This is a genomic window from Clostridium puniceum, from assembly GCF_002006345.1.
GTDB lineage: Bacteria > Bacillota > Clostridia > Clostridiales > Clostridiaceae > Clostridium > Clostridium puniceum.
On record NZ_LZZM01000212.1, the window covers coordinates 57,672 to 115,342 of the forward strand.

58 protein-coding genes and 4 pseudogenes (1 of these 62 only partly in view) are annotated in these 57,671 nt (G+C 30.9%); 15 read left to right on the forward strand and 47 right to left on the reverse strand.

Annotated features, from left to right (window positions below; translation table 11 throughout):
• The 3 genes from CLPUN_RS21860 to ribD all read right to left on the reverse strand — a co-directional run.
• Positions 1-1,039 carry the 5' portion of a bifunctional 3,4-dihydroxy-2-butanone-4-phosphate synthase/GTP cyclohydrolase II gene (locus CLPUN_RS21860; RefSeq protein WP_077849342.1) on the reverse strand. Its footprint begins 155 nt before the window's first position, so the window shows 1,039 of its 1,194 coding nt (coding positions 1-1,039); it begins with the start codon at positions 1,037-1,039; its stop codon lies off the left edge, out of view.
• A 207-nt stretch (positions 1,040-1,246) separates the two neighbouring features.
• Positions 1,247-1,900 (reverse strand): riboflavin synthase, encoded by a 654-nt coding sequence (locus CLPUN_RS21865; RefSeq protein ID WP_077849343.1) that lies wholly within the window; start codon positions 1,898-1,900, stop codon positions 1,247-1,249.
• A gap of 13 nt (positions 1,901-1,913) precedes the next feature.
• Positions 1,914-3,002, reverse strand: coding sequence for a bifunctional diaminohydroxyphosphoribosylaminopyrimidine deaminase/5-amino-6-(5-phosphoribosylamino)uracil reductase RibD (ribD, locus tag CLPUN_RS21870; RefSeq protein ID WP_077849344.1), 1,089 nt, complete (start codon positions 3,000-3,002; stop codon positions 1,914-1,916).
• Between the two features lie 317 nt (positions 3,003-3,319).
• Between ribD and CLPUN_RS21875 the strand changes: the two genes are divergently transcribed.
• Complete coding sequence (locus CLPUN_RS21875; RefSeq protein WP_077849345.1) at positions 3,320-4,324, forward strand: helix-turn-helix domain-containing protein; 1,005 nt, start codon at positions 3,320-3,322, stop codon at positions 4,322-4,324.
• A gap of 140 nt (positions 4,325-4,464) precedes the next feature.
• Here the strand turns inward: CLPUN_RS21875 and CLPUN_RS29280 are convergent.
• The 6 genes and pseudogenes from CLPUN_RS29280 to CLPUN_RS21900 all read right to left on the reverse strand — a co-directional run.
• Positions 4,465-4,599 (reverse strand): annotated as a pseudogene (locus CLPUN_RS29280) (VTT domain-containing protein); the annotation flags it as partial.
• An 18-nt stretch (positions 4,600-4,617) separates the two neighbouring features.
• Positions 4,618-4,962 carry an SNARE-associated domain-containing protein gene (locus CLPUN_RS28935; RefSeq protein ID WP_242954226.1) on the reverse strand — a complete coding sequence of 115 codons (345 nt, stop codon included), beginning with the start codon at positions 4,960-4,962 and terminating at the stop codon, positions 4,618-4,620.
• Between the two features lie 14 nt (positions 4,963-4,976).
• On the reverse strand, positions 4,977-6,413 hold the full coding sequence (locus CLPUN_RS21885; RefSeq protein ID WP_077849346.1) for a bifunctional lysylphosphatidylglycerol flippase/synthetase MprF: 1,437 nt from the start codon (positions 6,411-6,413) through the stop codon (positions 4,977-4,979).
• Between the two features lie 528 nt (positions 6,414-6,941).
• Positions 6,942-7,139, reverse strand: a pseudogene (locus CLPUN_RS29745) (SAM-dependent methyltransferase); the annotation flags it as partial.
• A gap of 220 nt (positions 7,140-7,359) precedes the next feature.
• A complete protein-coding gene (locus tag CLPUN_RS21895; protein WP_077849347.1) occupies positions 7,360-8,115 on the reverse strand; it encodes an EFR1 family ferrodoxin in 756 nt (251 codons plus the stop codon).
• A gap of 66 nt (positions 8,116-8,181) precedes the next feature.
• Positions 8,182-8,556 carry an ArsR/SmtB family transcription factor gene (locus tag CLPUN_RS21900; protein WP_077849348.1) on the reverse strand — a complete coding sequence of 125 codons (375 nt, stop codon included), beginning with the start codon at positions 8,554-8,556 and terminating at the stop codon, positions 8,182-8,184.
• A 421-nt stretch (positions 8,557-8,977) separates the two neighbouring features.
• On the opposite strand from CLPUN_RS21900, the gene CLPUN_RS21905 reads away from it, so the two are divergent.
• Positions 8,978-9,598, forward strand: a complete 621-nt coding sequence (locus CLPUN_RS21905) for a GNAT family N-acetyltransferase (RefSeq protein ID WP_077849349.1) — start codon at positions 8,978-8,980, stop codon at positions 9,596-9,598.
• 284 nt (positions 9,599-9,882) lie between these two features.
• Here the strand turns inward: CLPUN_RS21905 and CLPUN_RS21910 are convergent, their stop codons facing one another.
• From CLPUN_RS21910 to CLPUN_RS21925, 4 genes are all read right to left on the reverse strand, one after another.
• On the reverse strand, positions 9,883-10,497 hold the full coding sequence (locus CLPUN_RS21910) for a sugar O-acetyltransferase (RefSeq protein ID WP_077849350.1): 615 nt from the start codon (positions 10,495-10,497) through the stop codon (positions 9,883-9,885).
• A gap of 103 nt (positions 10,498-10,600) precedes the next feature.
• Positions 10,601-11,842 (reverse strand): MFS transporter, encoded by a 1,242-nt coding sequence (locus tag CLPUN_RS21915; RefSeq protein WP_077849351.1) that lies wholly within the window; start codon positions 11,840-11,842, stop codon positions 10,601-10,603.
• A gap of 119 nt (positions 11,843-11,961) precedes the next feature.
• A complete protein-coding gene (locus CLPUN_RS21920; protein WP_077849352.1) occupies positions 11,962-12,852 on the reverse strand; it encodes a PHP domain-containing protein in 891 nt (296 codons plus the stop codon).
• A gap of 20 nt (positions 12,853-12,872) precedes the next feature.
• Entirely contained in the window at positions 12,873-13,658 is a 786-nt protein-coding gene (locus CLPUN_RS21925; protein WP_077849353.1) for a histidinol-phosphatase HisJ family protein, read from the reverse strand.
• 190 nt (positions 13,659-13,848) lie between these two features.
• On the opposite strand from CLPUN_RS21925, the gene CLPUN_RS21930 reads away from it, so the two are divergent.
• Complete coding sequence (locus CLPUN_RS21930; RefSeq protein WP_077849354.1) at positions 13,849-14,745, forward strand: AraC family transcriptional regulator; 897 nt, start codon at positions 13,849-13,851, stop codon at positions 14,743-14,745.
• A gap of 614 nt (positions 14,746-15,359) precedes the next feature.
• On the opposite strand, the gene CLPUN_RS21935 is transcribed toward CLPUN_RS21930, so the two are convergent.
• The 11 genes from CLPUN_RS21935 to CLPUN_RS21985 all read right to left on the reverse strand — a co-directional run bounded on the left by CLPUN_RS21935 (position 15,360) and on the right by CLPUN_RS21985 (position 28,296).
• Positions 15,360-15,875 (reverse strand): methyl-accepting chemotaxis protein, encoded by a 516-nt coding sequence (locus tag CLPUN_RS21935; protein WP_077849355.1) that lies wholly within the window; start codon positions 15,873-15,875, stop codon positions 15,360-15,362.
• Between the two features lie 521 nt (positions 15,876-16,396).
• Positions 16,397-17,902, reverse strand: a complete 1,506-nt coding sequence (locus CLPUN_RS21940) for a glycoside hydrolase family 1 protein (RefSeq protein ID WP_077849356.1) — start codon at positions 17,900-17,902, stop codon at positions 16,397-16,399.
• A 28-nt stretch (positions 17,903-17,930) separates the two neighbouring features.
• Positions 17,931-19,214 carry a PTS sugar transporter subunit IIC gene (locus CLPUN_RS21945; protein WP_077849357.1) on the reverse strand — a complete coding sequence of 428 codons (1,284 nt, stop codon included), beginning with the start codon at positions 19,212-19,214 and terminating at the stop codon, positions 17,931-17,933.
• A 4-nt stretch (positions 19,215-19,218) separates the two neighbouring features.
• On the reverse strand, positions 19,219-19,524 hold the full coding sequence (locus CLPUN_RS21950; RefSeq protein WP_077849358.1) for a PTS sugar transporter subunit IIB: 306 nt from the start codon (positions 19,522-19,524) through the stop codon (positions 19,219-19,221).
• A gap of 4 nt (positions 19,525-19,528) precedes the next feature.
• Entirely contained in the window at positions 19,529-19,855 is a 327-nt protein-coding gene (locus CLPUN_RS21955) for a PTS sugar transporter subunit IIA (protein ID WP_077849359.1), read from the reverse strand.
• Positions 19,856-20,241: 386 nt separating this feature from the next.
• Positions 20,242-20,568, reverse strand: a complete 327-nt coding sequence (locus CLPUN_RS21960; protein ID WP_077849360.1) for a PTS sugar transporter subunit IIB — start codon at positions 20,566-20,568, stop codon at positions 20,242-20,244.
• 9 nt (positions 20,569-20,577) lie between these two features.
• A complete protein-coding gene (locus CLPUN_RS21965) occupies positions 20,578-22,497 on the reverse strand; it encodes a BglG family transcription antiterminator (RefSeq protein ID WP_158078821.1) in 1,920 nt (639 codons plus the stop codon).
• A gap of 472 nt (positions 22,498-22,969) precedes the next feature.
• Positions 22,970-24,400 carry a 6-phospho-beta-glucosidase gene (locus CLPUN_RS21970; protein WP_077849362.1) on the reverse strand — a complete coding sequence of 477 codons (1,431 nt, stop codon included), beginning with the start codon at positions 24,398-24,400 and terminating at the stop codon, positions 22,970-22,972.
• Positions 24,401-24,486: 86 nt separating this feature from the next.
• The gene (locus tag CLPUN_RS21975; RefSeq protein WP_077849363.1) at positions 24,487-25,398 is read right to left on the reverse strand and encodes an EamA family transporter; all 912 of its coding nucleotides are present in this window, start codon (positions 25,396-25,398) and stop codon (positions 24,487-24,489) included.
• A 245-nt stretch (positions 25,399-25,643) separates the two neighbouring features.
• Positions 25,644-26,633 carry a lipocalin family protein gene (locus tag CLPUN_RS21980; RefSeq protein ID WP_077849364.1) on the reverse strand — a complete coding sequence of 330 codons (990 nt, stop codon included), beginning with the start codon at positions 26,631-26,633 and terminating at the stop codon, positions 25,644-25,646.
• Positions 26,634-26,787: 154 nt separating this feature from the next.
• Complete coding sequence (locus CLPUN_RS21985; RefSeq protein ID WP_077849365.1) at positions 26,788-28,296, reverse strand: FAD-dependent oxidoreductase; 1,509 nt, start codon at positions 28,294-28,296, stop codon at positions 26,788-26,790.
• Positions 28,297-28,473: 177 nt separating this feature from the next.
• Here CLPUN_RS21985 and CLPUN_RS21990 point away from each other — a divergent pair, with 177 nt between their 5' ends.
• The 3 genes from CLPUN_RS21990 to CLPUN_RS22000 all read left to right on the forward strand — a co-directional run bounded on the left by CLPUN_RS21990 (position 28,474) and on the right by CLPUN_RS22000 (position 30,045).
• The gene (locus tag CLPUN_RS21990; protein ID WP_077849366.1) at positions 28,474-28,911 is read left to right on the forward strand and encodes a MarR family winged helix-turn-helix transcriptional regulator; all 438 of its coding nucleotides are present in this window, start codon (positions 28,474-28,476) and stop codon (positions 28,909-28,911) included.
• Positions 28,912-29,522: 611 nt separating this feature from the next.
• A complete protein-coding gene (locus CLPUN_RS21995; protein ID WP_077849367.1) occupies positions 29,523-29,843 on the forward strand; it encodes a winged helix-turn-helix transcriptional regulator in 321 nt (106 codons plus the stop codon).
• Positions 29,797-30,045: a hypothetical protein gene (locus tag CLPUN_RS22000; RefSeq protein WP_143329103.1), complete on the forward strand. Its 249-nt coding sequence runs from the start codon at positions 29,797-29,799 to the stop codon at positions 30,043-30,045. The genes CLPUN_RS21995 and CLPUN_RS22000 overlap by 47 nt, the downstream gene beginning before the upstream one ends.
• A 143-nt stretch (positions 30,046-30,188) precedes the next feature.
• Here CLPUN_RS22000 and CLPUN_RS22005 read toward each other — a convergent pair whose 3' ends face one another.
• The 4 genes from CLPUN_RS22005 to CLPUN_RS22015 form a co-directional block, all read right to left on the reverse strand.
• Positions 30,189-32,054, reverse strand: coding sequence for a sensor histidine kinase (locus tag CLPUN_RS22005; protein WP_077849369.1), 1,866 nt, complete (start codon positions 32,052-32,054; stop codon positions 30,189-30,191).
• 96 nt (positions 32,055-32,150) lie between these two features.
• A complete protein-coding gene (locus CLPUN_RS22010; protein ID WP_077849370.1) occupies positions 32,151-32,291 on the reverse strand; it encodes a cyclic lactone autoinducer peptide in 141 nt (46 codons plus the stop codon).
• A 26-nt stretch (positions 32,292-32,317) separates the two neighbouring features.
• A complete protein-coding gene (locus CLPUN_RS27815) occupies positions 32,318-32,467 on the reverse strand; it encodes a hypothetical protein (RefSeq protein WP_158078822.1) in 150 nt (49 codons plus the stop codon).
• Entirely contained in the window at positions 32,454-32,918 is a 465-nt protein-coding gene (locus tag CLPUN_RS22015) for a hypothetical protein (RefSeq protein WP_077849371.1), read from the reverse strand. Before CLPUN_RS22015 ends, CLPUN_RS27815 begins: the two co-directional genes overlap by 14 nt.
• Before the next feature lie 1,085 nt (positions 32,919-34,003).
• Here CLPUN_RS22015 and CLPUN_RS22020 point away from each other — a divergent pair.
• The 5 genes from CLPUN_RS22020 (at position 34,004) to CLPUN_RS22040 (ending at position 39,208) form a co-directional block, all read left to right on the forward strand.
• Positions 34,004-34,198 (forward strand): helix-turn-helix domain-containing protein, encoded by a 195-nt coding sequence (locus CLPUN_RS22020; protein WP_077849372.1) that lies wholly within the window; start codon positions 34,004-34,006, stop codon positions 34,196-34,198.
• Positions 34,195-34,881: a response regulator transcription factor gene (locus CLPUN_RS22025; RefSeq protein WP_077849373.1), complete on the forward strand. Its 687-nt coding sequence runs from the start codon at positions 34,195-34,197 to the stop codon at positions 34,879-34,881. Before CLPUN_RS22020 ends, CLPUN_RS22025 begins: the two co-directional genes overlap by 4 nt.
• On the forward strand, positions 34,868-35,857 hold the full coding sequence (locus tag CLPUN_RS22030; RefSeq protein ID WP_077849374.1) for a sensor histidine kinase: 990 nt from the start codon (positions 34,868-34,870) through the stop codon (positions 35,855-35,857). The genes CLPUN_RS22025 and CLPUN_RS22030 overlap by 14 nt, the downstream gene beginning before the upstream one ends.
• 82 nt (positions 35,858-35,939) lie before the next feature.
• On the forward strand, positions 35,940-36,623 hold the full coding sequence (locus CLPUN_RS22035) for an ABC transporter ATP-binding protein (protein WP_077849375.1): 684 nt from the start codon (positions 35,940-35,942) through the stop codon (positions 36,621-36,623).
• Complete coding sequence (locus CLPUN_RS22040; RefSeq protein WP_077849376.1) at positions 36,620-39,208, forward strand: ABC transporter permease; 2,589 nt, start codon at positions 36,620-36,622, stop codon at positions 39,206-39,208. The genes CLPUN_RS22035 and CLPUN_RS22040 overlap by 4 nt, the downstream gene beginning before the upstream one ends.
• Before the next feature lie 806 nt (positions 39,209-40,014).
• Here the strand turns inward: CLPUN_RS22040 and CLPUN_RS22045 are convergent.
• The 5 genes from CLPUN_RS22045 to CLPUN_RS22065 all read right to left on the reverse strand — a co-directional run bounded on the left by CLPUN_RS22045 (position 40,015) and on the right by CLPUN_RS22065 (position 43,373).
• Positions 40,015-40,998 (reverse strand): patatin-like phospholipase family protein, encoded by a 984-nt coding sequence (locus tag CLPUN_RS22045; RefSeq protein ID WP_077849377.1) that lies wholly within the window; start codon positions 40,996-40,998, stop codon positions 40,015-40,017.
• Between the two features lie 133 nt (positions 40,999-41,131).
• Complete coding sequence (locus CLPUN_RS22050) at positions 41,132-41,371, reverse strand: transposase zinc-binding domain-containing protein (protein WP_077849378.1); 240 nt, start codon at positions 41,369-41,371, stop codon at positions 41,132-41,134.
• A gap of 250 nt (positions 41,372-41,621) precedes the next feature.
• Positions 41,622-41,978, reverse strand: coding sequence for a hypothetical protein (locus CLPUN_RS22055; protein ID WP_077849379.1), 357 nt, complete (start codon positions 41,976-41,978; stop codon positions 41,622-41,624).
• A 201-nt stretch (positions 41,979-42,179) separates the two neighbouring features.
• A complete protein-coding gene (locus CLPUN_RS22060; RefSeq protein ID WP_077849380.1) occupies positions 42,180-42,476 on the reverse strand; it encodes a transposase in 297 nt (98 codons plus the stop codon).
• A gap of 6 nt (positions 42,477-42,482) precedes the next feature.
• Positions 42,483-43,373, reverse strand: coding sequence for a LysR family transcriptional regulator (locus CLPUN_RS22065; RefSeq protein ID WP_077849381.1), 891 nt, complete (start codon positions 43,371-43,373; stop codon positions 42,483-42,485).
• Positions 43,374-43,523: 150 nt separating this feature from the next.
• On the opposite strand from CLPUN_RS22065, the gene CLPUN_RS22070 reads away from it, so the two are divergent.
• The 3 genes from CLPUN_RS22070 to proB all read left to right on the forward strand — a co-directional run bounded on the left by CLPUN_RS22070 (position 43,524) and on the right by proB (position 46,462).
• Positions 43,524-44,402: a DMT family transporter gene (locus tag CLPUN_RS22070; RefSeq protein WP_077849382.1), complete on the forward strand. Its 879-nt coding sequence runs from the start codon at positions 43,524-43,526 to the stop codon at positions 44,400-44,402.
• A gap of 230 nt (positions 44,403-44,632) precedes the next feature.
• Positions 44,633-45,619 carry an ornithine cyclodeaminase family protein gene (locus tag CLPUN_RS22075; RefSeq protein ID WP_077849383.1) on the forward strand — a complete coding sequence of 329 codons (987 nt, stop codon included), beginning with the start codon at positions 44,633-44,635 and terminating at the stop codon, positions 45,617-45,619.
• A gap of 36 nt (positions 45,620-45,655) precedes the next feature.
• Positions 45,656-46,462: a glutamate 5-kinase gene (gene proB, locus CLPUN_RS22080; RefSeq protein ID WP_077849384.1), complete on the forward strand. Its 807-nt coding sequence runs from the start codon at positions 45,656-45,658 to the stop codon at positions 46,460-46,462.
• Between the two features lie 308 nt (positions 46,463-46,770).
• On the opposite strand, the gene CLPUN_RS22085 is transcribed toward proB, so the two are convergent.
• From CLPUN_RS22085 to CLPUN_RS22100, 7 genes and pseudogenes are all read right to left on the reverse strand, one after another.
• Positions 46,771-47,148 carry a MerR family transcriptional regulator gene (locus CLPUN_RS22085; RefSeq protein WP_077849385.1) on the reverse strand — a complete coding sequence of 126 codons (378 nt, stop codon included), beginning with the start codon at positions 47,146-47,148 and terminating at the stop codon, positions 46,771-46,773.
• A gap of 105 nt (positions 47,149-47,253) precedes the next feature.
• Positions 47,254-47,628 (reverse strand): DUF6262 family protein, encoded by a 375-nt coding sequence (locus tag CLPUN_RS22090; RefSeq protein ID WP_077849386.1) that lies wholly within the window; start codon positions 47,626-47,628, stop codon positions 47,254-47,256.
• 1 nt (position 47,629) lies between these two features.
• Positions 47,630-47,989 (reverse strand): hypothetical protein, encoded by a 360-nt coding sequence (locus CLPUN_RS29455; RefSeq protein ID WP_341426359.1) that lies wholly within the window; start codon positions 47,987-47,989, stop codon positions 47,630-47,632.
• Positions 47,979-48,428 (reverse strand): tyrosine-type recombinase/integrase, encoded by a 450-nt coding sequence (locus CLPUN_RS29460; RefSeq protein ID WP_341426362.1) that lies wholly within the window; start codon positions 48,426-48,428, stop codon positions 47,979-47,981. Before CLPUN_RS29460 ends, CLPUN_RS29455 begins: the two co-directional genes overlap by 11 nt.
• A 101-nt stretch (positions 48,429-48,529) precedes the next feature.
• The gene (locus tag CLPUN_RS29465; protein ID WP_341426364.1) at positions 48,530-49,105 is read right to left on the reverse strand and encodes a hypothetical protein; all 576 of its coding nucleotides are present in this window, start codon (positions 49,103-49,105) and stop codon (positions 48,530-48,532) included.
• 63 nt (positions 49,106-49,168) lie between these two features.
• Positions 49,169-49,435 carry a hypothetical protein gene (locus tag CLPUN_RS29470; protein ID WP_341426366.1) on the reverse strand — a complete coding sequence of 89 codons (267 nt, stop codon included), beginning with the start codon at positions 49,433-49,435 and terminating at the stop codon, positions 49,169-49,171.
• Between the two features lies 1 nt (position 49,436).
• Positions 49,437-50,569: pseudogene (locus tag CLPUN_RS22100) on the reverse strand (tyrosine-type recombinase/integrase).
• Positions 50,570-50,975: 406 nt separating this feature from the next.
• Between CLPUN_RS22100 and CLPUN_RS22105 the strand changes: the two are divergent.
• Positions 50,976-51,824, forward strand: coding sequence for an SDR family oxidoreductase (locus CLPUN_RS22105; protein WP_077849387.1), 849 nt, complete (start codon positions 50,976-50,978; stop codon positions 51,822-51,824).
• Between the two features lie 440 nt (positions 51,825-52,264).
• Here CLPUN_RS22105 and CLPUN_RS29475 read toward each other — a convergent pair.
• From CLPUN_RS29475 to CLPUN_RS22140, 7 genes and pseudogenes are all read right to left on the reverse strand, one after another.
• Positions 52,265-52,426 (reverse strand): annotated as a pseudogene (locus CLPUN_RS29475) (peptide deformylase); the annotation flags it as partial.
• Between the two features lie 23 nt (positions 52,427-52,449).
• Positions 52,450-52,635, reverse strand: a complete 186-nt coding sequence (locus CLPUN_RS22115; protein ID WP_077849388.1) for a hypothetical protein — start codon at positions 52,633-52,635, stop codon at positions 52,450-52,452.
• A 2-nt stretch (positions 52,636-52,637) separates the two neighbouring features.
• Positions 52,638-53,528, reverse strand: a complete 891-nt coding sequence (locus CLPUN_RS22120; RefSeq protein WP_158078823.1) for a DMT family transporter — start codon at positions 53,526-53,528, stop codon at positions 52,638-52,640.
• A 250-nt stretch (positions 53,529-53,778) separates the two neighbouring features.
• Positions 53,779-55,218, reverse strand: coding sequence for a glycoside hydrolase family 1 protein (locus CLPUN_RS22125; RefSeq protein ID WP_077849390.1), 1,440 nt, complete (start codon positions 55,216-55,218; stop codon positions 53,779-53,781).
• Positions 55,219-55,600: 382 nt separating this feature from the next.
• On the reverse strand, positions 55,601-55,936 hold the full coding sequence (locus tag CLPUN_RS22130) for a PTS lactose/cellobiose transporter subunit IIA (RefSeq protein WP_077849391.1): 336 nt from the start codon (positions 55,934-55,936) through the stop codon (positions 55,601-55,603).
• Positions 55,937-55,969: 33 nt separating this feature from the next.
• Positions 55,970-57,205, reverse strand: coding sequence for a PTS sugar transporter subunit IIC (locus CLPUN_RS22135; RefSeq protein WP_077849392.1), 1,236 nt, complete (start codon positions 57,203-57,205; stop codon positions 55,970-55,972).
• A gap of 24 nt (positions 57,206-57,229) precedes the next feature.
• On the reverse strand, positions 57,230-57,541 hold the full coding sequence (locus CLPUN_RS22140) for a PTS sugar transporter subunit IIB (protein WP_077849393.1): 312 nt from the start codon (positions 57,539-57,541) through the stop codon (positions 57,230-57,232).
• Positions 57,542-57,671 lie beyond the last annotated feature (130 nt).

Below are 57,671 nucleotides of genomic sequence, written 5' to 3' on the forward strand. Positions count from 1 at the left end.
TAACATTACTTATACCTAAAATCTTCAGCATATCTGCACTTATTTTATAATCTCTCATATCTTCTTTAAAACCTAAAGCTAAATTAGCATCTACTGTATCTAAGCCTGTATCTTGCAATTCATACGCCTTTAGTTTATTTAAAAGACCTATTCCTCTTCCTTCCTGCCTCATGTATAGGAGTATTCCTCTTTCTTCCTTTGCTATCATCTCCATCGCTGCTTCATATTGCTCACCACAATCACATTTCGTAGAGCCTAAAGCATCTCCAGTTAAGCATTCAGAATGAATTCTAACAAGCATTGGCTCACTACTTGTAATATCGCCTTTAATTAAAGCCAGATGGCATTTTGATGAATTTTTTTCGTTAAATCCCAATGCTTTAAAATCTCCATATTTAGTTGGAAGTTTAGTTTCTACTTCTCTAGTTATACTTAAATGCTCTTGTTGTCTATATTCAATCAAATCTTCTATTGTTAAAATTTTCAAATCATGTTCTTTGGCAAACTTAAATAAGTCATCTCGTCTAGCCATAGTTCCATCATCATTTGTTATTTCACATATAACTGCTGCACCTTTAAAACCTGCAAGTTTTGCTAAATCTATTGATGCTTCTGTATGCCCTTTTCTTTCAAGAACACCACCATTCTTAGCTATTAATGGGAATACATGCCCTGGTCTTCTAAATTCATCTTTTTCTGTAGCAGTTAGAAGTTTATTTATCGTATAAGCTCTTTCAAAAGCTGATATTCCTGTTGTCGTGTCTTTGTGATCTATACTAACCGTAAATGCTGTCTCATGATTATCTGTATTTTCTTCAACCATTGGATTTAAGCCTAATTTAATTGCAATTTCTTCTTCTACTGGCGCACAAAGTAAACCTCTTGCATACTTAATCATAAAATTAATATTTTCTCCAGTTGCTACTTCTGCTGGAATCACTATATCTCCTTCATTTTCCCTTCCTTCATCATCAACAACTATCACCATTTTTCCTGCCTTAATGTCTTTTAATCCTTCTTCTATACTATTAAACTTCATATTTATATCTCCTGACTTCATTTATATTTATATAATTTTTAGTAAAAGTTAAAGCTTTTTATTATGTAATTAAATTTTCAATAATTAAAAATACTAAATTAATCAAAACTTAAAAATAGCTCTTTTAAGAATTATAAAAATGTATTTTTATAAAATCTCCGCCTTTTCATCCTCAACTGTTAACTTTAATTATTAACTGTTAACTGATTAAAAGCCGCTATTTTTTAGAAAATCCATACCAATATCATGTTTTTTAACTTCTTCATCTTCATTTTTTCCACTAAATAATTTTTCAATATATTTTCCTACTAAATCACATTCTAAATTTACTACTGAATTAATTTTTTTATATGGCAGAATAGTATTATCCAAAGTATGTGGTATAACTGAAACCTTAAACACTTCTTCATCAACATAAGCAACAGTTAAGCTCATACCATCTATTCCTATGGAGCCTTTATATATAATGTATCTTAAAACTTCTCTAGGAGCAGAAATAGTAAACCAGGTTCCATCCATTTCTTGTTTTATTGAAATTATTCTACCAATACCATCTATATGTCCACTCACAATATGTCCACCAAGTCTATCACTCAACCTTAAAGCTCTTTCAAGATTTAGTTTATCTCCAACCTTAAGACTTCCTAAATTACTTTTAGCTAAAGTTTCTCCCATTACTTCTGCCTTAAAAGAATTATAAGTTTTTTCCTTAACGGTTAAACAAACTCCATTGGTAGCTATACTGTCACCTATTTTAGTTTCCTCTAAAACATTTCTGCATTTAATCTCCATTACTCCAAAACCATTACCTAAATTAATTTGTTGTAGTATTCCAACCTCTTCAATTATCCCAGTAAACATCCTTTCCTCCTTATTATTTTTTTCTTATATATCCCTCTATGACTAAATCTCTTCCAGTTTTTCTATATCTCATATCAGTCAATTGAACTGCTTCCTCTAATTGCGAAAATCCTTGGCCTGCTATACTACTTGTACTCTTTTCTCCTCCTAATATTTTAGGAGCAATATAAACTATGACTTTATCAACAATGTCTTCTTCCAAAGCTGAAAAATTTAGTGTTCCTCCACCTTCAATGAGTATTGAATCTATACCTTCTTGTCCAAGTTTTTTAACAACTTCTTTTAAATCCACTTTCTTATTCTTACTTGGAACTTCTATAATTTTAATGCCTAAATCGCTTAAAATTTGCTTTTTATTTTCATCCGCACTGAATGTAGTTGCTACAATAGTATTTTTATCTTGGTTTTTAATTACCTTTGAACTTAACGGAATTCTAAGCTTAGTATCTACAATAATCCTAATTAAACTTTTTTCATTATTAATTCTACAGGTAAGCTCTGGATCATCAGCAATAACTGTATTTACTCCTACCATAATTGAATGTAGTCTGTTCCTTAAATTCTGCGAATCTTCTCTCGATTCTTTAGAAGTAATCCATTTAGAGTCCCCACTATAAGTTGCTATTTTCCCATCTAGTGACATTCCACTTTTTAAAATCACAAAAGGTATTTTTGATGTAATATATTTTATAAAAATCTCATTCAATTTTTTACAGTCCTCTTCCTTGACTCCAACTATAACCTCAATTCCATGTTGCTTTAATCTTTCTACACTCTTTCCTTCAACTAGTTCATTTGGATCTAGCATTCCTATTACAACCTTTTTGAATTTATTTTGTATTAACAAATCTACGCACGGTGGTGTTTTTCCGTAATGTGCACAAGGCTCCAATGTAATGTAAATTGTACTTCCTTCTACATCTTTTGTTGCGTTTTTCACAGCATTTCTTTCTGCATGTGCTCCTCCATAACACTCATGATATCCTTCTCCAATTATTTCATTATTCTTAACTATAACGGCACCAACTAATGGATTTGGATTTACTCTTCCTATTCCTCTTTTAGCTAATTCTAACGCTCTCTCCATATACTTTTCTTCCAAGAATTATCACCTCCTATTTAAAATATATGAAATAAAATAATAAGCATTTTTGTTTTTTATATAGTTTAAATTGCAAAAATATTCCTAGATAGTTATTTAAATACAGGTCTCTTGTATGTTATCGAAAATAATTCTCATTGTCAATCAGATAAAAAAAGGTTATATTTATATAGTAGATGTTTTCTATTCCTATATATTCAAATATTATCTAAATTTAGTTACAACTGTTATAACGATATTTAGGAACAATAAAAAGATATATCAGGACTTTAATTTTATCTATAATTAAAATATAGCTACGTATTGGAGGGATTAATTTGTTTAATAATATAGAATCTGATTATGTTCATGAAAAAGGATATGGTTTCATAATTGATAAAATTTATTTTTATAAAGAGAAGAAAAATAAAGGTGAATTTTTTTATCCTTTATCTAAATATGGACAAGGTTTTATTTATCAAATCAATCCTTGCCATGGTTTATTTATATCTGTTGGCGACTGGCTTCCTTATATATCTATGGAATACCATTATCAATTTAATTCAATGTTTATGGAAATATATTTAATTGAATCAGGCAATATTGTTTTAATTCAAAATGGAAAAAAATCATATCATGTTTCTAAAGGAATAAATTTATATTTAAATAAAACTAAAAAAGGACGCATTTATTATAAAGAAAATACTCCTATAAAATATGTAGGTATTCTTATTTCTGAAGATTTTATAAAACATAGTATTGAAAAAAGATTTTCTAAAGAAGATTTTGACTTTGAACAAATTTACAAATGGAAGCCATTAAATTATGATACTCCAGAAATAAACTTATTATTTTTGCAGATAAAGAAAAAACTCTTAACATATGAAAACTCTCGTTTATTTTATGAAAGTAAAGTTGGAGAACTTCTCTCGATTATAATGATTAATTTTAATAATGAAAAAAAGTGCTTAAGAAATAAATCTACTTCAATTTCTTCAAATGATTTAAAATGCCTACAATTAGTTAAATCTGAAATTGATAATAATATTAGCAATCCACCAGATATTTTTCACTTATGCAAAATAGCAGCAATGGGTAAAACAAAACTTAGGGAATCATTTAAAAATGTATATAATATGCCCATTGGTGAATATATTCGTATTAGCAAAATGAAATATGCATTGATACTTATTGATAATAATTCCCTTACAATTGAGGATATTGCACACAATTTAGGATATTTAAGTACAAGTAAATTCTCTATAACATTTAAAAAAATATACGGTGATACTCCAATTGCATACCGCAAAAATATTCTCATGCAACAAAAAATCTCCAAATAAAATTTGGAGATTTTTTGTTTTCTATTTTTTAATAAAGTAGAAATTATACCAGGAGATATTGAAATGATTATAATAAATAAAATCACAAGTTCAAAGTTGTTTGAGACAATAGGCATGTTTCCAAAAAAATAACCGCCCATGATAAATAAGGCTACCCAAGGTATACCTCCGATCATATTATATAAAATAAAACTAGTAAATTTGACATTTGCTACCCCTGCAATAAATGGAATAAAAGTTCTTACTAGAGGTATGAATTTAGCAATAATTATCGTTTTTCCACCATGGGCATCCTAAAAATTTTGTGCTCTTTCTATATGCTTTTTATTAAAAATTATAGAATTATTACTTTTGAAAATTTTTATTCCAAATCTTTTTCCTATGTAATAATTTACCGATTCTCCTATAACATTTGAAATCATCAATAATAATGTTATTTTCCAAATATTCAAAGCTCCCATTGCTGCTAAAGTTCCAGTAACGAATAATAAAGATTCTTCTGGAAGAAAAGGTGCCATAAATAGTCCAGTTTCACAAAATACTATTGCAAATAAAAATAAGTAAGTATAGTTATCGTAATTTTTTACGAATTCAAGGAGAAAAGTATCAAGTGAAAGACTTAAAGTATGCAGAAACATTATCAAAAACTCCTTTATATTTTAATCAATTCTAATAATCTATCTAATAAAAGTCTTCTTATTCCTTCTGGATGTTTAGCCTTTACCATAGCATATCCTATAGATAGGATAGAAGCTTCAGCTGAAAATGCTATAAATCTTGATTCCCATGCTGAAGGATTATATTTCTTTTTATAATCATATAGAGCTTTAAATCCATAAAAAGAATTCATATGTTTATATATAAACTTAAAAAATCTATGTATAATTATACTTTGTATGTTATTACAGCTTTGAATATCTGCAAGAGGTGCTAAACCTAGACTAACTTCTTTAACCTTATCTTCTTTTAAGATTTTACATATATCCACAGTTAATTTTTCCATAATTCCAAGAGGTGCCTCTTTACTCCTTCTTGTTATATCAATAAAATATCCTTCTTGGGATTTGTACGGGAAACATACTATAAAACCTAATACAATTCCCTCTGAATCACTTGCTATAAAATATCTTCTGTCAAAGGGTTTGTCCAGTGATATAGTTCCTAGCATAAATGAAAGTTCACCACTTTTTTTCATTTTCAACCATTCATTAGATACATTAATTATTTGATTTTCAATTATGTCGTTTCGATTTATAAGTGGCTTATATTCAGTTACTTTAATCCCCATTTTCTCCATCTTATTGTTTGCCCATCTTATTTTTGAAGTTTTAGAGCCACTTATAGTATAAATATCTAAATTAATAATAGCTTCTTTACCATATTCTTGCACAACGAAACCATGTTGTTCTAAAAACTTTCTATATTCATTAGAAACTTGACAAAAACAAATTGATAGTGAATTATCAAAGCAAAATTTTTTAAATTCTAATAAAATAGTATTTTTGCTACTATTACTACATATAGGTTCTCCAGCCACAATTGCAATATTATTAATTATAGTATAACCAATAACACCTTCACAGGTCTTTGAAAAAAAATATTGCTTATCATCTTCTAAAATTATTGCAGATGCAGGGTTTATTGCATATTTTCTTAATAAGCCTTGAACCTTTTGTTTATCTTCAAATGAATATACTTGTTTAAAAGTATGTGGTTCTAATACTGATCTTATTATTAGTAGTAATAAACATAAATTTATACATACATTTATATCATTAAAGCTATTTTTAAGTATTATCTTCCATATGATATCACTGGAAAACAAAATGCACGCTAAAATAATTCCTCTTTTTAATTTTATTGGATTTGATTTGCCTTGGAACCATTTATTTTGAATTATTAATGATAATAAGATGTAACCTAATAAAACTAAATTAAATCTAAAATATGTAGCTTCAAAAAAATTGGCCATGACAAATAAAGATATTATAACCACATTAATAATTAAAGCAGCTCTCAACCTTTGCAATAGTCCTTTTATAATAAATGCGAAGCAAATCACTAATAAAAAGCAATTTATTAGGCTCAAATTTCGCCTCCCTATTTATAAAATTAATATTCGTAAAAAGTCTTTTAACACATTCATTTCATCCGTTTTTATGAAAAGCTAATATAGATATTGGAAATGTCAATTTTGAATAAAGCTACCTACCTAAAACACGATGAATTAAAGAATTTTCAAGAAGTATACTTTTATCCATTTTTATGGATAATGGGCAATTCAATATGTATTGTTCTTATATTTCCATGACCTTCAGCCCAAACCTGTCCCTGATGAAGTTCTACTACTTTTTTTGAAATAGCTAAGCTAAGTTCTGACTCTTCAAAATCCCTTGATTTTGAAATATTAATTCTGTGAAATTTTATTGACCTGTTCAGAAATATACTTAATATACCTTCTCTTTTTGCTTACAAACAAGAAAAAAGTAATTATAAAAATAACCATAGGAGCTATAAATATTATTAAAAAAACTGCATAAAAGAAAAATGCACTTATTTTTACTTCCTTATCTATGGAATACATTTCAAAACTACTTATCCTTTGAATAAAATCACACAATTTAAACAAAGAATATTGAAAAGTTATAAATTCTCCTTTACCTTTTAGTATCTCTTTTGTTATTGATAATATCCTTTTACTCATAGCATCAGTTAAACTTGCAAATGGGAGCCATGAAACAATATAGTCCACTTTATCAATATTATATTTATTTAAATATTCTTTTAAGTTCTCTGCGGAGTCATTTATAAGTATAAATCAATGTATTGCATGTGCAATACATTAAAAATAAGCTACATTTTGGATATTTCCTCCAAATGCAGCTCATTTTTAATATATGTCGTTTGTAGTTTTTGTTTTCTTCACTTGAACACTTGTTAAAATTCCTGTATTAATCTCACCAAATGCTGGTGTTGATGTCACTATTGATAGTTACTAAAACTCCTACAACTGGAATTAAAATTTAATATTTAGGCTAACAACTATATCCAGTATTATAATACCTTGGTTTTCCCTTTGACTTATTTTTGTATTCAATAGCTTTCTTAGGGCAACCACAAATGCATGCCATACAATGTGTACAGTTCCTTTCCCATTTAGGTTTGCTATTTTCCATTTTTATATTGTTCATAGGACATAACGTTACACATTTCTTACAATTAATACACTCATCTGTAGCATAAAATCCTTTAGCACTAACATAAGTCATATAAAATAAAGGATTCACAAATCTACTCATAACTTTTCCTAAAGTAGTTATTTCTTCTTCCTCCAAAGATTGATGTTTTTTAATTTTCTCTCCAATAGAAATAATTTTAGGAAGAGCTTTTTCTATAATAGAAGATGCTTGTGCCTCATCAGGTACTCCTGACATAATTACATAATTTGATGGCATAATAACTGTTGAACATCCCATAAAAACAAACTTTTTCATATCACATACCTTTTTTGCATAATGTACTGCATTATGAATTTCTGAACCACAAGTTAAAATAAAATATGCTTGTGTGCTTCCTATAAATTCTGAATTTTTAATAAAATCCTCAACAACTTTAGGCATACGCCAAGCATACGTTGGCACTATAAATACAAAAGGTTCCTTAGAATCAAAAGAAGCCCTATTTCCTTTCTTCATTAATTCATTTATTGAAACAACCTCATCACTGGTTACTTTTTTAATAACCTGAGCTGTATAACGACTATTGCCTGTACCACTAAAATATAGAATCATAAAAAAACCTCCACTTTATTACTCTTCATATAAATTATTTTTCAACTATTTTATATTAAAAGCATATTACAATTCTGTTTTATTATAAATTTCCTTCTCCTCTTCGGACATTGTATTTATGATTTCATTAATATAGTGAACAAGGTTTGAAATTTTACTCCACTGACTTTCACTGGCATTCATAAAGTAATAATTCCTTGTTCCTTCACGTCTCATATTAATAATATTTGCTTCCTTTAATATCCTCAAATGATGGGATACTGCTGCCCTTGAAAGATGTGTCTTTTTAGTTATTTCACCAACACGAATTCCAGTATAGTCACTCTCAAGCAAAGCAATAATTATCTGTTGTCTCGTTTCATCACCTATTGCAATGAATGCTTTCTGACATTCCTTAAACTCTTTTGATAACATATCCATATATTCCTTACATTCTTTCATAAGATGCTGCTCCTTCTCAACTTCATTTGGTTTAAATATCTAAACCATTATATCATGTTTACTAAAAAGATTTTCAATGGTAAAGAAAATCGAGACCGTTTATAAAAACCAAATATGTACATTCATTCTAAAATTGAGCTTTTAATTAATTTTAACAATATTTACCTGTTTCCTCTCACATAAGGCATCTACAGATATTTTAATATGTAGATTATCTATATAAATTAAAATTATTGTTTCTTGATAACACTATATCAATAGTATATATTATACATATACTATCACAAAGATATTAGCAGAAGTGCCGATTATATTTATATACGTAAAATATTTAAAGTTGAAGATGTGAATATATTAATGAAAATAATATGTTAATAAAAAAACTATCTACGAAGTGAAATTTCCAAGGAGGTGTTATGATATGAAAGGTGAACAAATTTATTTAAAAGGATTGTACAGAGTTCAAAAAAAAGATCTTGAAAAATGCGCAGATGTTGCTACAGCCGCACTACTAAATGATCCTTCAAGTAAATATCTACTTAAACATAATTTAACTTACCAAAAGTTATATAAATATTTTTTGACAATATATAGAGCTATGTATAAGCATTCTTACATTTTTGCTCCAAGTGAGTCTATTGAAGGTGTTCTTGCTTTAACATCACCTCAAAATATGTCACCTTCTTCTGTTGATTATATCAGTGCCGGAATTCTAAAACTACAATTTACAATTGATATTGGAATATTGTTCAGATCGATTAAATACAAATCTAACTGTGAGAGAATCCAACAAATGATATCTACTAACAATGCATGGTATGTTTTTCAGTTTGCAATTACTCCCAAAAAACAAGGTTTAGGCTTAGGTTCAAAACTAATGAAACCATTTCTAAATTATCTTGATAAGAATCAATTACCTTGTTATCTTGAAACACATAAAGAAAAAAATGTTGACCTTTATACACATTATGGTTTTTCTTTAAAAAGTGTTGATACTTTACCAGATAAAAAGAATAAGCAATATTCTATGATTCGCATTTAATTTACTCTATTATAATTCTAAGGATTTTTTCTTAAAAATCCTTGTCGTTACTGAGGTTAATGATATACCTTAATAAAAAGGACATAACTTAATAAAATTCTTTGTCAAAGACAATTAAAAAAAGGCTATACTGACTTAAGAAGATGATTTCTTCACAATACAGAAATCATCTTCTATGTGCCAAGCACTATTTTTTATGTTGTCCTTTATCTCTATTATGTTTCCATCGAGATCAAAACACAACTCTTGTAATAACCATCGAGATTAATGAGATGTAGATGTATCTAATCATTGTAATCATCAACATCAAATTCTTGATTTTTATAATAATATTTACGATCTTCTTCTGTAATCTCACGAATAACCTTGCATGGATTTCCTACCGCTATAACATTATCTGGAATATCTTTTGTTACAACACTTCCAGAACCAATTACAACATTATTCCCTATTTTAACACCTGGATTTATTACAACACTTCCTCCTACCCATACATTATCTCCGATTATTACTTCAATTCCATACTCATAACCTGAATTTCTTGACTCGGGGTGAATTGGATGCCCTGCCGTATAAATTGATACATTAGGTGCAAACAAAACATTATCACCAATTTTTACCTTTCCAATATCTAATATTATACAATTATAATTAACAAAAAAGTTATTTCCAACTTCAATGTTTTTACCATAATCACAGTGAAACGGCTGCTCTATAAAAATATTATCACCAGTTTTCCCTAAGATGTCTTTAATTAATTCATCCATCTTATTTACTTTATCTGGACGAAGTAAATTATACTCATATATTTTCAACTTATTTTCGATTCTTTCTTCACTAAGCCCATCTAACCAAGCTTTATACGGTAATCCTGCTAGCATTCTTTCTTTTTGATTCATTTATTTCCTCTCCTTTTCTTCATCTTTTCTTTATCTTTATTTCTATTATTATTTTTTAATCACCTCATAATTACCTATATATTGACTTACTATTTCTTTAGTATTACTTCCCTTGAGGTTCTTTATATTTGAAAATAGTAATCAAGATTAGAGCAAAACTATAAATTACTGTAAATGCCAATGAAAATGCGATTCCATTTCTCATAGTTACTGAATATATCATACCTGCAATAACCCCTGCAATGCCTTGCACAAAACTAATAAATGATATTCCCTCTGCAATCAGCTTATCATCTAAATATCTCTGCGCAAATGCAAATGGAATAACTTGATGTATCCCCACTCCAATACCAATAATTGCTGTAGCTAGTATAATTATAAAATAACTTGATATAAATAAGGTTGCTACATAAATAAAAGTTCCTATCAAAATAATTCCTGACATTAAAAGAAAAATAGTCTTTGTACAGCCTTTCTTAGATATATATATGCCTGCAACACTTGATAAAGTCATTACGAAAATATTGCAAGGAGCAAGCACAATTGCACTAATAGTGGTATTTGCACCTAATACTGTCTGTGCATAAAGTGGTATATAATTACCACTACACGAAATGCATGTAGCTATAAAAGTAATTAAAATAATTGTTAAATATCCCTTTTGTTTTAGTAATTTTACAATCAGTAATTCTTTTATATTATTTCTATTTTCATGTAAATTTTGTCCTTTAGGCTCTCCCTTTATACTGCTTACACGGATTTTCTTTTTGGTCTTACTTCTCGGCATAAAACAGCCTACGAGCAGCATTCCAATTATAAATAAAGGAAGCAGTATGGCAAGGGATATTCTCCAGTTCCATCTTTCTGTAAATATTCCACAAAGTACTGGTCCCAAAATAAGTGTAAAAGAATAAACGGTCTGCATAATACCAATTCTAACCGGATACTCTTCTTCTGATACCAGGTCATTTACCATAGTAAATACATTTGCAAAAAATAATCCCCAAAAGAAACCTGATGCGCCTCTAGCAAGCAGAAATATAGTTCCACTAGATGCTCCTGCACTAATTGCAATACTTAAAGCAAAAGCACCCACACTCCATATATATAACTGTTTACGACCAAAATACTCTCCAACTCTACCAGAAATAAGTAACGAAATACTTCTTGCTAATGGTTCTATTACAAACATGGTATTGAACAAATCTAATCTACCATATTCACGAAAGGCTGTAGCTGCATAAATTCCTGTGCTACCAGCAAGGTAAGATACGCATATATTTATTATGATGAGCCCAATAAACACTATATTAGCTCTATTTAGGTTTATTACTTTTATTTTCATATCTCTTTTCCACCTTTTGTATTAAACTAACTTTACATTCATGTTTATTTATCGAGATACAGTAATTAACTAATTGGACCTAATATTTTTCAATATTTCACCTCACCAATCTTTTAAAACTAATATAAATTTAGAAACTCTTTTAATTCTAATATAATAATCTCTTCATTATTGTCACAATCTATTCCACCGATGGATATACTAGGTTTAGTTTTTCCGTGAAAATCACTTCCGCATGTTAAAAGCAATTTATGTTTTAAGGCAAATTCCTTATAAAATGCCACTTGTTCTTTACTATGGTAACTGCTATAAACTTCTATGCCCTTAATGCCACAAGAGATGATATCTTTTAATAAGTTAATATTTTCTTTAACATTGTTTCCAGGATGGGCTAAAATAGGTACTCCTCCACTTTCTTCAATAATTTTAATTGCTTCTTGCAAACTTATAAACTTTACTTCCGCATAAGCAGGTTTGCCTTGAGCACAATAATCCCAATAAAAATTAACATATGGATTATCACTTCTGGAACCATTTTCATAATATGGCATAAGTAATGGATTTTTATGATTTTTATCAAATTCCATTGCAGCTTCAGCAATCATTTCACCATTAACTACCCCATTCCTAGATAATGAATCAATTACTTCATCAGAAAAATCTATACCTAAGTCACGAATTAATTTCATACGTTTTTTTGAAGCAACTTGTTCCTGCTGAATAATACTTTCTTCAATTTCATTAAATATTTGTTTATTATAATCTATACCATATCCCAAAACATGTAAATTAACTTTATCAGTAGTACAATCCAGTTCTATTGCTGGAATAATTTCAATGTCCTTACCAGTACAATACTCTTTTGCTTCTTTTATCCCCTTTACACAATTATGGTCTGCAATAGAAAAATACTTTATATCTTTTTCTAAACATAAGTCAGCTAAGTTTTTAGGCTCAAATTCCCCATCATCACTACAAATAGAATGCATATGTAAATCAATATAGCTCATTTTAAATTTCTCCTTTTAATCTAAATTGGATTTGCTATTGGTTTCATCTTGTCAAATGTGTATACTGCTTGAAATCCCAGCTCTTTTAAAGCCTTCTGAACTTCATCAATTTTATATCCCAAATGTCCCTCTTCATGTGAATCAGAACCAATTGTAATAATTTCACCGCCCAGACTTCTATATAATTTTAAAATATCAAGAGATGGTGTTAAATCATTAATGCCATAGCGAAAACATGATGTGTTAACTTCTATTCCTTTACCATCATGTATAACATTTTTTAAGATATCTTGAATCAGTGGTTTTACTTTTTCAAAAGGATATTCTCCATGTTTATCATAACGCTTAATCATATCTAAATGGCCTAATACACTGTAGTCATGATACATCTTTATCACCTGAAGAATCTCTTCATAATATTTTTCTTGATATTCTTTCTGTGTCTTTCCTTTCTGAAAATCCTGAGTCCAAAATTCTTTATTATCCACCTGATGACAGGATAAAATTACAAAATCAAAGGGATATTCCTCAAAGTCTTGTTGAAAGCTTTTCACAGTCCCTGTCTGCATACCAAACTCTATTCCAAACCCTAATCTAATCTTATCCTGATAGACTTCCTTACATCTAAGAAATTCTTTTCTGTATTCTTTCAGATTGCAATTTAAATCAGTTTTTACACCATAATCAATATGCTCAGTAAAACATAATTCATTAAGACCTATTTGAATCGCTTTTTTAATGCATTCCTCCATTAAATGCTCAGAGTCATCGCTGAAATCTGTATGTACATGATAATCTGCTAACATAAAAAAACTCCTTTCATTACTTTATTCTCTATAGTAATATCTTTCCCAATCAGAGTCATTTCTAAATTGCTTTCTTGTAACATATATATTATAATAATATTCCATAATATCTGATAATAATATAAAAATAAGCTATATTTTTATAACAATCGTATATTAATTGAAAATTATGATATGAGGAGGGTAAATTATGGTGGAAATAAAACTATTAAGTGATAAATCAGAAGTTGTATCTTATAATTTCTTAGATTTTTCTATTTGCGCAAAACAAGCTTCCCTTTCAGACTATCCAGCTATGGCTGCTGTTAACCATTGGCACAGCGACTGGGAATTTATTATAATCTTAAGTGGTAAAATGTCATATTCCGTAAACCGAAAAAGCTATGAATTACAAGAAGGTCAGGGGATTTTTATAAATTCAGAGCAGATGCATTATGGATACTCTGCTGATGGTTCTGATTGCAGCTTTATTTGTATTATGCTGCCCCCAAACCTTATATCTAGTATCACAAGAATCAAAGAAACTTATGTATTACCAATATGTTCAGATGCATCTCATCCCTTTTTTATATTGCATACAGAAATTCCTTGTCAAGGAAACCTAATTGAAATTTTGAAAAACCTCTATAAACTATGTAATGAAGAAAAAGCTGGCTTTGAATTGCATGTAATGAGTCTTTTTCATTCCTTGTGTTACAGTCTCTATCATAATATGAAAGATAATATTTCTACTCAGGAAACAACTGATGATAAAAAATTAGAGGCGATGCACAATATGATAGGATATATACAGCAAAATTATCAGAAAAAAATCACTTTAAATGAGATTGCTGCCTCGGGGAATGTATGCCGTAGTAACTGCTGCGATATTTTTCAGCTTATTTTGAATAAAACTCCTGTCTCTTATTTAACAGAATATCGATTAGAAAAAAGTATTGACTTGCTAAATATTCCCTCACTTTCGGTTACTGAAATAGCACTCCAATGCGGATTTACAGGTTCCAGTTATTTTACAGAAATCTTCCATAAAAAGCTAGGCTGCACACCTTCTCAATACAGAAAAAGTAAAGTATACAAAGTAAAATAGCCTAAAGTATTTACACTCTAGGCTTATTTGAAACATTTATTGATGAATTTCATCTTTTAAAATTTTTAAATGCTCTTTTGTCTCCATAATTTTTCTTCAAGGTTAATTATAACCACAAATTAGGAATTCTTGCTTATTAAACTACCTCCGTTTATAAGAGTCACCTCCCCTTGAAGACTAATATCACTTCAAATAAGTTTCACTCCATTTTTCAAGCTTCATAATTTAGTAGAAGCTGCACTTCTTTACTAGCCAATATTTAATTTCCTTGCTTTATGTTCCATATGTACTCTAGTCCCTCCTTCATATCTTACCGTTAAGAGCAACGTCTTTACGTTGAGTTGTCTTCCTATCAATTCAGCGGACTAGGGCTTCTTTTTGCCATTGATTCAGAAAGCATGCTGAGGGAACAAAAAAAGAAGATTCAAATTTATAAATCCTCTTTTTCAACCAGTAACAAATTAATTTTTATACATCCTAGCAATTTTTTTCATATTTCCGGAATAGCATTAAGTAATAATTATTATAAAACATCTCTTAATACCTTTGCAAATTGTGTAGAACAAGAAAATCCCCTTATTCTGACAACGTATAATAATTTTATGTATCTTTATCTAATTATATTTAGAAGCTGATTTATTTAAAATTTCTGTAGAAGAAACTAATTCATTTATTATAGAAGATATTTCTTCTGCTATATCTTCTTGTTGCTCACTTATATTAGCAGTTTTATCGATCTCTTTTGAGATTTCGAATATCTTAGCTTTAATATTTTCCAGTACCAACTCAATATTCTTTGCACTACTGCCAGTATTCTCAGCCATCTTACGCATCTCACTTGAAACTACTGAAAATCCTCGGCCTGCTTCACCTGCTTTAGAAGACTCAATAGCTGCATTAAATGATAATATTTTTGTAGTTTTTGAAATTCCTTGTATAAACTCAATTATATTTTTAGTTTCACTTATACTTGTTTCAATTTCTTTTGATAAATTTCTTAAAATTGACTGATGATTTGCTAGCTTCCCTGCCAAGGTCGAAAGCTTTTCAACTGAATTAAATGCTTGATCTGTAGATATACCAATTAAGTTAGTAGCATTTAATAATTCTTCTCTGTTTTCAATATTCATTGCTAAACTGAATCCACCTATTACATTTCCATCTGAATCCTTAATTGGTACTGCACGAACTTTTAACGGAAATCCATAAACACTTTCCGGAATTGTACTCTCAACAATTTCTTCTTTCTGAATAGCAATGAAAGCACATATTCAATTTCATCATAATAATATTAAAAATTTCTCTTTGTGAAATTGATTCCCACCAGCAAACTTTATAAGTTTTAAACCTTCTTACTGAACACAAACGACTATAAAAAATCTTTTAAATTATCAATTTTTCATTATTATAATAGATAAACTCTAACATTATTAATCATCTCTTTATTACACTTTTGTTTTTTGATTGAAGTATAATTAGATGATTGAAGTATGTTAGAGTTTATTTATAATTCTAAATAAGTTTTATTGCATGTTGTTAAAGCTATATTTACATCGATTTAAGTATTGTTTATGCCATACATATCTCTAACTTATTTAAAATAATTTTATAATATACTAGAAAAACTTTCAAATTTCAAAAATAAATAATTTTAATCTAACTCTTCACCATTTGTCTTAATAACATTTTTATACCAATAAAATGATTTCTTCTTAGATCGTTTAAGTGTTCCATTGCCTTTATCATCCATATCTACATATACTAATCCATAACGCTTTTTCATTTCACCTGTACCTGCCGAAACAAGATCAATGCATCCCCATGGTGTATATCCTAATAAATCCACATGATCAATTTCAACAGCTTTTTTCATTTCTTCGATATGTCTTTTTAAATAATCAATACGATCATCATCGTTAATTGAACCATCTTCTTCAACATCATCAATATTTCCCATTCCATTTTCAACAATGAATAGAGGTTTTTGATAACGATCATATAATTCATTTAAGACAAATCTTAATCCTTCTGGATCAATTGGCCATCCCCAAGGTGTTTTTTCTAAATATGGATTAGGAGCTCCTTGTTGCCCCCCAGTAGTTGTTGTATTTGGTGAATTTCTATCAAACACTGTTGTTCGATAATAAGAGAAGGCTAAGAAATCAGTTGGATGCTCTTTTAAAATCTCTTCATCTCCTGGCTCCATCTTTAATTGAAAATCATATTCATTAAAAATAGTTTGAGCGTAATTAGGATAAGCACCTCTGCATACAACGTCTGAAAACATAAGAGCACGACGTCTAAAATCATAAGCACCAAATACATCTTTCGGATGGCAAGTCGCAGGATAGATACCTGATAGTGCCAACATACATCCTAACTTAAAGTTAGGATTAATTTCACGCGCCATTTTATTTGCATAAGCAGAGGCAACTAATAAATGATGAATTGCTTGAATTTTACCACCTGCGTCTTTAAAAGACGTTTCCCCTTGATTAGAGTGATTTCCTTCAAGTCTATTATTTGATGCTAAGCCCAAAGTCCAATAACCACCTAATACATTAATTTCATTAACAGTAACCCAATATTTAACTTTGTCCCTCCACCTCTTAAATAAAACTTCTGCATATCTAAGGTAGAAATCGATAAGCTTTCTACTCTCCCAGCCGTTGTACTTATTTGCAAGGTTTAATGGCATATCAAAATGTAAGATTGTTACCAGCGGTTCAATTCCATACTTTAGTAATTCATCAATAACATTGTCATAAAACTTTAACCCTTCTTCATTTGGAGTTTCATCATCTCCATTAGGAAATATACGTGTCCAAGATAAAGAAAATCTATATACCTTAAATCCCATTTCAGCCATTAAAGCAATATCTTCTTTATAATGATGATAAAAATCAGTTGCTTTGTGGCTTGGATAATAATAATCTTCCTTAAGAACTCCATGAGCACCTATTGGAATACATTCTCCACAGCGAATACTACCTTGTTTTCCATCATCAAATTCATAAAATATTCTTCTAGGTGACTCTTGATTACCATCTGTAATTATATCAGAAACAGCAAGCCCACGTCCTCCTTCTTTAAAACCACCTTCAAATTGGTTTGCAGCCGTAGCTCCTCCCCATAAAAATCCTTCTGGAAATCCCATTTATACTCTCCTTTCTCATTAACATAAATTATTCAGTTTCTTTTCTTCTATTTGACATCAACACAAAAGGGGTCCAAATCACGATAGCTACAGCTAAAATAATAATTTGCACAATTATACCTTTCCAGCCATATGATAACATTGCATTAATAAAGATAGGTAAACCAAATGGCGCATCAACAGTATTACATGTTAAAAATCCTAATTTAATTGCACTTAAAGCAATACCAGCTGCAATACCAGAGTTAATAATAAACGGAATTGCAAATACAGGATTTAAAACAAGTGGCAATCCAAATACAATTGGTTCTCCAATTCCACATATTCCAGGTAATAATGCCATTTTAGCAATCATTCTATGATCTTCTCTCTTCGAGAATTTTAAAATTGATAGAATTAATGCTAAACTAATTCCTGCTCCACCGCAAACAACAAAAATTGTCCAAAATCCTCTCGTAATAGGCATTGAAGGAATTCCTCCAGCATTTAATGCTGAAATATTTGCAGCAATGGCTGAAGCAGATAATGGACTACGAATTGGCTCAATAATTAATCCACCATGAATCCCTAAGAACCAGAACAACTGACTAAGAATAGCCATAAATATAACTCCTAATGAACTTTGGAAAACAACTTCTAAAGGAGCTTGTGCAACAGAATAAATCCATTCATTTAAATAATAACCTGTTCCTAATTTGAATAAGTTACCTAATATTGCAGATAAGACAAGAATAATGAAAATCGGGATTAATGTATTAAATGATATAGCAATCCCTTTCGGTACTGAAGATGGCATCTTAATTTTTATTTTTTCAATTTTTAATAATTTATTAAATAATTGAGTAATAACAACGGCGATAAACATTCCAACAAATAATCCCTGAGCACCTAATGAAGAAGTTCCGAGACCAGCCCCAATTCCTTTTAATTCTTCTATCTTGACAGTTATCGTTGATGGAACAACCGTTAAATAAGCACATAAACTTAATACACCAGTTGTAAATTGCGGCATTTCATTAACTTTTGCTAAATGCATTGCAATTAGGAATACAATAGGAATTGTCATACATGAAACAGTAGCAAAACTTAACACATCAAATGCTGGTTTTAAATTTGCTAACCATGGAATCCATTGTGCAAGCCCAGTTTTTGGGTTTGCAACTAATGAATTCAATAGTGTTCCAAAAGATCCTACAATAATAAATGGGACAAAATCTGTAAATGCATTTTTTATGCTTCCTAAATATTTATTTTCATCTATTTTTTCAGCAAGCAATAATAAGCCATCTTCAATTTTCGAAAAGTTTTTCATAAATTTATCCCTCCTGATATAATTTTTCAGCCTGACATAACACTGCTGCACCATCACATTTTCCATATGAAGGTGCATCTATAACATCTACTTTTGCTTTATCTCCCACTAGTTTAGTAACCCTTCTTAATATGTGACGAACCTGTGGCCCTAAAAGTAACACATCAAAGTTCCCTAACTCATCAGCTATTTCTCCTTCTTCTACTGCCCAAATCTTATATTCCTTACCTTGTTGTGCTGCTGCCTCTTGCATTTTACTTACCACTAAACTAGTAGACATTCCTGCATTACATGCTAACATAATTTTCATATTACTAACCTCTTTCCTTTAATTCTTTTAACATTTTATAAATATTAGTAAATTCTTTAGCTTGTTCAAGCATAATCATTGCTGTGGTTAAATGGTCTTGGGCATGAATAAGAATAACATTAATATCCTGTTTTTCTCCTCTTGCTTCACCTTGAATCATTTCAGTTTGCGACTTATGAGCAGCTTTCAAATCCTCTGCTGCTTCTGTAATTAAAGATTCTGCTTCTTGAAAATTAAATTCTCTTGCACTTTCGATTGCCATTAAAGATTTTGATTTTGAGTTTCCTGCATTTAAAATCAGTTCAAATGAGCTTTCATATTTGTTTTTCATGTGTATTCTCCTTTATTTTTTTTATCTAGTGCACTTGATACTTTATATTTAGAATATAAACCTTTTCAAAGCATTTCTCCACCAGTTTTATTTCCACTTTAATTATGGAAAAATTATAATTATAATGGCCTGCTCTGGCTACTGCTTATATTTATAAACTATAAAAGAACATATACTCTAATAAGGCATAATATATATATTGTTATAGTCAACAAAGTACGGAAAAAATTACTCTATTAAAGGTCAGCTCAATTTAATGCTAATAAGGTTATTACAGATAAAAAAGAAGAAAGTGTATTAATTACACTCTCTTAAAATATGAATCTAATTTCTATTATCTATTTTTTAATCCAAAATTCATAATATAAAGCTTTTTTATTATAGTTCTACTTAATTGTCTTCTGAGTTATATGGTTCTCAAACAATTCTTCTGCATATTTTAAAACAGCCGTCGCATCTAATTGACCATAATCTTTTACTCTAATAACACCTATTGGTATTCGTCCTTTTGCCATTTTTTCAACTCTCTTTAATATATGACGAACTTGCGGCGCTAATAAAATAACATCAACTCCATCAATTTCATCTTTTAAAATCCCTTGATCAACAGTTTTAATATTATAATCTTTCCCTTGTCTTTCACATTCTTGTATAATGCCTTCTACAAGTATACTTGTAGACATACCTGCGCAGCAACTTAATAGTATATTCATAAAAACCTCCTATATAGTTCTCTCTATCTCTTTTATTATAGAACAAAATATATTGTAATCCTTATTTTGTATTAAATCTTTAATATATTTTTTATTTGTGAATAATTTGCTTGTTACCTTATAAATATATTGTAAATCACGATCTTCTTTATTTGTTATTGACATAAGGTAAATCAATTGAACTTTCTTTTTATTCCAAACTATTGGCTTATTCAATATCACTAAAGAAATAAAGGTATTTTCAGTAAGAACTTTATACGGATGCGGTAAAGCTACCATATTGCCAAATTCCGTTGGCGAAAGTTTTTCCCTTTTCATAATTGCTTCATAAAAGTCATCTGGTATTCCAGTCTTTACTTGTTTAATTTGTTTTACCATATATTTAATAACTTCTTCTTTACTACTAAAGTCAACATTAGTAGTATATAGCTTTGGATCAAAAAAATCTAATAAAGATTTATTACTATTCTTTTTGAAAAATTCTCTAATAGTCTCTAATTCCAAATCCTCTAAAAAATATGTAGTTTCAAGAATAGGTACAGGGATTGTAAAATTAATAGGAACTGTTGTAATTACATAATCAATATTTTTAAAGTTTATATTTTTTAAATTTAAAATATCAGTCGTTATCACTTTATTTAAATACTTATCAAATTCCTCTTGAAACTTGTAACACAACAATTTCGCTGTTCCTCTTCCAGATCCACAAACAATTACAATATTCTTCTTATTTACTATTTTCTTTTTTCTTTCCAATGCAAGATTAAAATGTAAAGCAAAATAACCAATTTCACTATCAGAAACTGATTTTCCATATGTTTTTTCTAAAATATTGCATGCGCTAACTGCTATGTTATAGGCTAATGTAGCTCTTGTCTTTATCTCTTTAATAATAGGGTTATGAAGAATCAGGCTATATTCCATCCTAACTTGAAATGGAATAAGATGCAACGCTAATACCATTCTCAATTCTAAATCATCAAAGAAATTAATCTTATAGGTTTCTTTTACTTCTTTTAACATATTTAGAACTATATTATTTATTTCTTCACTTATTACTCTATTCTGAGTCGATTTACCTTCATATATTGTCTCTTTAGCAGCTAAATGAATTGCTATATAATAAACTTCATCATTTGGAACAGAGATATTAAAACTATTCTCTAGTTTTTGTAATATACCTTTTGCTAAATTAAGTTCTTTTTCTTTTACTAATTCTTTAATTTGATAGTCTATCGGCACATAATTATTACCCTGTACTCTTCTTAATGCAGTATAAATATGAATAATCAGGTTCTGAAATGCTGTATCTGATATTGAGTAACTTTCATTTTCAAACGAATACGTTAATATATTTGCAATTAATTTAAGCCATTCAATACGTTGGCTTTTTTCTAGGTCTGATTGTAAAACTCCTGTATTATCCATAGCATAATTAGCCAAGCATAACCTTAAATCAAATTCACTACCTTCAACTTTTATACCATGATTTGGTTTAGTATTTAGCTTCAAATTATATTCTCGTAACTGTTCTCTAACTTGTTTTAAGTCTAATGAAAGACTTGTTTTACTCACGTACAACAAATTACACAGATCTTCAATTTTTATGTAAGAATACGATTGCAATAAATATTCCATAAGAAATTTTACTCTTTCCTCGGAAGTTTTAGGTATTTTATGAGAGGTTATATCATTTATTTGAGATAAATAATCTTGATAAGCTTCTCTATTTTCTACTATTAAAATATTCCCACATTTCGGTTTCCTTACAATCTTTGCACCATGCATCTTCAATACTTGGTTAAGTTCCTTTAATTCATTTCGCACAGTTCTTCCACTTACATCCAATTTTAACGCAATATCTTCAGAAGAAATGTATTCATTTTCTGATAAAAAGTTCAAGTAATTTCTTTCACGATTATCCTTCACTTTATCACTCTCCATACATTAATTATAAAACGATAAAATTAAAATTCCATTCAGATAATTTCCATATTAATTATGGAAAATTCATATTAATCATTATGGCGTGTCTTAAAACAATATTACCCTATAATATTTGCACAAAATAAAAATATTATGTATCTATTATAATTAAATCTAATTTTATATTAAAATCAAAACACTATAATTATATTATATACTATTTATTAATAATCAAAGAATTTTAAGCCTTCAAAGATGCTATAAATCACAATAAAATTCAAATCTAGGAACTCTAGAAAGATCAAATGAATAATATAATACTATATAACAATAAAAAATACGACCACCTGCAAACAGCTATTTAAGCTATATACAAACAATCGTAGGTTTCATTGGCGGAGGCGAAACACGACCTTTAAACTCCACCAATTTTTCTATCTTACTTTAGCTGAATTTGCTCATTCCACCACACAATTTATATAATTCTGCCATTGCTAGAAATAACATTTTTATACCAATAAAAACTTTTCTTCTTACTTCGTTTTAAAGTACCGTTTCCTTTATTATCTTTATCAACATAGATAAATCCATATCGTTTTTTCATCTCTCCAGTACCATTACTAACTAAATCAATACATCCCCATGTAGTATATCCTATTAGTTCAATACCATCAACATTCACTGCATCTCTCATAGCCTTAATATGTTCTCTTAAATAATCAATTCGATAATCATCTTCTACATATCCATTAGAATCTGGAGTATCAGCAGCGCCTAACCCATTTTCAACAATAAACAATGGCTTCTGATAACGGTCATATAATAAATTCATTGTAATTCTAAGCCCAAGTGGATCTATTTGCCATCCCCATTCACTTGCTTTTAAGTATGGATTCTTTAGTGTAGCAAATACGTTTCCTTCTGTTTGCTCTGACTCAATAGGATTTGCACTAGTTAAGCGAGAAGAATAATAACTAAAGGAAATAAAATCAACAGTATTTTCTTTTAATAACAATTCGTCTTCATCTTCCATTTCTATAGTAATATTCTTTCTCTCTAGCATCTTCTTTGCATAACTTGGATATTCTCCACGAGACTGTACATCTATGAATAAATAGTCTTCTCTATCCTTTTCAATTGATTTCCATACGTCTTCTGGCGCGCATGTATTGGCATAAGTAGTACCCGCTGCTAGCATGCACCCTATCTTAAACTCTGGATTTATTTCATGTGCTAATTTAGTTGCTTTTGCACTTGCAATTAATTGATGATGTGCTGCTTGATACTTAATAGCTTCTTCATTTTCATCTTCTTCAAAAACCAAACCAGCTCCTATGAATGGCAAATGTAACAACATATTAATTTCATTAAATGTAAGCCAATACTTTACTTTATTTTTGTATCTATTAAAAATTACTTCACATAATCTTTCATAGTAATCTACCATTTTACGGCTTCTCCAAGAGCCAATTGTCTCCACCAAATGCATTGGTACATCAAAATGAGTTATAGTTACTAATGGTTGAATACCATATTTAAGACATTCATCAAATACATTATCATAAAATTTTAAACCTTCTTCATTTGGAACTACATCATCACCATTAGGAAATATACGTGCCCATGAAAGAGATAGACGGAATGCTTTAAATCCCATTTCTGCAAATAGTGCTATATCTTCCTTATAATTATAATAAAAACCAACTGCTTCATGACTTGGATAAAAATATTCATCATCACATTTCATCATTTTCATTTTTCCATTCATCACCTGAAAACGATCTTTACCTGCTGGAATTACATCAACAGTAGATAACCCTTTATTTCCTTCTAAATATCCTCCCTCACATTGGTTAGCAGCAGTAGCTCCTCCCCATAAAAATCCTTTTGGAAAACTGTTTGCCATACTTCTCCTCCTATTGTTTCTTTAATCTTAATACATTATTAATTACATTACTTAATATTCTCTGTGGCTCTAAATGAACTAAAATTTTAGCTACAACTCTCTTCTATGCCATTAGATAATTCCCTATCATTTTTTTCACTTCTTATATTACAACCTATAATTGCCACCAATATAAGTATTACCCCTATCCATTGCATCCAATTCACATGCTCTGATAAAACTAATGAGGACAAAGTCACAGCCACTGGAAGCTCAGAAGCAGATAGTATTGTTCCAAGTCCTGGTCCAACATGGGGCATTCCAATTGAGAATAAAAGTGGCGGAAGGACAACTCCAAATACCCCAAGTATCAATCCATATTGAGTTAATCCTTTTAGTACAGAAAAGTCGAATAAAAATTTTGGTGGAAACAATAAAAATACGACTATTAAAGCACCTGTGGAAAGAAGTGCACTTTTTAATACTGGTGGTGTATCCTTCTCAACTGAACTGCTAAGAAAAATAAACACTGTATAAGTGAATGAAGCAAGCAATCCCCAAATTGCTCCCTGCCATGAAAAAATCCCTCCTTTCTGTGAAATAACATTTGCCGCCAAAACAGAACCAATCAGTACAATACCTATGGACATAAGTTTTTGTTTCCTAGGTTTTTTCTTATTAAATATCCAATCAAATATTGCACCAATCCAGACAAATTGAAATAGAAAAATTATTGCTAATGAAGCATTAAGTGTTTTTAATGATTCATAATAAAACAAACCTGTTAACCCAAATGGAATCCCAGATAAAACAAGCTTTAAAGTTTGTTTCAATGATAATTTTTTCTTTTTTGTAAATAGAGCAACACACCATATAAGTACTGTCCCAAAAAAATATTGTCCTCCTGTTACCTCTATTGATGAAAAACCTGCTGAATAAGCAAGCTTTACAAATGTTGATAATATTCCATAACAACATCCTCCTAAAAAAACAATTAATGCATAATGCCATTTTTTCAAAATTATTCCCCTTTCTTTAAAACGCAAAAAAGCCACACAATTATCACATTAATAATTGTGTGGCGAAAATAGAATCTCTCTAGAAAAATCCACATCCTAAAATGGTTTTATTATTTAATTTTTTATTAAAGTATAAAACCATTAATGCAAATTGTCAAGCAGAACATTTTAAATAAACTTCAAACAAACACTTTTATTTTTAATCTAATCATGCAAATAGTTAAATGTACCATATTATATAAAATTTATTTCCATGATCCAACTAATTCTACGTAACAATATCCAGTTGTTTCTTTACCTTTATAAGTACCTTTTACTGTACTAGCCCCTTCATATTTATTAAAAATTTCAAGTTCAGCTATGAGTTCCTGTTCTCTTGGAACAGGAGTAACTTCAAGACAAGCATCTAAAGATGGTATTTTTACTATCCAATGGGTAGGATATCTTTGTCCAGATTTTGTACTTAACCAATAATTAGATTCACCAACTGATAGTGGTTCAACTGAAACTACACTTTGAGACCCATCTGGATGAAGAATTGTAGCCCAAGCGTTTTCATTTCCATTTGAATGATCAACAGTATCCCAAAGACTTATCTTATCTCCATTATCAAGATTAATATCCATCCAACTCCAGTGACCAGCAAGATTAATTGTCTGTTTTTGCCACTGACGATCAAACCAAGAAGTTCCATTTATTTCATATGTTTTATCTTCTATTGTTATGGTTCCTATAGTATCTAATGTAGGAAGGGAATATTGATAAATATTCATATCAAACATAGGAAAATATCCCGTGCCGCCATTATACAACGGATATCCAACAGGGCTAAGCATTACATCTACTTTTCCATTAGGCATCGTAGCTTGTATATGCATTCGATCTAAACTACCTGACATTGATGCATTTAGTGCTTTCATATTGAATTCTTTATCTGAAATTTCAATGTCAGACAAAGGAAATAATTTATATTCTCCAGAATACCATCCTGTAGTTTCATTAGTAATTGAAAGCATAGAATTAAAAATGGGCTGCTGATCTTTCATATCTAATATCATGAGATGAACTAAAAAATTTAACTTATGCTCTTCTGCTTCAAAATGCCCTATTACAAACCATGAATTATTATTAAAATCTTTTTTCCAATAAAGGTCTTCTACCGGTTTTACAAAAGGCACTATACCTTTCCCGTTTTCCCCCAAATTTTCAAGTAAAGTTTTTTGATTTTTTTTCATATTTTATTATCCTTTCACTTATATAATTTGAGTATATTTCTCAAAATGTGTTTACACCACTTAAATTATACAACCTTGCTCTATTTAACTATTTTAAATAAGGTTACATTATTGCATGTATATTCTACATAATCAAAAATATAATTTTAAAATTTTATTTTAAATTTCCTAACAATTTACCTAAATGGCGTCCAAATGTCATGGATCTTCCTGCTGCAACACCTACAACAAGTTCTGGATATGAATTAGCAAAAAATCCGCCACTGTCATTTCCAATTGCAAAAAGTCCTTCTATTGGCTTCATCTCCTTATTTAATACCTGCATATCTGTATTTATTCTAAGACCATCCATTGTACAAAGTAAAAGTCCTCCTACTGTTATTCCCAAAAATGGTGGTTTAATAATAGGCCTCATACGTGAAGACTGTTTTCCAAAATCATCATCATTTCCTTTCTCACACATTTGGTTATAGCGTTCTATAGTTGATTTTAAGCTATCTTCTGTAATCATAAGTTTTTGTGCAAGCTCTTCAACAGTATCTGCCTGCTGCATATACCCTTCCTTTAATAAGTCAGCATGTAATTTTTCCATAAACTTCATAGGCATATTGTGTGGATATTTTTGTGGATCTACAATTACTCTTGAACATCCTATTGTATGAAATGCTAATACATCTTCTTTCCAATTTGAATCAAAAATAGAACACCATACTCTGTCTGGCTGCATACTTGCTGCATGTATTCCAAAGTCATATGGAATAGACTCATTACTGTACCTTTCACCAAATTTATTCACCTTAAGGAATGGCTGACTTCCAAGCCAGAACATCTTTCCATCATAAGGTTCTCCTGAAGCTCCTCCTGGTCTTACTGCTGCACGGTCAAAAATCATAGCTGTTGATATGATGTCTTTAACTCCGCCAACCTTAAGTCCAACTCTAAGTCCATCTCCCGTAATTGCTGGTGCCGTATTAATAGATGCTATATTTGATAAAGCAACTGGATTTAATTCCTTCATCATTTCTAAATTATTTGAATATCCGCCAGTAGCAAGAACTACACCTTTTGATGCATTAATTCTTACATATTCGCCATCTTTGTTTTTTGCAATTATTCCGGCTATTCTGCCTTCTTCATTAATAATATCAATCATAGGAGTTTTAAGCATTATCTTGACACCAGCACACTCCATCTTGTTTAATAATATTTTCAATGTTTTTATATTGTTTTCTGGATTAGCATTGAAAAATGAATGACAAGTCGTCCATTCTTTCATATACTCATCTTCATTTATATCTGTTTCAAGATATACTCCCATTCCATTAGACGTCATTATATTGCATAACCAGTCCATCATTTCTCCGCTTTCATCTGCCCAAAGATTTATTAATCTCTGATCTACTCTATATGATGCATGACGGCATAAATAATTTACGATTTCATTTCTATCAATTTCTACTCCATGTTTCTTCTGAATCCTTGAATTAACTGCTCCAATAAATTCACGTGGAGGATAACAGGAATTATTTTTTTCAACTAAAATAACCTTGCATCCATTTTCAGCTGCTGTAAGTGCAGCCACAATTCCTGACGTTCCTCCGCCACATACTACAACCTCTGTGTTAATCACTTCTGTAATTTCTATATTTCCATACTTATTCATATAACTCCACCTCACTCTAAATACTCTTGTTACTGAATTTAACTTGATTTAATAAAGATATCTTTTAAAATATTAAATTATACTTTATAATTTAATTAGTAAATAATTATTTACTAATTAAATAGTAAATAATTATTTACTATTTGTCAATAAAAAATAAATTATGAGGTGAAATAAATGAAAGAAACAGATATATCTAAAACAACAAGCGAGCTTTTTAAGCTTTTATTGCAGTTTCAGAAAAAATTATTGAAACCTTCTGAAACAATTATTAGGGCTGAAATAAGTCCCACTCACTTCTATGCACTTTCTATTCTAAGATACAATCCAATGACAGCAAGTGCACTTACAAAAGAAATTGATATTTCAAAGCAACAGCTTACACCTATACTGGATAGACTTGAAAAACATGGTTTTATTACAAAAAAAAGTAGTTTATTAGACAAAAGATCTATGATAATAAAACTGACTGATGATGGAATTGATTTTTTAGATAAGCAGAATGAATATATTAACACACTTTTAAAAGATCGAATTTCAGTGCTTGATGATGATAATATTGCTTATTTGGCAGTAACATTTGAAAAATTAAACTCTATTCTAAGCAAAATTTAATTTTCACTTTAAACTTATTTTATAAAAGTATATTGAAATTTTACAGCAATCTGCAAAAAAAATGTTTATCAATTAAATTCAACTTTTTCAATATAGGAAAATAATTTTAAGGTATTCTGTAAATTGCAATTCTGATTATAAAATATTTTATTACTTATGATACGGTATTTTACATCATAAAAATACCATATCATAAGTAAAATCAAGCACCAAGACCATTATTCTCATTTATTTTATGGTACGATTCACCGTATCAGCAGCAAGTAATAGCCCTTTTGGTCATATATAATGCTTTACCCTTCCTATAATACATCTATTAAGAGATGAAACTACTCTTGCTACTCTATAGGCAAATTAATACTTGGTGGTTTTATTATAATTCTTATAAGTGCTTTTAAAAAATCAGTTTGGGTTAAATTTTTAACTTTATTTATAAAATAACAAAATATAAATTTTCATTAAAAATTTCCTCTAATCTATAGCAATTAAATTTGTATTGCTTTGCTTATTCTTTAATTTTATAATAATTTCTATAGTATCTAATGTAAAGTAATCACTAAAAAGTGCTATAGTATCCAATAAGAAACCATTAAGAAAGGAAGTATGTTTAGCTGGCTAAGGAATTACCTGCTTGTCCTGTAGAAATGACTTTGCAGCTTATAGGCAATAGGTGGAAGGTATTAATAATGAGGGATTTACTTGAAGGGACAAAGCGTTTTGGTGAATTAAAGAAATCCGTTGGATCAATAACCCAAAAAGTCCTTACTCAAAACTTGAGAGAAATGGAAGCGTCAGGATTACTAATTCGTAAAGTATATGCAGAAGTTCCTCCAAGAGTTGACTATACACTAACTGAACTTGGATACAGTTTAAAGCCTATACTTGATGCTATGGTTGAATGGGGAACTTCTTATAAAAATAATATTCCATAAATTTAATACTTTATCTCAAGATTCACTTGATAAGCAGTTCTTAAAAAATTCTTCAAATGCTACACTTGCAGTAAGAACATATGCTCCCAATACTGGTGGTTTCAAAGCACCAATAACTATAATAGCAACAGCTCTGACAGCACACGCTTTTATGAAACATTTCTGTATGCTTTCGCCAGAAGTAAATACTTATTTTTCTTAATATTTATACATTGAATTTTTTCTTCTTGACAGGCTCTATTATGTTCATACCTATACTATTAGGCTAATCACATTCAATTCAAAAACTTTGTTACTTGCTCCATATTAATAATGTTGTATTGTTGAAAATTTATTATATATTATTTAATTGGTTATTGAATAAATATCTGAAAATTCTATCTCAATTTTCTCCACATTACTTTTAAATAAAAGCTTATCTTTAAAATCTTCTGTTTTAACTAATTCTACTGGTAATTCTATTGTAAATTCGCTTCCGTGTGACTCAACACTTGTTACACTTATTTTTCCACCATGCATTTCAACAAATGATTTCACTAAATATAGACCAATTCCAGTTCCTTCACATTTTCTAGAAAGACTATTATTTGCTTGCCCAAAACGTTCAAATATAACATTAAGCTTATCTCTAGGAATACCCTCTCCCTCATCTTTTACTCTAATAATAACACTTGTTTTTTTATCTTCAAAATTCACATATATGTGCCCTTTAGGGTAACTATATTTGAGAGCATTTGATATTAAATTTAACATTATACGTTCGGTCATATCATAATCAAATGCCATAATTTTTTCTTCGACGTCTGTATCAAATATAAGGCTTATGTTTTTGCTTTTTATATATAAAGCTACAGATTGAGTAATCTCTTCAATGACACTTACAATGTTACCATTTCTTTTATTTAACTTAATCAAACCAAAATCATAATCTAGCTTTGTTATATCTAAAAAATTATTTATTATTCTAATCATTCTTAAACAATTTTGTTTTATTGTTTTCAAGTATGATTCACATTTATCTATATTCTCGAATTGATAGTTACTAAAATAAATATTAATTGTTTGGATAGCTGAATAAATTACATTAACTGGAGTTTTGAGTTCATGAGACATGTTTATAAAAAAATTCATTACAAGATTATTAAATTCTCTTGATTCATTAAGTGATTTTAATTGTTTTTCCATATCTTCTTGTAAAGATTTGACCATCTTTTCAGAAGTTATATCACGCAAAAATGTCATTATTGAAGGCTGTCCTTTATAAGTAAAAAAAGATGATGTATTAACCACAGGAACAAATTCACCATTACATTTTAATATATTTTCTTCTTCTATAATCTTTGATAGCCTATTATAAGCAATATATGAGTATTTCTTTTGAAGTCTCAACTCTGGATCTGCTACGTAATGATTGTAAAGATTTTTTCCATTTAAATTTCTCGAATTCTCATATCCTAATAATTTAGCTGCACTTTCATTGGCATATATAATAATTCCATTTCTATGTACAATAATTGCGTTTAATGAATTTTCAAATAACATGTCATAACAAATTTTATTATTTAATAATAAAGCTTCCATTTCTTTTGTTTGCTCATCCTTTTCCTCTAATTCACTACTTAGCATATTAAGAGTATCATCTTTCGTTTTATTATTTTTTAATTCCATATCAACATAATATCCAAGTATCAATGCAACAAAAATAAATATACCTACCAATATTAAATCCTTTTGAAAATATACATTAATTCCATCTTCTATTGGCGCATATAGTAAATCAACCCCAAGTATAGATAATGATGAAACAAACGAAGTAATCATTCCATAGTAAGAACCATATTGCATAGCTGATACTACTATTAATAAAAGAAATAGATACTTATATTCTCCTTCATACTTTGTAAATAAATACATTGGTAAAGAAATTATGGCCATAAAAAAAATATTTTCTAAAAGCCATGAAATTCTGAATTTATTTAGTGATTGATATATATTATAACTACTTATTTTACAACTTAGTATTATTATACCAATTATAGTCAAAAGAATAGCTGATGAATAAAATGTAAATTCTCCATTATTTTTTATATTTAAATCAATCCAATATTTAGGTAAGTTAATATATACTATAATACTAATAAAAATTATTATTGAAACTTTTGTAATACATAATGTGCTTGATAAATTGTTTTGATTTATTGAGACATTCATAAAAGGACCTCCTAGAATAGTATAAAAAACATGAAATAAAAATTGTTAATATTGGTAATTAACAATTTTTATTTCATATGTCACTTAGATTAAATTTTATTCTTTATTTCTTAAACATTTTGGTTCTTCTGGTTGAAATGAACTCCAATTGCATGCTGATGCTGAAACTGTAAATGCCATCTGTGTACAAATCGCTGAAATAAAACTAGTCAATGATTTTTTAAGATAATTTACCATTACTTTCATCTCCTTTCATAATGTATTTAAAAATAAAATCTATTTTTTGTAATAGATTTCTTTTTGAATTGTTTTCTAATCTTCATACTAATAATTTTTTCTTTATCTTCATCAGCATTTAAAAGTAACTTAGCATTATTATCTATTCCAATTGCCATCTTCTCAATTATAGACATCTTGAATTGCACCCCTTTTACTTATATATTTGCTTATTATTATAAATAAAAATACGATGATTAAAGATGGTAAACCAAGTATACACTTTTGATAAGGACTATAAAAATCAATACTTGTATTTATGTTTAGTAATCTTAATGCCCCCATATTTATAAATTCACTAATAGAAAGCAAAAAATACATTACAAAAGTATTGTATATAGAAGTCATTAGGGTGATTTTTATAATAAACATCATGCTTATTGTTAAAATTATATCAATTATTGTATGAACACCAAAATATATTGGAAGCCATCTTACAAAAAATGTTAATATAGATAAAACGATACTACAAAATATATATTTTTTTATATCAATAGATTTTTTTGAAAGTATATGTATTCCATAAACCAATATAAAAATTTCAGGTAGAGTTCTAAGAAAGAACTCTATGTAAGTAAGTTTTAACATGTTATGCCTCCTATTCTTTTAACAGTTAACATAAATTTATTCATTAATTAAGCTGAAGCTATTATATTGATAATATTCGCTACTATTTTGTAAGTTCCTTCTTTTTTTAACTATTTTCCCAAATATATTATTAAAATATAATTATTTACTTTTAAAGGGACGGCAGGCATTCTTCTATTTAAAAATCTATTTTTAAGGACTGCTGTCAATCTTAACATGCTTCGCATGAAAAAAAGCCAGGACTTCTAATCATTTTCTGATTAAAAATTCCTGACTTCTAACATAACTTTTTTATGATTAACATGAGTTTTTTATTACTGATACGAGATTTTTATGAGAATACACATATGTAGGTTTTGAGTAAAGTTCGATCAAAATACCCCAAGTAAGTATTTATACTCTAGACTATTTCAAACACTTATTTATAAATTTAAAAATTAACTCTCAACAAACACCTCTAATTCTTATAAAATTGTTTTAAAGTGTTACCTATATAAACACATTAAAGATTTTATGAATAAGAATTCACGCATTTCTTAGCATTTTATTATTTTTTTCACTACTTGTTTTTAATAAAATAACACAATACAAATACAATTTTTAAATAGTATTTCCCCTTAATATTTTTTAATAATCTGTTATTTTTCTCAATTCCTACAAGTATGAGCGGTTTTTCTGGTCTCTCTTGTAGAGTCATTGCTGAAATATGAATTCATATCAAAAAGCCAGGCACTTTTAATAATTTTCTGATTAAAAATTATTAACTTTCGACATGACCTTTTTTATTAATGACATGAGTTTTTTATTAGTGTACGCCAAATAGCAAAAGGCTAGACATTAAAATTTACTTGTACGCAAGGCGACTGTACGGCAAAAACAGACAGCCCTATTTATGTGTTGACGAGGGATTGCGGAGCAGACTGGATACCAAGCTGATTATCGGAATACTGACCTTTAACGCCGCCTAACATCTTTAGCCTGTGCGGGAGCGTGAACTCCTTTTCACGCTCCCGTATTTTTGTTTTATACTTCAGCTTGTATATTTCTGTCAAAAGAAATATACTAAAATTATAGAGGTGTTATGCATGAATTATATAACGACAAAAGAAGCAGCGAAAAATTGGGGAATCACAGACAGAATGGTAGTATACCATTGCTCTGCTAGACGGATTAAGGAAGCTAAAAAAATGGGAAATACATGGTTTGTTCCGGTTGGCGCTGAAAAACCAGCTGACGGACGATACAGGAGCATTAAAGTAAAGGATGGTGAAAATAAATGAAACGGATATTTTTGGTTGAAGACGATAAGGCAATCGCCAGAAACCTTGTGCTTCTGCTCCGCTCGGAGGGATTTACAGTCACTCATGCCCCTACCCGAAGTGAAGCCCTTGCCGTACTTGCTGGGAATAAATTCGACTTGGCGTTGATTGATATTTCTTTGCCTGACGGAAATGGCTTTACGGTTTGCACGGAAATCAAAGAAACGCAAGATGTTCCCGTTATCTTTCTGACAGCTTCTGGCGATGAGGCGAGTGTTGTTACCGGACTGAACATGGGCGCGGACGACTATATCACCAAGCCCTTTCGTCCGCGTGAACTGATCGCACGAATCAGAACCGCCCTGCGGAAAAGCGGACATTCTCCATCGGCTTTTGAAATCTGCGGGCTTCATGTCGATATGACAAGCGGCATCGTGAAAAAGGACGGCAGCGAGGTTTTTCTTTCAGCCTTAGAATACCGCTTGTTGTTGGTGTTTATTAACAACCCAAAAAGTATTATCACAAGGGGCAGGCTGCTTGACGAATTATGGGACGCTGCGGGCGAGTTCGTCAATGACAATACATTGACCGTGTACATCAAACGCCTGCGGGAGAAGATAGAGCTCACCCCCGCAAGCCCGCAAATCATTCTGACCGTTCGCGGGACTGGATATAGATTGGGGGAGGGGTATGCTTCGGAATAGAGAGTTTCGGCAGCTTGCAATTTTGTTCTCCTTAATAGCTGCCACCACTATAACGCTGGGATTTGCAATTAATAGGTTAGCTGGAATCCTTGCCATTGCTTCTGCCGCCGCCTTTGGAACAGCATTTTTTGCGTTTACCAGAGCCCGATATAAAAGCATTGCGCAGATTTCAGATCAAATCGACCTTTTGCTTCATAACGCTGACCATCTGTATATTGGTGAATCGGACGAGGGCGAACTTTCTATTTTGCAAAGCGAGATAACAAAAATGACGTTGCGTATTCGGGAGCAAAACGATGCACTGAAAAAAGAAAAAGAACATCTTGCCGATTCGCTAGCTGACATAGCCCACCAACTCCGCACCCCTCTCACATCCGTGAACCTTATTCTGTCATTGTTAGAGAATAACTCTGACGAAAATGAACGGAAAGCATTGATACGGGAAACAAAGGAATTGTTTGTACAGATGGATTGGCTGCTTACTTCCCTATTGAAATTATCCCGCCTAGACGCTGGCATTGTGGTTTTCCAAGGCGAGCAGATAGATGTGAATACTTTGATAAGCGCTGCGCTTCACCCGTTTTTGATCCCAATGGAGCTACACGATATTGCTTTGCAAATAGACGTACCGAAAGGGATAACCATTCAGGGCGATTCTGGTTGGCTTTCAGAAGCAATTCAAAACATCCTCAAAAATTGCATGGAAAGCGCAGGCGAGAACGGGAGGATTGAGATTGTCTGCACGGACACCCCACTGTTTACCGAGATTGCCATCCACGACAGCGGCGCAGGCTTTGAAAAAGAAGATTTACCCTGCCTGTTTGACAGGTTCTATCGTGGGAAAAAACAAAACGCTACAGGATACGGGATCGGATTGGCTCTCTGCAAGATGATTATAACACGGCAGGGAGGAACGATTACCGCCAAAAATCACCCGCAGGGCGGCGCGATATTTTCCCTTCGTTTCCCAAAGTGACGAATCTCTCACCTGAAAGTCACAGAGATGTAAGTTGAAGGTTCTATTATATGGGTAAAACATGAGAAAGGAGACTCACTTAATGGAGTTTTTAAAAATCGAAAATTTATGCAAGTTCTACGGTAAGGGCGAAAATCAGGTTACTGCGCTTGACCATGTTTCTCTTACAATCGAAAAAGGGGAGTTTACCGCAATCATCGGCTCCTCTGGCTCCGGCAAATCCACATTGCTTCACATCATCGGGGGCGTAGACGTGCCGACAAGCGGAAAGGTGTATTTGGACGGCCAAGATGTATATGCCCAAAACAATGAAAAGCTCGCCATTTTCCGCAGGCGACAGGTCGGACTGATTTATCAGTTTCACAACCTGATTCCCACTCTGAATGTAGTGGAAAACATCACCTTGCCTATACTTATGGACAAGCGTAAGGTCAACGAGGAACGGCTAAATGACTTGTTGGATCTGCTTGGGTTAAAAGACCGTAAAACCCATTTACCTAATCAGCTTTCTGGTGGTCAGCAACAGCGTGTTTCCATAGGACGCGCTTTGATGAATGCCCCGGCGGTCATGCTTGCTGACGAACCCACTGGCAGTTTGGACAGCCGAAATGGACATGAAATCATCAATCTGCTGAAATTAAGCCATAAAAAATATCGGCAGACCCTTATCGTCGTCACCCATGACGAAAATATCGCCTTACAAGCAGACCGCATTATCGGCATATCAGACGGCAAGGTAGTACGAGACGAGAGGGTGAGACCATGAATATTTTCAACAAAGTTACCCTGCAAGGCATGAAAAAAAGCCGTACACGAACTATTGTCACGATTATCGGAGTTATTCTGTCCGCCGCCATGATTACGGCAGTCGCTACCTTTGGTACTTCCTTGTTAAAGTTTCTGGTAAACGGTTCTATTGGGAAATACGGCGGTTGGCACGTTGAGTTTTTGGATGTTGATTCCTCTTTCGTGCAGGAACGAACCCACGACAATGGAGTTTCAAACACGGCAGTATTTGAAAATATCGGCTATGCAACGCTTGACGGCGGAAAAAGCCCCGAAAAGCCCTATCTTTTTATCGCCGGATTCAGCAAGGAAGCCTTTGATACCTTGCCCATAACTCTGATTTCAGGCAGACTGCCGGAAAACAGCGGGGAGATTCTTATCCCAGCCCACGTTGCCGCAAAGGGCGGCGTTAGATTCAAGGTGGGCGACAAGCTTTCACTTCCTGTTGGAAGCCGCATTGATGGAAACAAGAATCTCAGTCAACACCACCCTTATCTGTCCGGGGGAGAATCGGGAGAGGGCAAAGAAGTTCTTGTCCCAAAAGCAGAGAGAACCTACACGGTTGTGGGTATCTGCGAAAGACCGGGTTTTGAGGAACATTCCGCACCTGGATACACCTTGATAACGAAAGCAGATACAGCAAGCCAAGTGGATAGCTTCAGCATATTTGTCACGCTTAAAAATCCGCGTGGAGTTCAATCTTACGCAAGCACCACAGCCGGACCCCATAGCTATGCCTTTAACGATAATGTGTTGCGCTTCATGGGTCTTTCGGACAATAAACTGTTCAATGCGCTTCTGTACACGGTTGGCGGCATTTTAGTTTCCATAATAATGGTAGGCTCGATTTTTCTAATTTATAACTCGTTCAACATCTCGCTTAACCAACGCACACGGCAGTTCGGGATTCTTTCATCTATTGGAGCCACAGCACAACAGCTGCGAAATTCAGTGCTGTTTGAGGGACTTTGCATTGGCGCAATCGGCATACCCATTGGGGTTATAGTTGGCATAGGCAGTATTGGGCTTTTAATTCCTATTATTGCTGGAAATTTGGGGAACATTATGCCAATCACCGTGCCTTTAACTTTGTCAGTGTCTGTCTCAGCCATTATCGCAGCGGTAGCGGTCAGTTTGGTTACTATTTTGATTTCAGCATATATTCCGGCCAGGAAAGCCGCAAACACTCCCATAATGGATAGTATTCGCCAGACTAACGAGGTCAAAACCGAATCGAAGGCCGTGAAAACGTCAAAGTTCGCACAGCGTCTCTACGGTTTGGAGGGAACTCTTGCACTAAAGAATTTTAAGAGAAACAAAAAACGCTATAACAGTATTGTGCTATCCCTTGTTTTAAGCGTCGTGCTGTTTGTATCTGGAAGTGCTTTTGGAGCAACTCTGAAACGGCTTGCAGAACGGTCCATAATGGACTTTGACTATGACATCGTTTTTACCACTCAGGACATGAACGACAGTGAAATGTTCCCGCTTTACGACAAACTAAAAACTGCAGATGGAGTTTACGAAAGCTCGTACCAAGCGATTTTGGCGTATTCATGTACAGTTAAGGCAAGTGATTTTTTAGACCCTTACCAGGAATATGCGAATTATGTTGCACCGGATGAAACAGTTCATCTACCAATGGACATCCAGTTTATTGAGGACAGCAAATATCTGAGTTTTATCAAAAAATTAGGCTTGTCTGCAGAAGAATATACCGGGAAGAACGCAAAAATGATTGCCGTTGCCAAAAATCGGGTTGCCAAGAAAGACGGACCGAGCGAAGTGTTTGATATGTTTGTGAGTCGTTCCATGACTTTCAATGTCGCTCCCGAAACAAATGACAAGCCGAAGATGGAACATGGGCAAAGCATAAACATTACGTTTGTAGATACGTACCCAGTGGATCCGCTCTCAAAGCAATCTTCTGAGAAAAATTCATACGTTTTTATGGTGGTGGCCCCCTATTCGCTCAAAGAGAAGTTTGAAACCCCAGATACACATTCGGGTATAGGCCTAAGCTTTCTGTCAAAGAATCCTTCGCAATCAGTGGCTAAAATGGAAGCAATGATTCAATATGCAGGAATTACATCTGCGTATAACCTGCACAATGTGTACACTACAGTTGAACAATACCGTAGTCTAACATTTGTCATTGATGTTTTCACCTATGTTTTTGTCATCATGATTTCGCTGATTGCGGTTGCCAATGTGTTCAACACCATTTCCACTAATATCAGGCTGCGCAGGCGGGAGCTTGCCATGCTACGCTCTGTGGGGATGTCTGAACGTGATTTCCAAAAGATGATGAATTTTGAGTGTGTCTTTTATGGCATGAGAACGTTGCTATTCGGGCTTCCAATAGCGGGAATCATCTCGTGGCTGATTTACAAAGGGTTGGTGACCGTAGAAAAGATTGACAACTTCGATTTTGTATTCCCATGGGTCAGTATGGCAATTAGCGTGTTCAGCGTACTCTTTATCGTGTTCATTACAATGCTGTATGCCATTAGCAAGATAAAAAAAGAAAATATCATTGACGCTCTTAGGGATGATATGACTTGATTCAAAACCTATATTAACTTGATATAAAATCAAAAAAACATCTGTGTGATTGAGTTCAAGTGATTCGCAATCTTCCCGAAAGGCGCTTTAGACCTTGAAAATATAGAATTCATCCTGCAGAAGTAATGTAAATTACAAAGGAATGCTACCCTGCGGTAATAAAAAAACGCAGTTGTGTCAGATGATGTTTTGCGGCTAAAATGTGGCCATGCGGCGGTTTTGAAATAACAATCAAAACAAACTCATTCTTTCTCTGTCCTGTTTCAAATTTAGTAATTTGTAAAATAATATTTGCGATTAAATTTTATTATATGGTGGAACTTTTTTAAAAGGATTAATCTATTTTTGAAAAAAGATAATTGAACCGCCTTTGCCAGCTATTGAAGCTCGTATTTTTTATCTATAGTATTTTGAATATAGCTTGGTAATCAGAATAAGATGAGATTATCGCAGTATTTAAAGAAATATTGAATAATTCTCTCTTCTTCTGCTGAAAAATGTACATTACAGATTACATAATCACCATTAGGTAATATTATAATTGTTATATAGACTAGAACTGTTCATACACAATTAAGAGTTTTAGTAAAATTGATTAATTTGCTAAAATTCGCGAATATAAGTAGCTGTAAAAATAGTCTAGCAATAGTTAACATGCTTAACAAATATAGTACTGCGAACTTTAAATTTCATATCTGTCAACACAGTTTTTATATTATTCTTTCAACATTTAGAGTAATTTTAATTTCGTAGATTCTCTAACAAACTAACTCACGAAAAAATAAATATTAATCAAAATTAATATATTAACTTCTAAATTTTTCTTTCCATAAATCGAAATCCCAAGTTTCTAAAAATTTTTCTGCTGCATTATATCCATTTAATAAAAGAGCATTACTCTCCTCTTGGGTAATATCAAAATAAGTTGTATTTATTTTTTTATTTTTTCCGTCTATGTTAATTTCAGTAGGAATCATAATGGTTCTATCAAAATCTCCCTTAAGTGTAGAAATATAGTGTTTATCATGCGCATTTAACATAGTATCTACTAAATCTTCACAATACTCTAGAATAGATGAAATTGAATGGTCTTTGTTGCTTTGTTGTACTTCTCTTGTATTTTCAAAAAACTTGAATCCGATTGTAGGCCATTTCGGATTGTTGCTACCATCGTCCAAAAGCCATATTGGATAATTACTTAAAACACCACCATCAACAATATAATGAGTTTTGCCAGTGGTATCTTGCAATTTAACTGGTTCAAAATATAAAGGTATACTCATGCTCATTCTTACAGCTAAAGAAATACTAAATTTATCGGGATCGAAACCAAAATATTTTAAATCTTGAGGTATTACAATCATCTTTTTTTCTGTTAAATCAGATGAAATTGCACTGAATTTATAAGAGTATTTCTCATCTGTTGAATCATTCATTCTTATATCTCCAAAAGTAGTTTTACCTTTTGCTTTAAATAATTCTTCAATCCAGTCTCTAAAATAATTACCTTCATATATTCCATATTCCAATACTGTACTCAAAATCTTACCTGGTATGCCCATTTTATCAATAAGTGTTTCATCTTTAAATTTAAGATAGTTTAAATTTTTAAGTTCATGCTCAATTTCCTCACCAGTATATCCTACAGCAAGTAATGAAGCTACAATTGCACCTGCTGAATTACCAACTAAATTAACAAAATTATATTTTTTTTCAATAGCTTTTACAGCGCCAACAAGACCTATTCCTTTAACCCCTCCACCTTGAAATACTGCATCGCATTTTAGCATAACTTATCACTCCTATTCTTAATTTTTAATCTAATAGTAGTATTTCATTTAATATAATCATTGTATAATAAAAAATCCTACTAATAAAAGTTTTATTTTAGAACAATAGTTTGATTAAGCTCAATAAATCAGCTTAATCAATTGATTCTATCGCCTTTTTGGTATTTTTAAATGGAACTTTTGTGCTCTCTCCACATGTTTCACACTTATATTCTGCAAATCCATACTTAATATCACTACACTTTAAAGCCTTACTTACTGCTTCATCAATATGCTTTCGCATATATTTCGGCACCTTATTCCAATATTTATTTTTGAAATCATTATAGTTATCATTTAATATGTCTTTTACTGTTATTTTCTCTTTCATCATAATATCTATATTTTATTAGTTATCCACAGATTGTCCAACAATATAATTTCCTAGAGAATAAAAAAAATCATCACCCTATCTTGATGATGAAATTTTTTTATATTTAATTCAAATACTCCTTTGTATTTCATTCTTAAATTATTAACCTATTATTTATAATAATATACATTATTTTTTTGTGTATAATTATATTATCTTTATACACTTTTGTTTTATATAATACTGAAAATTGATATAATGCTATGTTTTACTACAACTCTACATCATCTATCAACGCAACCATTATATTGCAAGTGTATTCTCCTAATTTTTTCTCTATTTTTTCAGCAAATTCTCTCTCCTTTTTGGGATACAATATAATTACTTTAGCACCTCTAAAATATTTCTCATAATTTTTAAAAAATTTCAAAACTCTATTAGTTACAACTGTTGTAACTAAACCAAATTCTAATACATTCATCCACTTTGCAGTCTCTTTTTTCTCAACTACATAAATATTTCCTCCTTCTTCTATTGTTTTTAATACAATTGGTCCATTATAAATGCTTTTAATTAATTTAAATCTCATTTTGTCATTTTTTAATCTCAATAAGTTCTTTCTTTTCATTTCTTCGTTCTCCTTGTTATATTTTTTTATGATATAACATATAATAACTTAATTTTTTAGATTTCTTAGAAAGAATAAAATTTTTTTAGATTTAAATGAAATATAAAGAAATCGCTTCACAGACTGCGTGCTTCTAATTCTTTCAAAAGTTATACATAGATTTGATTGTAAATGTTAATATGAAAGTGGTTCTTTCCAATGTTAGTTGAATTTTAGGTATTCGAGATTTAGAATTTTGCTTCTTAACAAAGCAAAACTACATCTGCCATACATAATGCGCTTAATTACCTTTAATTTATTTACACTACCTTCCGCTAATCCATTATTATAATCATAAATTATTGCATTTTTGACAGCATTTATATCTCTTTTAATTCCATTAATAAATGAGTTAATTTCTCTAATATTTAAATTTGAGGCTCTATTTAACCAATTATCTAACTTTTCAGAGATTTTATTCTTTAATAGTGTTCTAAAATCAGAAACTATATCAGTCAATAGTTGTTACTCCTTTTCTTTTTTAGAGTTATTCCTGTAGATAAGATAATCCAAAAAACGCTTTACCGCAAGCGATGCAGATTTTTTATCTCTCATTGCAAGAACAATTTTACGGTATGCAGGTATGTCCAACTCCTTTACTATGATTCGGTATGGAGTACGTTTCAAAATAAGCTCCGGTAAAATGCTGATACCCAATCCACTTTCGACCATCGACATGATGGCATAATCATCCCATGTTTTAAAATGTATTTTTGGCTGAATATTACATTTTTGAAATATTTCCGATATCTCAGCCTTAGCCCCTTTTTCTACAAGCATGAAAGGATAATCATTTAATGCTTGCACAGGAAATCGTTCACAGTCGACCATCGGGTGATCTTCAGGCAAAACAACAAGTAATTTATCCTGCTCCAAAAATATCGATTCAAATTCCGGATGTACAGGAATCCGGAGAAAACCGCAATCCACGCGCCCCTCTAAAATCCAATTTTCAATTTCTGTATAGTCACCCAATAAAAACTCGTAATCAATATTGGGATAATCCTTTTGAAACGCATTGATAATATTCGGAAGCCAATGGGTAGCTACACTGGAAAATGTACCAATACGAATTAACCCCGACTGCAAACCGTTCAGTTCATCTACTTGTATCTGTAATTTTAGATACTCGTCACATACATTTTTAGCAAACGGCAATAGTTTTAATCCATCAGAAGTCAGGCGTACACCAGCACGTCCACGCTCAAGAAGCGACACTTTCCATTCCTTTTCCAAATCATTAATCATTCGGCTGATGCCGGATTGAGAATAATTCAATACTTCTGCTGCTTTTGTAAAGCTACCATATTCGACAGTCTTAGCAAAAGCCATGTATTTTTGAATGTTCATATCCATACGATGTTCCCTTTCTTATCATCTGATTTTGTAATGTTATTTATGATGAAAATTCTCTTTTGTAATCTTTGAATATATGATATCTTATATATGCCGTATAATCAAGTGAATTTATATGAGCATATAATATTAGTAGAAAGAGGGATAAATGTGAAGGAAAAATTGTATTTTGTGATGTCGATGATTATTGTAGGTGCAGTTGGCGTTTTTATAAAATACATAGATATGTCTTCCAGTAAAATAGCGTTATTTTTATGTCTGATTGGAGCAATATTTTTATTTACTATTTTTAAATGCAAGAAGCAAAAAGTATCGTGGGAAATTGTAAAGAAAAATTCTGTTGCTTTAATTATTTCAGCAGTTGCATTAAGTGGGAACTGGATTTTTTTATTTCAGGCGTACAAGGAAACAACAATTGCGAATGCAGCACTAAGCTATTATTTTGCGCCAGTTCTAGTAATAATCCTTTCTCCTTTGGTTGTGAAAGAAAAGGTTTCACTTAAAAAGGTGCTATGTATAGGTGTTGCTTTACTGGGTTTATTCTTGATATTGAAAAACAGTACAGGGGAAACCACTGCGAATGATTTGGTTGGTATTGGTTATGGATTAATTGCGGCGTGTTTCTATGCTGCAATGACACTGACCAATAAATTTATCCTTAGACTAGATGGATTGACAATTACACTTGTACAAATTGTTTTGTCTATTACGTTATTAACTCCTTTTGTATTGTTCACAGAGGGCTTCAGTTTTTCTTCTGTCACAAGTAAAACGGTTATATTGATGCTTATGCTAGGTGTCCTTCATGGGGGCATTGGACTTTATCTGTTTTTCATCGGAATGAAAGGACTAAAAGCCCAAAGTATTGCCGTACTAAGTTATATTGATCCACTTACATCATTATTGATTTCGGTTTTGATAGTGGGAGAAAAAATGACATTACAGCAATTGTTCGGAGCCATCTTGTTGTTGGGTTCCATTTGGATAAGTGAAACTGGTAAATCAAGAGTAAAAAGCATTATATCATAAGTTACAATATATTTTATGTATGCGATATTGTAATGAAATACATGATAAATATTCGTTTTTATAATTCATTGCGGCATGGTATACTTTAGAAGTAAAAAAGAAAATACATCTCCGCTGTTATCAAGTTATAATGTGCCTGTATTAAGGCTAAATTAACGTAGATTGGTACTACCTTATCTATTAAATGTTGAGGTAATAATATTTTTTTATTTAGAAAGTGAGGATTTTTTATGTTATTACTATCCCAAACGATGATTCAACAATTTTTTTCATTGCAAGATAGTATAAGTGCAGTTAAAGATGCCTTTGAACTTTTTTCAATGAATAAAGTTCAAGTCCCTCTCCGAACACATATTGTGGAAGAAAGAGGAAATGGAACTTTTTTGTGTATGCCTTCCTACTGTGCAGATGAAAATGTTGCTTGCGTAAAAGTATTAAGTGTGTTTCCGGCAAATATCCAAAAGGGACTTCCATCTATTGATGCTCAAATTCTGATCATGAATGCGGAAACAGGTGTTATTGAGGGAATCCTTGATGGTAGCTATATAACCAAATTGAGAACAGGTGCAGCTTCTGGTGCAGCATTGGATATTCTTGCAAAGAAAGAATGTAAAAAGGGAGCTTTGATTGGAACAGGAGGACAGGCTCCGACCCAACTAGAAGCCATGATTGTTGCAAGAAAACTAGAAGAAATACATGTTGTGGGTATTGACTATGAACGTACGAAAGCGTTCGCACAGCAAATGAAAACACAATTTGACCATTATGGTACGAAAATTATTGCTGTTTCTGATGCCAATATTGCTGTTGAAGATGCTGATGTCATTATAACTGTAACGCCTTCCACTAAGCCTGTCTTTGATGAAAAGAAAATTAAATCGGGTGCAACTATATGCGGTATTGGTTCCTATCAACCGCACATGCAAGAATTGCCACCGTCTTTGCTGGCGAGAGCTTCTAAAATTTATTTTGATTCACAAGAAGCAGTATTATCTGAATCTGGTGATATTATAATTCCGCTAAATAACGGCACAATTACCAAGAATAAGTTTACTGGAGAATTGGGCGAGGTCATTTGCAATAAAATAGTGGGGCGGGAAAATGATAAAGAAATCATCATATTTAAGTCTGTTGGAATTTCGGCCCAAGATTTAGTGACAGCAAAACATATCTTTGATAAAGGAAAAATCAAAGGATATGGATTGTTATGGGAATGAGTTTTTAATAATATCTTCATAAAATTGAGGTGTAATATGAGTTTGTATAAAAATAGAATTGTTATCAAAGTAGGAACTTCCACTTTGACAAACGAAACAGGTCAAAATGACTTGCGCTCCTTTGACCGACTTGTCTGTGCATTATCCGATATTCATAACATGGGTTATGAAATTGTTTTAGTATCTTCTGGAGCGATTGCTGTGGGTGCAAACAAGCTCCAAATGAAAACACGGCCTACAACTCTACGTTTGAAACAGGCTTCCGCAGCAGTTGGACAATCCCGTATTATGTTCTTGTATGATAAATTTTTCAATGATTATGACAAGACCACAGCCCAAATCCTGCTCAATGCTGAGGACATGGAAATTGAGGAAAAGAAGGAAAATCTGACAAACACGTTTGACACTTTGCTTGAAATGGGCATTATCCCGGTTGTTAATGAAAATGATTCGGTTAGCTATACCGAAATTGAGTCAGAAGATAAAATATTTGGTGATAATGATATGCTTTCTGCTGTTGTCGCCATATTATGTAGAGCTCAAAAACTTGTTATTCTATCAGATATTGATGGCTTTTATGATAGTGATCCTCGGCTTCACGCTAACGCAAAGTTAATAGAACAAATTAATACAATAGGCGAGGACGTGCTATCCTTAGCCGGAGGTGCTGGCTCTCGGCGTGGTACAGGTGGTATGAAAACGAAACTGCAAGCGGCAAAGCTGGCAACTGCACAGGGGATTGACACTATCATTACAAACGGTAAAAATCCTTCCGCTTTGTATGAAATCGTCAAAGGCAGAAGTGTTGGGACACTTTTTATCGGCAATAAATCAGACTTTTAATTATTTTACTCTATTTTAGAGGGGGTTGCTTTAGGAACCTGTTTTAGAGTATATATCGAATTTAATGTAGTTTATTCTTTTTCGGGCAAACATGAATTAGATTTAATTGCTTCGCTATATCAAAATTGCTCGCTATTATGAGTTATAAGTACACCCCCTTTTTTCTCTTAAATATTTGTTGAATAAGATCATTGGTCACTTCGTACTAATTTGGACCGAAGTGACGTGATTTGGGGCCAATTGCCTTTTTGTGGAACACTTAAGTAATCGTATTTTTTCTGTCTAAAGGATTATTTTCATTGTTCTTCTTATGGCATCTTATCATATTTATTTTCTTGAACATCAATTAACGCCAATTTATAGTTTATTCTTTCTAATGCCTTCATTAAGCATGATATTTGCTTCTCCACTTCGAATTTTTGCTGTGTTAGCATTACTTTTCTTTGTTGTAACGTTTTGCTCCCTTGATTGTAAAGTTCCAAATATTGCTTAATTTCTAATAAAGGCAAATTGGTTGAACGCAAGGCTTGCACCATTTCAATCCAAATGATATGATCATCATCAAACATGCGTACCCCGTTCACATCTCGTTGGACATTAGGCAATATTCCCTTTTTCTCATAAAAACGCAATGTATATGGAGATATGCCTGTTTTCTCCGAAACTTCTTTAATTGTATATTTCATAATATATCACTTTCCTTATAATATCTAGTGTACTTGCTTGTACACTGATTGATTTTATTTATTTTATACATAGACTACATATAAACAATGTAGTCTATAATTTAACTAATTCATTAAATATAATTTTGCTCGAAGAACTTCTAATTGTTCCTTGAGTTTTCTATTTTCTTCTTGTAATTCTTTAATCTTTTTATCCTTAGCCATTATGATAATATCTTTCGATTTATCAGTTTTATCATATTTAAGTCTCTGTTTTATAACTTTTTCAATTTGCTTATCTCTCAACTCTTCAATTCTTAGCTTGATTTCAGAATTGTTATATAGAAAAGTCTTAGATACACCACTTAAGTTAGATACACTATTAAAGTTAATTTTCTGTTCGCCAAGCGATAACTCTCGGATGGCTTTATCTACTTTTTCTAATGTGATTTTAGTTTTGTTTTGAGCAAATTCCTTTAATCCTTTTGTACTTCCAGCCATCTTAAGCGTCCTCCCTAGACTTGCCATTTTTATGAATCAACTTGTGCTCTTTAACTCTTATCAATGTATCTTCTAATAGTTTTAAATAAGTTTTATTCTTTTCAGCCCAAAGTTCTCTACCACATCTTTCACTAATGTCAATTTGCTTTTTAACATATTCATATCTAATTAGATTTTCACCAGCATCAGAGCTTAAATCAATCTTTTCAAGATCGTTAGTTTTAGTATCAACTTTAAATAACTCTAAATCCTCAGTGTTTTTCCATTTTTCATAAGGTATATTTTCCGTTACAGTTGCATAATGAACTGTCATTTGAAGACTTCTATGACCTAAAATTTGCTGTATAATACTAATTCCCATACCTTGCCCTAGTGTGACGTAGTGAATGTGGTTTAAAATGATATAACTCACCATTGACATCTCTAATATCCTTTTGTTCTATTAATCTTTTAATTGTGTATAATAAAGTTGCTTTCGCTAACCGTTTCCCTTTTAATTTTCCTTCATAAGTATTAAACAAATACTTGTTAGGATTATTTTCATTAGTGCTTAATTCTTTAGCTTTATTAATGGCTTTTTGAACCATCTCAGCAACTTCATCTCTTATGGGTATTTTAAGTTGTGCTATCTCTGTTTTAGTTATCTCACCACAAAGATAATAATTATATTGTTTCTCTTTACTATTCCATATTTGTTCAAGACAATTATGATGTCTAAGATTTAGAATATCAGTTCCACGCCACCCCGTTTCACGAAGTAGAATATAAATAGGTATGAACTGTGGTCTATCTAATTCCATAATATTATTATCTAACTGTTTTAAAATAGGTTCTGGAACAAATTTAGCTTTTTTAACTTCATCTTTATTTAATTCTCTTTTAGGAATATCATCTTGAAATATTAAAAATGAAATTTCTTTTTAGGGGCTTTATCATATTGAGCCATTTGTATATATTCTAAAAATGTTCTCATATAAGATATAAACTTACTTTTATAGGTAGCATTTTTAGATTTATGGTCATTGTTTACCCAATATAAGTAATTCTCAATATCTTGTCTTGATAGATTTTCAATAAATCCATCTGTGTATCCATTTAAATAAAACTTATCAAAAAAGTAATTTAAATCATTTAATATCTGAACACAATGATTCCAACTCTTTTTAGTAATTATGGTTTTAAAATATCTTTTTACAGTATCTCTATAATAAATAAGTATACTAAGTGTAAAATCTAATCTACCATTTGAACGATTTGTTACTCCACTTGCAGGGATTTTAGCACCTTTAATGTTCTTTGAATACCATATACTTTTTTCAGTTTCTTCCCTATCATCATAAAAATCTTTGATAAATGTTATAAACTGAGTTATGGATGATATATAACAAGACTTTCCACTTGGTGATTCTAATGTTTCATTAGAACAGATACAATTTAATAAATAAAGTTTCCATTTATCTAAGAACTTCTGCGTCACGACTTCATTAAATGATTTTACTTGATAATGTTTATCTAAAAAACTCCCTAATGGATTAATTCTCTAAGAATAATCTAATATAGTTTCTTTTTTTAGTAGTTTATTCTTTATTGAATATAAAATAAAGAATTTCATCTCATTCTGTAAAGACTTATTGCAAATATAAGAATAATTTATATATCTTGAATTATAAATCTTTTTTCCTATAAAGAACTCTTTAGTTAAATCCCACTTATCATTCTCTAACCAATATCCATTATCTTGCTTTAAATATTCAATTATCTCCTGATACTTGCTTTGTTGACTACTTTTAACCTCTTGTATCTTCACCTTATTCATCTCCTTCGCTATAAATATCTAAATTTAGATTAGGCTGAGTTTTATTAAACTCTTCCGTTATTTCTTTATCCGAAGGATGAATATAAGTTTGCATAGTAGTGTAAATATTTTTATGACCAGCTCTTACTCTTAATAATTCGGGTTCCCATCCAGCCATTCTAAGAATAGTTAGTGAGCTATGCCTAAACATATGTGGCGTAACATGTATTTCAGTTTTCTTTTTTAATGTTCTAAATAAATTATCAACATCAATATAGTTCATTGGTTTATATTGATTATCACCACTTATTTTTATAAATACATGATTAGTTTCAACTTCTTCAGTATGATATTCAGCTATATATTCCATAAACATATCAGCTAAATTCTGTGATATATCTATTCTTCTTGGACTTGAAACCGTCTTTATTTCAGCATTGTTTTCAAGTTCACCTCTGTCTTTAAGGTCAATTATCATATCGCTAATATCAAAATCCTCAATCAATAATGACAAGGCTTCGCCGATGCGTATGCCGGTTTCATATAACAATGAAAGTAAGAACTTATCTCTGAAATTATTACAAGTATTTATAAGTATTGTTATTTCTTCTTTAGTTAAAGTTTTAGGTTTGGATTTAGGAACTTTAAGCTTTAATATATTACTTGTAACCTTCTTTTGTTCATAGCTATTCCATACAAGAAACCTTTAAAATTTCTACTAGGAGCAGATACAAACTTTTTAAGCCTATCTGAAATTGAAATATTATTGCTATATTCCTCATGTCTTAAAATATAGTTATAAAATGCTAAAACTGTATTTACTACAATATTTATAGTTCTTGGGCTTCTTGCTGAATTTACTTTATTAGTAGGTATTACTTTCAAACTCTTATAAGGATTTTGTAACCAATTCACAAACAAAGCTAAATCATCTATTGTTACCTCTTGAAAATCTAATTCCCTTTGCTCTAAATATTCAAAATATAACTTCAAATGTTGGCAATACATTCTTAAAGTATTTCTTGCGAAGTTAGTATTATCTTTAAACCTTATAAACTTTAATATTGGTTCAATAGGCACCCCCTCATCATCAGCTACAAAATATCTCTCTTTATCATCTTCTGTTCTTACCTTAACTACTTCCATCTTTCTATATCCATTCCTATAGTCTTTTTAATCTAACCATAGGTTTTACTATAACAACTTAAATTATTCTAACTATTTTTATAGTAATTAAAGTTATATTCATATATAAAAGTAGTACATAAAATACTATAAGTATTATTTAGTTATCTAAACTATATTTCTTTTTGACTTTATTAGAGTTACTCTAAGCATATTATATAACCATACCTATGTGAAATCAATCAATATCGTGATTAATGATAATGTGCAAGACTAAATTACATATATCTAAAAATGTAAGAGTATGGTCAGGTAATGAATCCAATCATGTTTTAAAATCATATTTAAAAAATATCATAAAAGATCTTGACTTAGAGTTACTATAATATTGTAGACTAGAATAGTACCAAAAAAAGGAGGGATTTCAATGTCAAAAACAGTTTTAATCACCGGATGTTCCACAGGATTGGGGAATGTTACAGCCAAAAAATTCGCTAATGAGGGATGGAATGTAGTAGCCACAATGCGTGACCCAGATGAGAGCATAGCAATAGAAAATCCAGAACGAATTTTCGTAACGCAACTAGACGTTACAAATCCACATAGCATTGAGATGGCAATAGAGGCAGGCATCGCCAGTTTTGGTCAGATAGACGCAGTTGTGAATAATGCGGGAGGTGGATTTGGTTCTATATTTGAATCGACACCTATGGATGTTATTCGAAGCAATTTCGAAACCAATGTCTTCGGAGTTATAAACGTCCTCAAAGCAATTATTCCGTATTTTCGTAAAATAGGAGGCGGAACTATTGTGAATATAAGTTCTAGTGCCGGTTTTGCGGCACCACCGTTTCGACCGGTATATACTGCAACGAAACATGCAGTTGAAGGACTGTCAGAATCTCTGTCATATGAGCTTGAATCACAAAATATCTCTATTAAGCTTGTAGAACCTGGGTTCATGCCAACTACGAACTTCATGACAAGCGAAACTGCAACAAAGGAGATTTCTATTCCGCCTTCATACAAGTCTTATTTTGATACATTGATGCAGACCATGACTGCTTCGCCTGGCGAGTTTTCTGATGTCAACAAAGTTGCCGAACAGGTTTATTACGCAGCCTGTGATGAATCTAACAGGCTGCGCTATCCCGCAGGCCCTGACTCGGAGGCATTGGCTAAATTAAGATGGTCCTCGTCAGAAGAAACATACTTGCATACTGTGCGGGAGATAATGGGACAAACAGCATGGCAAAATAGCGCAAAAAACAAATAAGCAATACCAAAAACCAGACTCAAAATGCATTTTTATCCTGGTTTTTGGTAAATGCTAAGAGCACATCACCTTGATAGCAGTCAGTTCATAACAGCTTTATAGTAGACTGTTAAAATAATAAAACTTTTTGTTTTTTCATCTGTCTACTTGACAGGGTGCAGTTCAAATCCAATAGCCGTAAAACAAAATAAATATCCTAAGGATGCTTAGTGCTACTAACACTAGGCATTTCTTATTTATATTATATCAAATCTTCTAAAGAATAAAAATATTTCTTATTTGTAAATTATAATTTTGATCAATACAATTGCTAAGTTTTGAATATAGCCATATTATATGAATAATTAGGACTTTAATTTTATAAAATATTCCTTCCTAGCTCTATCCTTCAACAACCTTTTCTTATAGTAAGTAGTGTTTATACATTCAAAATAATCCATTTAATATTGAATTATTTGTGCTGTAAATATAGTAAACACTTGCTTTTGCTTCTTAAAATTTATCTCAAGATACTCCACCTCTATCATTTCATATTTCTTTGTTTTTCTAAAGCCAATTAAAGATATACAACTCTCTTCTGCTTCATAAAGCTTTTCCTTCTTTTATTAATTGCCATTCGACCTTTTTATTGATTAATGATGTAACACTTTTGAGAAGATTCAATTAAATCTTTTTCAGTATAATTAATTTTAGATATATAATTTTCTACACTTATTTCTAATATATTTATATTACTTGATAGCTGTTTGACAGTAAACCAATCATCTTGTAATATCAAGCGTTTAATTAAAGCAAAACGCTTGTCTCTCACTATTACATCTCACCATTTTTATTAGATTTATTCAAAATAATTATTGAACATAATACAGATAAAATCCCAATAACACTATATATAGTGATATTTTCTTTAAAAACTAAAGCGCCTACTAATGTAGCAACTATTGGCTCTATTGATGCAATTATTGATACATTACTTGCTTCCATCATGCTTAATGCATTAGAATAAAGAAAATAAGGTATCGCATTACATAGCAATGCTGAAATTAAAACAATTAAACAAGCATCTGTATTATTTATAAAGATAGGCAATAATTGATCAATTCTGCAACTGCTGCCTCCTACCACGGAGGCAAATACAAATGTGTAAAATAAAATTGTTATTGATGTATATTTTTTTAGTAAGACCCTAGTGAGTACGCTATACATTGCATATCCAGTCGCTGCACCCATTCCCCAAAGAAAAGCCTCCACTGAAACTGATGTACTACCTTTTGATGTATTAGCTGATACAAGTGCACATCCTAATACAGAGAAAATAACTGCCATGCATTTTCGTTTTGTAAGTATTTCACCAAAAACAGAAATAGAAATTAATGTAACTATTATTGGCGATGTATACAGTAGCACTGCTGCAACTGACATAGAAGATTGTTTAATTGCTATTGCATAACTTACATTAAAAAACAGAACACATAGTACACCAGTTACAAAAAACCATTTTAAATCCTTCCATTGTATTACATACTTCTTTTTATCTTTTAATCCAATGTATACGCCGATTATTACAGTAGAAATCATAAATCTCATAACTGTGAGTTGTATTGAAGTAAGTCCATAAGATGTAAGTATGTTTACAAACAGGCCAATAGTTCCCCATAAGCTTGCTGCAATTAATGTATAGACTGTTGCTAGTTTTTTTTCCATAAACATTTCACTCCAATTATAATTTAATCTATAGTCACTTGCAAAATTTAGCAAGCATTGATTTGTCTAATTTTTTAAATAATAATGTAAATATTTCATATAACAACTAATGTTAACTGACCATTTTCTTATTTCTGTTCTAAGGTAATAATATTAAGCTTTTCAATAAAAAAGTGCATGATTGCATTTCTAAAAAATACACCATAACACTTTTTATTGTTGATAACCTAATTATCTTAATATTTTATAATTAAAGAATTTCTCCATTTGATCCTGTAACTTTCTTATACCATTCGAAGCTATCTTTTTTGAATCTCTTTCTCGATCCATTTCCGAAGTCATCAATATCAACATAGATAAATCCGTAACGTTTGCTCATCTCCGAAGAAGAACAACTTACAATATCAATTGGCCCCCAAGGGTAATATCCTATAACTTCTACTCCATCATGAATTGCTTCTTTTATTTGTTCAATATGAGCCTTATAATAAGCTATGCGATATGGATCATGAACTTTGTTATCTTCTGTTAATTCATCATATGATCCTGAGCCATTTTCAGTAATCATTATTGGTTTCTGATATCTTTCATAATAAACATTTAATAAATATCTTAATCCTACAGGATCAAATGACCATCCCCAATCATTTTGTTCAAGATTTGTATTTTTGGTGAATCGTTTGTAATCTGCCTTATACACTTCTTCATTAACCATAACTGTGTAGTAATATGAGAATGTTAAGAAGTCAGCTGTATTCTTTAAATCTTCTTCATCTGTATCTTCAAATACAATGTTTATACTTTCATCTTCAAAGAATCTGAATGCATATGCTGGATAATATCCTCTCATCAATACATCTGAGAAAAATAAATGCATTTGATTATATTTCATTGTTGTTATTTGATCTATTGGCTTAGCAGTTTCACTATATGCATAGTTTCCTAATAACATCATTCCGATTTGAAAATCAGGATTTATTTGTTTTGCTATCTTAGTTGCTCTACCACATCCTACCAATTCATTGTGAATGCCTTGCCATTTAGATTCATTTAGATTATCAACTTTATCACAAGGGATTCCTAAATGGTTAAAAGACTCATGGTAGATTAAATTTATTTGATTTACTAAAATCCAATATTTCACTTTATCTTTGTAACGTTCAAAAATTGTTTCGCAGTAATGTGTAAAAAAGTCAATCATCTTACGATTATACCATCCATAATATTCAGTCGATAAATGTAATGGCATTTCATAATGTGATACTGTTACTAATGGCTCTAATCCCAATGATAACATTTCATCAAAAAGATTTTCATAAAATTGTAATCCTTTTTCATTTGGTATTTCTTCATCTCCATTTGGGAAAATTCTTGACCAACTAATTGAAATTCTTAATGAATTAATACCTAGCTCTGATAATAATTTCAAATCTTCTTTATAAGTGTGATAGAAGTCAATCCCATGTCTTTTAGGATAATAATTAATTTTATCTTCTAGTGCTTTCTTAATATCTTCAGATGATACTTCTTTATTTGATTTTTTCTTAATATCTTCATTAGGATTGTATGGATAAATATCTTGCACACACATTCCTCTTCCATCTTCTAAATATGCTCCTTCACATTGATTAGCTGCAAGTGCTCCACCCCAAAAGAAACTTTTGGGAAAAGTAGTAGGATTTTTTTTCATATTTATTCCTTCTTTCTTGTTATTTCAATTTATACTCTTAGTTTATACTTGACATTTAATTTCCCAGCAATATATAACTGAACTCTCACACTATAATAACGTTTAAAATATAAAACTTACTATTATTTATTAACAAATAAAGACAACATCATTAATTATCAAGATAATTATTTTGAGTCTAGAAATTTAAGTTTAACCCCATATATATTAGCTGTAATAAAATTTCTACATAAGTTAAATATATATTTTAATTACCCTTAATAATAAATATTTAATTTGTATGAATTATCGTTACTACAACTTATATAAATTTTTTTCATGAATACTCTAGATAGTTTCTCTATGAAAGCCCTCTTGATATTGCCTATTCAAAATTATGTAATTATTTTTCTAAAGCTGAGATTCTAGCTTCATAACTTTCAAAAATTTTAACTAATTGCTTAGCTATATTTATTTCACTGTAAATAGTCATTAAGGTATCTTGAGCGTGAGCAAACAATAATGAATACTCTGATTTCTTTCCACCTGTTTCCCCTTGAATTGCATCTGTTTGTACCTTATGTGCAATTGTTATCTTTGCTTGTGCGTCCTTAAGTTTTTCGTTTGCTAAACTTATATTAGCCTCTGCAATTGCATCAAGAGCTTGTTTACAATCTACTCTTGCATCCCCTGCATTTAAAATAATTTGCATTGCTGATTGTACATTTTCTTCATTCATATATCTTACATCTCCTTACGTTATAATTATAATTTAATTGTTTTTTACTTCTAATTGCTCTTCAGATAAACATTGTTTTTCATAGATTTTAAAGAATGGATACCATATCACTCCACTTATAACTGCTAGAATTACTACTAAAATAATATTTGTTATAGTTCCACTAGATGCAAGCCATGTAGAAATTGGATATGGACAATACCATAATTGGAATGCTATGTCTGGTATCTTAGCAAATGGAATTATTTTTGTAAAAATAAATGCAATAGCAGGAATTATCAAACCGTTTATAATCATTGGAATCATAAGTATTGGATTCCAAACAATTGCTCCAAACACAATTGGTTCGTTGATATTAAAAACAGATGGTATAATGCCAGCTCGCCCTAAAGCTTTCAATTTAGTTGATTTTGAACAACAAAGTAAAATTACTAATATTAATGTGGAACCAACTCCACCAATTCTAATATGACCATAAACAAATGAGAAAGTAAACATATTAGTAGCTGCTCCTGCCATATTAGCCGTGATAGCAGCTAATTTGATTGGTGTAACAATAGGTGTTAACACCCAAGCAGAAATACCCATTGAATATAATGCTACTGTAATAAGCTCTATTAACACAAATCCCCATAATGTTTCTGATATATATTGTAATGGTGAGAATATATATAATACCGTGTTATAGAAATCAAATCCAATAATATTAACAACTATCCAACCACTAATTATAATAGTAGCCACAGGCAGCATTTGATCAAACCATGCTTTAACAAAATCCGGTATAACTGAATCTTCTTTAAAGAATGAGAATTTTCCAAATGTTCTAAGAATTAATCCTGTAATAAAGCTAGTAGCAATAGCTATAAACATTCCTCCTGCCCCAAATGCGCTATGAGTAAACCCAATTGCTTTATCGGCAGTTAATTGTGGACTAATAACTATTGCAAACAAAATTATTCCACTAACCCCGGCAACAATTCTTGATTGTCTTAATTTACTTTTTTCCATTAAATTAAATGGTATTAAAAATGCTATCATTAATGAGATTAAACCCATACACCATCCATTTAATGTTCCGAATGCTGGCCACCACTCAAATTTAAAAGCTGTTTTAGGCAATGTTAGCATTGAGAATATAGACCCTAAGAATATTAATGGCATTACTTGATTAATAGAATCTTTCAAAGTTACAATCCAAATATTATTATTAATTTTGTTCATCTTTGGTGAAAGACTCGTTTCCATCCAATTTAATAATTTTTTCATTGCTTTCCCTCCAAATCTATCTATTTATTTCAGTGTTTCAAATAAATGATCAATCGCCTTTTCTCCATCCAATGTTGAATAATAATCTGATTTCATTAAAATTACTTTAACATCATGACCATTAATATATTCATCAATGTCATCTAATATATAAGCAAGATGTGGTCCAACCATTAATACATCAATTTCATCAATATAATTTTCAATTTCAGACTCACTTCTTGCTTTAATTTCCAGTTTCAATCCTTTGTTCGTTGCTGCTTTTCTCATATTTGCAGCCATAAACCCCGAACTTGCACCAGAGCCACATACTAATAATACTTTTAATTCTTTCATTTAGCTTTCCTCCACTCTCTTGTTTTGTAGTACACTTTAATTATCTACAACTGAGCAATAGATTTCCACCAAACTTTTTCACAAACTAGGTGCAAATAATTATTTACCCCGAGTCGGTGCAATCTTTTAG

Coding starts and splice junctions, on each gene's coding strand:
- CLPUN_RS22035 (WP_077849375.1), top strand. CDS start 35,940: ATGGAGTTTTTAAAAATCGAAAATTTATGCAAGTTCTACGGTAAGGGC.
- CLPUN_RS22040 (WP_077849376.1), top strand. CDS start 36,620: ATGAATATTTTCAACAAAGTTACCCTGCAAGGCATGAAAAAAAGCCGT.
- CLPUN_RS22120 (WP_158078823.1), bottom strand. CDS start 53,528: ATGGAAAAAAAACTAGCAACAGTCTATACATTAATTGCAGCAAGCTTA.
- CLPUN_RS22090 (WP_077849386.1), bottom strand. CDS start 47,628: ATGGCTGGAAGTACAAAAGGATTAAAGGAATTTGCTCAAAACAAAACT.
- CLPUN_RS21955 (WP_077849359.1), bottom strand. CDS start 19,855: ATGAAAAACAAATATGAAAGCTCATTTGAACTGATTTTAAATGCAGGA.
- CLPUN_RS21935 (WP_077849355.1), bottom strand. CDS start 15,875: ATGAATATTGAAAACAGAGAAGAATTATTAAATGCTACTAACTTAATT.
- CLPUN_RS27815 (WP_158078822.1), bottom strand. CDS start 32,467: ATGTCTATAATTGAGAAGATGGCAATTGGAATAGATAATAATGCTAAG.
- CLPUN_RS22010 (WP_077849370.1), bottom strand. CDS start 32,291: ATGGTAAATTATCTTAAAAAATCATTGACTAGTTTTATTTCAGCGATT.
- CLPUN_RS22105 (WP_077849387.1), top strand. CDS start 50,976: ATGTCAAAAACAGTTTTAATCACCGGATGTTCCACAGGATTGGGGAAT.
- CLPUN_RS21960 (WP_077849360.1), bottom strand. CDS start 20,568: ATGAATATACTATTAAGTTGCTGCGCAGGTATGTCTACAAGTATACTT.
- CLPUN_RS22030 (WP_077849374.1), top strand. CDS start 34,868: ATGCTTCGGAATAGAGAGTTTCGGCAGCTTGCAATTTTGTTCTCCTTA.
- CLPUN_RS21930 (WP_077849354.1), top strand. CDS start 13,849: ATGGTGGAAATAAAACTATTAAGTGATAAATCAGAAGTTGTATCTTAT.
- CLPUN_RS22000 (WP_143329103.1), top strand. CDS start 29,797: ATGCTATGGTTGAATGGGGAACTTCTTATAAAAATAATATTCCATAAA.
- CLPUN_RS21895 (WP_077849347.1), bottom strand. CDS start 8,115: ATGATTCTATATTTTAGTGGTACAGGCAATAGTCGTTATACAGCTCAG.
- CLPUN_RS22125 (WP_077849390.1), bottom strand. CDS start 55,218: ATGAAAAAAAATCCTACTACTTTTCCCAAAAGTTTCTTTTGGGGTGGA.
- CLPUN_RS21950 (WP_077849358.1), bottom strand. CDS start 19,524: ATGAAAATTATGTTAGCATGTAATGCAGGAATGTCTACTAGTTTAGTG.
- CLPUN_RS21970 (WP_077849362.1), bottom strand. CDS start 24,400: ATGGCAAACAGTTTTCCAAAAGGATTTTTATGGGGAGGAGCTACTGCT.
- CLPUN_RS29455 (WP_341426359.1), bottom strand. CDS start 47,989: ATGGGAATTAGTATTATACAGCAAATTTTAGGTCATAGAAGTCTTCAA.
- CLPUN_RS22135 (WP_077849392.1), bottom strand. CDS start 57,205: ATGAAAAAATTATTAAATTGGATGGAAACGAGTCTTTCACCAAAGATG.
- CLPUN_RS22025 (WP_077849373.1), top strand. CDS start 34,195: ATGAAACGGATATTTTTGGTTGAAGACGATAAGGCAATCGCCAGAAAC.
- CLPUN_RS21925 (WP_077849353.1), bottom strand. CDS start 13,658: ATGTTAGCAGATTATCATGTACATACAGATTTCAGCGATGACTCTGAG.
- CLPUN_RS21905 (WP_077849349.1), top strand. CDS start 8,978: ATGAAAGGTGAACAAATTTATTTAAAAGGATTGTACAGAGTTCAAAAA.
- CLPUN_RS22075 (WP_077849383.1), top strand. CDS start 44,633: ATGTTATTACTATCCCAAACGATGATTCAACAATTTTTTTCATTGCAA.
- CLPUN_RS21920 (WP_077849352.1), bottom strand. CDS start 12,852: ATGAGCTATATTGATTTACATATGCATTCTATTTGTAGTGATGATGGG.
- CLPUN_RS22005 (WP_077849369.1), bottom strand. CDS start 32,054: ATGAATGTCTCAATAAATCAAAACAATTTATCAAGCACATTATGTATT.
- CLPUN_RS22045 (WP_077849377.1), bottom strand. CDS start 40,998: ATGCTAAAATGCGATGCAGTATTTCAAGGTGGAGGGGTTAAAGGAATA.
- CLPUN_RS29460 (WP_341426362.1), bottom strand. CDS start 48,428: ATGGAATTAGATAGACCACAGTTCATACCTATTTATATTCTACTTCGT.
- CLPUN_RS21910 (WP_077849350.1), bottom strand. CDS start 10,497: ATGAATCAAAAAGAAAGAATGCTAGCAGGATTACCGTATAAAGCTTGG.
- CLPUN_RS21865 (WP_077849343.1), bottom strand. CDS start 1,900: ATGTTTACTGGGATAATTGAAGAGGTTGGAATACTACAACAAATTAAT.
- CLPUN_RS22140 (WP_077849393.1), bottom strand. CDS start 57,541: ATGAAAGAATTAAAAGTATTATTAGTATGTGGCTCTGGTGCAAGTTCG.
- CLPUN_RS22055 (WP_077849379.1), bottom strand. CDS start 41,978: ATGAAAAGAAAGAACTTATTGAGATTAAAAAATGACAAAATGAGATTT.
- CLPUN_RS21945 (WP_077849357.1), bottom strand. CDS start 19,214: ATGAAAAACTTTTCGAAAATTGAAGATGGCTTATTATTGCTTGCTGAA.
- CLPUN_RS22015 (WP_077849371.1), bottom strand. CDS start 32,918: ATGTTAAAACTTACTTACATAGAGTTCTTTCTTAGAACTCTACCTGAA.
- CLPUN_RS21985 (WP_077849365.1), bottom strand. CDS start 28,296: ATGAATAAGTATGGAAATATAGAAATTACAGAAGTGATTAACACAGAG.
- CLPUN_RS22050 (WP_077849378.1), bottom strand. CDS start 41,371: ATGATGAAAGAGAAAATAACAGTAAAAGACATATTAAATGATAACTAT.
- CLPUN_RS28935 (WP_242954226.1), bottom strand. CDS start 4,962: ATGTTTCTGCATACTTTAAGTCTTTCACTTGATACTTTTCTCCTTGAA.
- CLPUN_RS21900 (WP_077849348.1), bottom strand. CDS start 8,556: ATGAAAGAATGTAAGGAATATATGGATATGTTATCAAAAGAGTTTAAG.
- CLPUN_RS22085 (WP_077849385.1), bottom strand. CDS start 47,148: ATGAAATATACAATTAAAGAAGTTTCGGAGAAAACAGGCATATCTCCA.
- CLPUN_RS21980 (WP_077849364.1), bottom strand. CDS start 26,633: ATGAAAAAAAATCAAAAAACTTTACTTGAAAATTTGGGGGAAAACGGG.
- CLPUN_RS22020 (WP_077849372.1), top strand. CDS start 34,004: ATGAATTATATAACGACAAAAGAAGCAGCGAAAAATTGGGGAATCACA.
- proB (WP_077849384.1), top strand. CDS start 45,656: ATGAGTTTGTATAAAAATAGAATTGTTATCAAAGTAGGAACTTCCACT.
- CLPUN_RS22065 (WP_077849381.1), bottom strand. CDS start 43,373: ATGGATATGAACATTCAAAAATACATGGCTTTTGCTAAGACTGTCGAA.
- CLPUN_RS22130 (WP_077849391.1), bottom strand. CDS start 55,936: ATGAATGAAGAAAATGTACAATCAGCAATGCAAATTATTTTAAATGCA.
- CLPUN_RS21990 (WP_077849366.1), top strand. CDS start 28,474: ATGAAAGAAACAGATATATCTAAAACAACAAGCGAGCTTTTTAAGCTT.
- CLPUN_RS21940 (WP_077849356.1), bottom strand. CDS start 17,902: ATGGGATTTCCAGAAGGATTTTTATGGGGAGGAGCTACGGCTGCAAAC.
- CLPUN_RS21915 (WP_077849351.1), bottom strand. CDS start 11,842: ATGAAAATAAAAGTAATAAACCTAAATAGAGCTAATATAGTGTTTATT.